Consider the following 56,453-nt stretch of genomic DNA (forward strand, 5'->3'; position numbering starts at 1 on the left):
TTCTGCTCGCCATGACCGGCGGCGCGGCTGCGCAGAAGTTGTGGCAGTGCACGTTGGGTCACCGCCGGAAAACCCAGTTGCGCTTCTTCACGGGCGCCGCGAGCGCCGTAGCGTTGGGCGACTTGCGCACCGTGACTGAGCGGACGTGGCGCAAAACGGTCGTCGAGCAGGGCCAGCCGCGCCGCCCGTAACGCCACGCTATTTGCACTGCACGATTGAGGCTCCAGCGCCACGGCAGCGACCAACAGGCCCAAGGCCCAGATCGCCCCGCGATGGGTGTTCACCCCGCCGGTAGTGTCGAGCATGGCTTGCTCACCTTCGCGACCGATGCGGCCCACGGCTTCGCGCAGGGGCAAGCCGATCTCGCCGAACTCGATGGCGACTTCCGCCATTTCTTTAAAGGCCGGCCACAAGGACAGCGCCGAGGCGTGCATCAGCCCCAGATGCAAATCGGTGTGGGCGCCATTGCCGCGACGGTCGACCAGTGCCGGTTTCGGCGACAGATCAGCCTCGTCGATCAGCGCATCCACTGCCAGGTCCGCCAGCCGTTCGGCCAGGCTCAGGCTTTTTGGTTGCAGGTTAAGTGCGTGCATTACCAGCTCCTGAACTTGGCGGGCGGGTTGTAGAGGCCACCGGACCACTCAACCAGATCGGCCACGCTTTTCGCCGCGAGCAGTTCGCGGGTGGCGTCGGTGCGGCGGATGCCGAGGTCTTCGGGCAAGGCGATCAGGCCTTCGCGGCGCATGCGCGCGGTGTCTTTGGGGTTGTGGCGCAGGCCGATGGCGGTCACCCCGGCGACGGCGGCGATCATCGCCTGGCGTTCTTCCAGTGAGCGCGCCTTGTACAGGTAGGCGATGCCTTCTTCGGTCAACAAGTGGGTGACGTCGTCGCCGTAGACCATGATCGGCGCCAGTGGCATGCCGCTTTTCTTCGCCACATCCACCGCATCGAGGGTTTCGACGAAGGTCGGTTTGCCGCCCTCCTGGAAGGTCTCGACCATCTGCACCACAAGTTTCTTGCCGCGTTCGAGCATCGGCTCGGCCACATCGGTATTGCGCATGTCGAGCCAGGCCGGCGTGCCATGGCGACGACCTCGCGGGTCGTGGCCCATGTTCGGTGCGCCGCCGAAACCAGCCAGGCGCCCGCGGGTGACGGTGGAAGAATGACCATCGCCATCGACCTGCAAAGTCGCGCCGATGAACAGGTCCACGGCGTATTGCCCGGCCAGCTGGCTGAACATCCGGTTGGAACGCAGGGAGCCGTCGCGCCCGGTAAAGAACACATCCGGCCGCGCCGCAATGTAGTTCTCCATCCCCAACTCGGTGCCAAAGCAATGCACGCTTTCGACCCAACCACTTTCAATCGCCGGGATCAGCGTCGGGTGCGGGTTGAGCGTCCAGTTGCGGCAGATCTTGCCTTTGAGGCCGAGGGATTCGCCGTAGGTCGGCAGGATCAATTCGATGGCAGCGGTGTTGAAACCGATGCCGTGGTTGAGCGACTGCACATTGTGTTTTTCGTAGATCCCGCGAATCGCCATCATCGCCATCAGCACGTGCACAGGCTTGATGTGCCGAGGGTCGCGGGTGAACAGCGGTTCGATATAGAACGGCTTGTCGGCCACCACCACGAAGTCGACCCAGGAGGCGGGGATGTCGACGCGCGGCAGGTCGCTGACGTCGTCCACCAACTGGTTGACCTGGACGATGACGATGCCGTCGCTGAAGGCCGCCGGTTCGATCAGCGCCGGGGTGTCTTCGGTGCTCGGCCCGGTGTAGATGTTGCCGGCGCGGTCGGCCATGAACCCGGCCGACAACACGACGTTGGGAATCAGGTCCACCACCAGCCGTGCGTAAAGTTCGATGTAGGTGTGGATCGCGCCGACTTCCAGCAGGCCGTCTTCAAGCAGCTGGCTGATGCGCAGGCTCTGGGTGCCGGCGAAAGAGAAGTCGAGTTTGCGGGCGATACCCCGTTCGAACAGATCCAGGTGCTCGGAGCGTCCGACGCTGGGCATGATCATGTGCAGGTCATGCAGCCTCGCGGGGTCGGCCTTGGCCAGGGAGCGCGAAAGGAAATCCGCCTGCTTCTGGTTGTTGCCTTCGAGCACCACGCGGTCGCCGGGCAGAATCAGCGCTTCAAGCGCCGCGACGATGTTGTCGGTGGGCAACACCACACCGTCGGCAAGACCTCGCACCAGCTCGAGGCGCCGCTGCTTTTCGCTGCGCCGCCGCGTCCATCGCGAGTCGGGGGATATTGTTGTTGTCATGACCACTCCACGGGTTCGCTGTCGTGGGGGTCACCTTAGGAGTGTTGGTTGGGGGTATCAATCAAGCAGAGTGGTGGATCGTTACGCTCAGGGTAATGATCGAGATCTGCGTCGTTCATGCGGGCCTCTTCGCGGGCAAGCCCGCTCCCACAGGGTTTTGTGTTCACCACAGATCAACTGTGGGAGCGGGCTTGCCCGCGAAGAGGCCGGTGCAGTCAACGCAAGTCCGCGATCAGATGGTCAATCCGGCATCCACCAACAACGCCTCCAGCGCCAGCAGATCCGGCACCTTGGCCACTTGCTCGCCCACCTGCACCGCCGCCTGTTCCAGCGCACACAACGGCACATCCACATAACTCAACTGACTATCGAGCTTGCAGGAGCGCGGAATGCCCTGCACCAGCAGCGCAATGAATTTCAGCTCGGGGCGCCCGCCCAGGGCGTTGAGAATGACGATCCGCGCGCGTTCGCCGATGACGATTTTCTGCGCGCATGCCGACTCGAAACTCAGCAGCGGAATCTGCCGGTCGCGCCACGTCACCAGGCCCAGATACCACGGCGGCGTGTCGAGGTCGAACGTCCCCGGCTGCTGGTAATCGATCAGCTCGGCAACGGCGACGTTGGGCAGGATCAGGTTGCGGTCGGCCAACGGCAGCAGCAGGCCGGTGAGGTTGCTGGTGCGGTGCTCAAGCATGGGTCTTGCTCCACAAGGCGATGCTTTCGAGCAGCACCGATTCCTGGTACGGCTTGCCAAGGTAGTCGTTGACGCCAATGGCCATGGCGCGGTCGCGGTGTTTCTGTCCGGTGCGGGAGGTGATCATGATGATCGGCAGGTGTTGCAGGCGTTCGTCGTTGCGCACCTGGGTCGCGACTTCGAAGCCATCCATGCGCGGCATCTCGATGTCCAGCAGCATCAGGTCGGGCATGTGCTCTTCCAGCAGCAGCATGGCATCGACTCCGTCCTTGGCGGTCAGCACGCTCATGCCGTGGCGTTCGAGCAAGCGGCTGGTGACCTTGCGCACGGTGACCGAGTCGTCGACCACCATCACCAGCAGCGGCCGATGCGGTTCGACCTCGACCTCTTGCCCCGCCGGACGCTGGGGCACACGGGCCTGCATGGCGCGGATCGGCGCCAGCAAATCCAGAATCAGCACCACCCGGCCGTCCCCGAGAATCGTCGCCCCGGACACCCCTTGCACCGCCGCAAATTGCGGCCCCAGGCTCTTGACCACGATTTCGCGAGTGCCGGCCATGGCATCCACCAGCACCGCGATGTGCCGTTCGTTGCACTGCACCAGCAACACCGGCAATGGCAGGCTCTGGCCCAACAGCTTCGGGCGCGGGCTGGTTTTCAGCAGCTCACCCAGATAGCACAGCTCGTAATGTTGGCCGGCGTATTCGTAGGTTGGCGAATCGAAGCGGAAATACCCTTCGAGTTCATTTGGCAGAACGCGAACAATGCCGTCGATGGTATTGAGCGGGATCGCGTATTGGTCCTCACCGCACTGCACCATCAACGCCCGGTTGACCGATACGGTAAACGGCAGGCGAATGCGGAAATGCACGCCCTGCCCGGGCACCGAGTCGATGCTCATGGTGCCGCCCAGTTGTCTCACCTCTTCATGCACCACGTCCATGCCGACGCCGCGCCCGGAGATCTGGGTGATTTTTTCGGCGGTGGAAAACCCCGGTTGCAGGATGAACTGCAACACGTCGTGATCACTGATGATGCTGTCCGGGGCGAGCAGGCCGCGCTTGATCGCCTTGCGCCGCACCGCGTCCAGCGGTACACCGGCACCGTCGTCGCGGATGTCGAAAATGATGTCGCCGCCTTCGCGCAGCAGATCGAGGGTGATTTTCCCCTTGGCCGGCTTCCCCGCCGCCAACCGCACTTCAACGGACTCCAGGCCATGATCGACGGCGTTGCGCAGCATGTGTTCCAGCGGCGCGGCCATGCGTTCGAGAACGCTGCGGTCCATTTCACCTTCGGCGTTGTCGACGATGAAGTCCACGTCCTTGCCCAGTTCGCTGGACACCTGCCGGACGATGCGCTGCAAACGCGGGAGCATGCGTTCGAACGGCACCATGCGCGTGCGCATCAGGCCTTCCTGCAGTTCGGTGTTGATGCGGCCCTGCTGTTGCAGGAGGTTTTCCGTGTCCTGATTGCGTCGCTCGAGGGTTTCCTTGAGGTCGAGCAAGTCAGAAGCCGACTCGAACAATGCCCGGGACAGTTGCTGCAATTGTGAGTGGCGGTCCATTTCCAGCGGGTCGAATTCCTCGTAGCCCAGGCGTTCGGCCTCGACTTGCTGGCGGCTGAGGATCCGCCCCTGGGTTTCGGTATCGAGGCGGCGCAACTGGTCGCGCATCCGCTCGATAGTGGTTTCCATCTCATTCAGGGCGATGTGCGCATCGTTGACCTGTTGTTCGATTCGGCCACGGAAGATCGATGTTTCACCGGCCAGGTTGACCAAATCGTCGAGCAGCTCCGCCGAGACCTTGACCATGTCCGCGCCGGCATCGGACGGCGGCGCCAGCGGCTCGGGCTTGGGCGTGGCCGACGGCGCAACCGACGCGGGCGTTTCCGGCACGGCCGGATGGCTAAAGTTCTTGATCGCATCGATCAAGCGATCGGCCGGCGGCATCGGCTCACCGGCGCGGGCCGCATCGAGCATCTGCGCCAGGCGGTCATGGCTGCGCTGCAACAGCGCGAACAACGGCTCCGTCGGTTGCAGCACGCCGGTGGACAGGCCTTCGTAGAGGAACTCCAGTTCATGGGCCAGATCACCAATCGCGGCGATTTCCACCATGCGCGCACCGCCCTTGAGGGTGTGCAGGTCGCGCAGCAGGGTTTCCACCTCCTGACGACTCGAAGGCTGGGCCTGCCAGCGCTCAAGCGCCGCCCCGGAGCTTTCGATAATGTCGAAACCTTCCTCGAGGAAGATCTCCAGCAATTCAGTATCGTGCGCAGCCGCGTCGCTGCCGGTCGCCTGCCGGGCCCCCTCGGTGATACCCGCATGCCCTTGACGGTAGGCACGAATGGCTTCGATCAGCTCACGGGAATCGTCCAGCGGCTGGTTGAGTTGCAACTGTTCAAGGTACAACGCCAGTCGCTCATGGCTCTGTTTGAGCAGCACCGCCAGTGAATCGCTGAAGGCATAACGACGGTCCACCAGACCCTGGTAAAGGCTTTCCAGCTCATGGGCCAGATCGCCGACCGGCCCGACCTCAGCCATGCGTGCACCGCCTGTGAGGGTGTGCAAATCCCGTTGCAGGGACGACAGCGGCGCGGCGTTGTCCGAGTCGCGCAACCAGCGCTGCAAGGCCTGACCGGCGCTTTCGAGGATATCCACCGCCTCTTCAAGGAAGATCGCAACGATTTCATCGTCCAGCTCGCTCCTACAGGGGCAGGGGGTAGCGTGCGCTCAAGTTCCTCGGTGGCAGAACCCAGTTCGCGGATGCTCAGGCTTCGGATGCCATCGCTGCGGATCAAGCCCATTGCCGACGGGTCAAGGCTCTCGTCGAGCAGCTCGCGCAAGGCCCTGATCCGTAGCGGCTGCGGGCTGACTTCCTGCCCGGCGGCCAGTTCGTCGAGCATGTTGATCAGTGCTTCGTGGGCACCCTGTGCTTCATGGAAAAACCGCTCGCTGACCGCCAGGCTGCTTTCTTCCACGGCACCGTACAAGTCGAGCAACGCTTCGCACAACTCGTCCACCGGGTGCAGGTCGGCCAGATGGGCGCCTTCGCCGAGGGTGGTCAATTCGTCCAGCAGCGCGCTGAGCTCCTGACGTTCGCCGGGGTGTTGCTGCCAACGCTGCAACAGGCTTTCGGCGTCCAGCAGGATGTCCATGCCCTGGGCGAGGAAGTTGTTGATCAGTTGCGGGTCGCGCTTGATTCGCAGCCCAGTGTTCGGTGTGCTCAGGAGGTTTGCCAGGCGCTCGGCCAGCTGCGACCTGGCGCGCTCGGTCAAACCCCGGGCACCGGGAATTTCCGCTAGCGGATCGCGCTTGAGCTGGCGCAAGCCGAGGCGAAACAGTCCTTCTGCCTCCAGTAACAATTCGACTTCATCCAGATCCAGTGCGATCAGGTGCGCCTTGTATTCCCGAGCCAGTTGATCCAGCGGTGCGGCCAGTTCGGCAATCGGCAACACGCCGGCCATGGAGGCGCTGCCCTTGAGGGTGTGCAAGGCGCGCTGCAATTCGTCGCTGGCCTGCAACGGCACATGCTCGGCGGCCTGATCAAGGAAGCGATTGAGGCTGCCCAAGTGGGTTTCGGCCTCTTTGCGAAAGATCTCCAGCAACAGCGGGTCGAGGGCCGCGACATCTTGCGTATCCTCATCGGACACCGGTTCATCGCCCTTGGCCAGGGCATGGGCGCGGGCGGCCAACTGATCGACATCGTTGCGCTGACGCTGGGCATTGGCGGCGTATTCAGCCACCAGCTCCGGCAGCAGATGCAGCACATCGCCGATCAGTTGCTGCACCGTAGCACCCGGCTCCACACTGTTCTCCAGTACGCGATTGAGCAGGTTTTCCACGGCCCAGGCCAGCTCGCCCAGCACCAGGGCGCGCACCATGCGGCCACTGCCCTTGAGGGTATGGAAGGCGCGGCGCAACTCACTCAGGGCCGAGCGGTTGTCTGGGTTGGCGGACCAGCGCGGCAAGTAATCGTGCAGGATTTCCAGAACTTCGTCGGTTTCTTCGAGGAACACTTCGCGCAGTTCTTCGTCCACCGGCTCTTCGCCCGCGGGTGGCGGCAGCAGGCTGCCCGGGGTGTTCAGCGCGGGCGGATTCAGAGTCGAAACCGGACTGGCGAGCACATCGGCCAAGGTCTGGACGACCTGCGGATCCTCCAGCTCCTGCATCATCTGCATGACCTGCGCCTGGGTCGGGTTGAGCACATCATCAAGCACTGGCACATGCTGCTCACTGGGGAAAAAGCCGAGGTTCGCCAGGCTTTTTTCCGCGACATCGAGCAGGTTTTCGCCCTGCGCTTGCGGGTCATCACCGAGGCGTTCGAGATAGTACTCGATGCTGGTGATCACGTCGGCCAGGCTGTCCAGTTCCTGCCAGCCCGGTTGACCCGGCTCGAGCAACAGGTGCTCGCGAATAAAGTGATTGCAGGTTTCGACCAGGCTCGCCGCCCGGCTCAACGGAATCATCGCCAGCGCCCCGCGCACCTGGGTGAGCAAGGCCGGCAACGCCTGCAAATGCTGGCGGTCCCAATCGGCGTCGATGTAGTCGACGATCATGTCCTTGGCCTGCTGCAAACAGATGCGGGCTTCCTTGATCACGATCTGATGGATCTGCGTCAGGTCGGTGGTGGGCAGGCGGTTGTCGTCCTGGCTCTCCGGCTCCACGGTACCGACCATGCCGGCCAGCGTCGCTTCGACGTACAACAAGGCCCCTGCAACATCCATGAGGATCGCATCGTTGGGTTCGCGCTGGCCCTGAGCGAGGCTGAGCACCACCGCCAATTGATCGATGATCACCTTGCGCGGCTGGCCGAAGCCCAGGACCGCCAGGGTGTCGGCGATTTGCCGCAGCGGCGCCAGCAGGCTGTCGAGGTCGGAAGTGTGCTGGCGGTCACTGCGCACGAACAGGTCCAGGCGCTCCTTGACCCGCACCAGCTCTTCGCACAGCGCAGCCAGCACCGAGCGCATGGCGTCGCGGTCGGGACCGGCCAGGCGCGCGCGTTCTTCATCGACCATCACGCTGTCGGGCAGCGCGTCGTCCAGTGAGTAGCGTTCTTTCATGGTCAGCATCTGCCCGGTGGGATGTTCGGCCTTGGCAATATAGAAGAGCAAACTCTTGAGCAGCTCCGGCGGGGCCGGCTGGTTGATACCGGGCATGCCTTGTTCGAGCAGGCGCTTGAGTTCCTTGTCGGCATCCTTGAACAGGCTGCGCAAGGCCGGGCTATTGGCGATCGCACCGCCCTGCATGCCTTCGACCAGCGCCGATGCCACCTGCCATAACGGGCTCAGGGGGGCGTTGTCGCACAGTGCTTCGAGGCGGGTGAATACCTTGGCCAGGTAATCGAGGTTGGTGTCGTTGTCCTGTTCGCGCAAAAATCCGACCAGCGCCATTTGCAGCATCTGCCGCAGCTTTCGCAGCACACCGGGCAATTCGGCCGGTTCCAGCTGCGCCAGCGCTTGTGCGTCCAACGCTGGCAACTCGGGCAATTGCGGGCTGAACAGGCTGGTTTCCGACAGCAGGCTTTCGCCGCGGGCGCTGCGCAGGTCGTTGATCAGTGGCAACACCACCAGTGGCAAGTCGCGGCGCGCGCCTTGCACCCGGTCCAGGTAGATCGGCAACTGCCCCAGGGCCTGCATCAACAGGTGCAACGCCTCGTCGCGATGGCTGACACGGTTGCCCTGCAAGGCCATGGCCAGCTGTTCCATTTCTTCGGCGAGCAACGCCGCGCCGTAGAACTCGACCATCTGCAAACTGCCATGAACCTGGTGGATGCACGAAAGGCTTGCATCCAGCGCTTGCGTCGCCTGCGGGTCATCGAGCAGGTTTTCAATCGCGTGATGAGCCTGTTTCAGCGTTTCGGCAATCTCGCCCTTGACCCACTCGAGGGCCACATAGTCGTGCCGATCACCCATAACCACTCCAATCACAATTCAGATACCCATGGGCGGTTCAAGCTTTGTCCACAACCTGCGCCTTGGCATCCGGCAAGGTGAAACCGGACACCGAACGACGCAACTGACTGGCCATTTTCGCCAGGTTGCCGATGCTGTCGGCCGTGGCGGTGGAACCCGACGATGTCTGCGAGGTGATCTGCTGGATCACGTTCATTGTCAGGGAAATCTGACCGGCCGACGACGTCTGCTGTTGCGCCGCATTGGAAATACTCTGGATCAACGCCGCTAGAGTCTTGGAGACGCCTTCGATTTCTTCCAGGGCCACACCGGCATCCTGCGCCAGACGGGCGCCACGCACCACTTCGGTCGTCGTTTGTTCCATGGAGATGACCGCTTCGTTGGTATCGGTCTGGATCGCCCGCACCAGGGTTTCGATCTGCCGGGTGGCGGCGGACGAGCGCTCGGCCAGGCGCTGCACTTCATCGGCGACCACGGCGAAACCGCGACCGGCGTCACCGGCCATGGACGCCTGGATGGCCGCGTTGAGGGCCAGGATATTGGTCTGATCGGCAATGTCATCGATCAGGCTGACAATGTCGCCGATTTCCTGAGAAGACTCGCCCAGACGCTTGATGCGTTTGGCGGTGTCCTGAATCTGCTCGCGAATGTTGTCCATGCCGTGGATGGTGTTGTGCACCACCTCGTTGCCCTTGTTGGCGATTTCCACCGAGCGTTCGGCAACCGCCGAAGATTCCGCCGCGTTGGCCGACACCTGGTCGATGGACTCGGCCATGTCGTTGATCGCCATCGACGCTTCGGAAATCTGCTGGGCCTGATGCTCCGACGCCTGGGCCAGGTGCATGGCAGTGGCCTGGGTTTCCTGCACGGCGGCGGCAACCTGGCCGGCGGTGAGGTTGATGGTCGCGACCAGATCGCGCAGCTGGTCGACGGAGTAATTGATCGAATCGGCGATGGTGCCGGTAAAGTCTTCGGTCACCGAGGCCGTCACCGTGAGGTCGCCGTCGGCCAGGTCTTCGATCTCGTCGAGCAAGCGCATGATCGCGTTCTGGTTACGCTCGTTTTTCTCGGCGGTTTCGCGCAACTGACGATTGGTTTCGCGCACCATCACCAAACCGATCAGGATGATCGAAGCCAGCGCCAACAGGCCCAGCACATAGCCGCCAATGGTGTCGGTGGTTCGCCCGCCGACCATGTTTTCAAAACCGCTGGCCAGGTGTGAGGCTTCGTCGAGCAGGGTTTGCGACAGGCTGAAAATGTTCGAGGCCGATTCGCGGACCTTGAACAGCTCCGGCGAGGTTTCGAGGATCTCGTCCACCGAGCCCGAGACGAACTCGAACAGCTCGGAGATTTCCGCGAGTCGCGCACGGGCGTCGCGGTCTTCGACCTGGCTGACCTTGAGCGCCGGGTCGCCCTGGAGCATGCCGTTGAGCACCTTGCCGAACTGCGTTGCGTCACGCCCGAACGCATCGGCGGCCTGCTGTGAATTTTCGTCGCCGGCCAACACCGTGTTGACTGCGCCGAGGATCCGCTCGGCCAGCAGCGATTGGCGCTGGGCCATGGCCACCTGGGCCGCCGGGGCGCCCCGTTGCAGGAGAGTCTCGACGACTTTCTCGTACTCGACCTGCAATTGCGGCACGGTTTCGGCCAGGGTCGCGGCGACCTGATGCAGCGACAGTACGGTTTGCTCGCTGGAGAGAATCGCATCGGTGTTCTTCAGCAGCCGCTCCCAGTCCTGTTGCACTGCCCGCATCTCCGGACGCACGGTGGCGGGGGCCGGCGGCAGGCCCGTGGCCGGGTCACCCTTCTTCAGAAAACCCCAGCGCCGGGCAAAATCGTTGCGCGCATCGCTGAGCAACTTGAACGCGGCAGCCTTGCCGGCGGCGGCTTCGGTGGCGTTCTTGGCGATACGCTGGGACAGCACGCGCAGTTCGCCGGCGTGGCCGATGTACTGTTTGTCGTAGATAGCCTGGGTGTTGAGATACGCGAAGTTGGCGAACAGCAGCATGATGAAGACGATCAGCGCGATGAACAGCACGATAATCTGCGACCGGCTGCGGGACCCTTCCATTGGCTTGCCTGCTTTTGCTTTTATCATCGGTCCTCGCCTGTTAACCCACTTTTTGGCTTGCCCGCAAACCTGTGGGAGCGGGCTTGCTCGCGAAAGCGGTAGATCAGCCAATATCAATGTTGAATGGACTGCCGCCTTCGCGAGCAAGCCCGCTCCCACATTGGATCTCTGTTGTTCCTGTCACACCGCGACGCTCATGAACCCCTGGGACTGCGTCAACGCAAACGGGCTGAACACCTGCCAGCACTGCTCACGCTGAAACCGGCCTTTGACGAACGTCGCCACCGGCCCCTTCAATTCGTCTGCCGGCACCGGCTCCAGGCTGTCCTGGGCAAAGTGCTGGAGGCCGAAAACTTCATCGACCAGCAACCCGGCAAACACCTCTTCATGTTCCACCACCAACACCCGCCGCTGTCGACGTACCGCCGAAAGCTCGTGCCCGAAGAAGCCGCACAAGTCCATGACCGGCAGCAAACGGCCGCGCAGGTTGGCGACACCCTTGACCCAGGGTTTGACCCCCGGTAGCTGAGTGCAGCGCGGTTCATGCAAGACTTCGCTGACTTCGCTCATGGGCGCGACATACCAGCGCTCGCCCAGGCGAAAACCGATGCCGCTCCAACTGTCCCGCCGGGCCGGCTGGGACGGCAAGTCCGCCGCCAGCAGACGACAGCGCTGGTCGATCTGCAGCAGCAGTTCGAAAGCCGTCAGCGACTCGTTCATGGCCTGACGATCAACCGGCCAGCACGTTGTTCAGGGTCTTGATCAGGGTGTCTTCATCGACCGGCTTGGTCAGGTAGTCCTTGGCGCCCTGGCGCGTGCCCCAGACCTTGTCGGTTTCCTGATCCTTGGTGGTGATGATGATCACCGGGATGTGCCCGGTTTCCGGGTCCTTGGTCAACTGGCGGGTGGCCTGGAAGCCATTGAGGCCTGGCATGACGATGTCCATCAGCACCGCATCGGGCTTTTCCTGGCGGGCCAGGGCCACGCCGTCGGCGCCGTTTTCGGCTTTCAACACTTCATGACCGTGCTTTTCCAGCATGCCGGTCAGTTTGTACATTTCGGTCGGCGAATCATCGACGATCAGAATACGTGCCATGGTCTTCCCCATTCTTTTCGACGCCTGGCCCGATGGCCGAGCGTCACTGTGCGTGTCCTACTGCGGCAAAACGGCGGCGAAGCCAGGAACATGGGCCTGGATCGCATCAAGCAATTCTTCCTTGCTGAAAGGCTTGGTCAAAAACTGGTCGGAGCCGACGATGCGCCCCTTGGCCTTGTCGAACAGCCCGTCCTTGGACGACAGCATAATCACTGGCGTGGACTTGAATGCGCTGTTGTTCTTGATCAGGGCGCAGGTCTGATAACCATCCAGGCGCGGCATCATGATGTCGACAAAGATGATGCCGGGATGGTTGTCGACAATCTTGGCCAGGGCATCAAAACCGTCGATGGCCGTGATGACCTCACAACCCACGTTCTTGAGCAGCGTTTCGGCGGTGCGACGGATCGTCTTCGAATCGTCGATCACCATGACCTTCAAGGCGCTGGGGTGCTGTTCCATAAAATGCTCTACCGTCGCCTTTGCGAAACAAATTGTCCGTTTGCCGGTTAACGCGGCTCGAAACCCTTGGTGCTCAAGGGCCGGCACGACATGGCAGCCTTTTTAGCACAGTCTCCAACACCAATCTATCGGCCGACCCGCAAGGTGGTTTTTCCTTGACCGGGAACACACTCAGCGCCACTCTGACGCCACTTTTATACGCTGATCTTTTGTAGGAGCGAGCTCGCTCGCGATGGCCGTCAACGATAACGCGTGCTGGCTGGATAAGCGTGTTGTTCTCGGGTTCATCGCGAGCGAGCTCGCTCCTACAGAGATCGACATAGCCCCCCAAATTTCGAGGAAACACCCATGAGCGTTCGCGTCGGGATTGTCATGGACCCTATCGCCAGCATTTCCTATAAAAAGGATAGCTCGCTGGCCATGCTGCTGGCCGCGCAGAAGCGTGGCTGGGAGCTGTTCTACATGGAACAGCGCGACCTGTATCAGGGCGAAGGCCAGGCCCGAGCCCGGATGCGTCCGTTGCAGGTTTTTGCCAACCCGGAAAAATGGTTCGAACTGGGGGCCGAAAGCGACGCGCTGCTGAGCGATCTGGACGTGATCCTGATGCGCAAGGATCCGCCGTTCGACCTGGAGTTCGTCTACTCCACCTATTTGCTGGAGCAGGCCGAGCGCGCCGGCGTGCTGGTGGTCAACAAACCGCAAAGCCTGCGCGACTGCAACGAGAAGCTGTTCGCCACGCTGTTCCCGCAGTGCACACCGCCGACCGTGGTCAGCCGCCGCGCCGACGTGTTGCGTGAGTTCGCCGCCAAACACGGCGATGTGATCCTCAAGCCGCTGGACGGCATGGGCGGCACGTCGATTTTCCGTCACCGCGCGGGCGATCCGAACCTGTCGGTTATCCTCGAAACCCTGACCGCCCTCGGCGCCCAACAGATCATGGGCCAGGCCTACCTGCCGGCGATCAAGGATGGCGACAAGCGCATCCTGATGATCGATGGCGAGCCTGTGGATTATTGCCTGGCGCGGATTCCGGCCCAGGGCGAAACCCGTGGCAACCTCGCTGCCGGGGGGCGTGGCGAAGCCCGCCCGCTGACCGACAAGGACCGCTGGATCGCCGCGCAAGTCGGCCCGACCTTACGTGAAAAAGGCCTGCTGTTCGTTGGCCTGGACGTGATCGGCGAGCACCTGACCGAGATCAACGTCACCAGCCCGACCTGCATTCGCGAGATTGATAACGCGTTTGGCACCGACATCGGCGGCATGCTGATGGATGCCATCGATCAGAAGCTCAAGGCACGTTGATTAGCCAAACCAACATTGCGTTATCATGCGCGGCCTGTGAAAACGCGATGTTGGTTTCCTTGTCATGACACTCCCGTCCGATCTGCCTGCCGAACTCGCCCACCGTGGCGTGCGCCCGGTCGATCGCCTCGGTTTTACCCTGTTTCTGGCAGCGCTGATCCACCTGGCCTTGCTGTTGGGTGTCGGGTTTGCAGTGGTCGAGCCCAAGCAGATCAGCAAAACCCTGGAAATCACCCTCGCCACCTTCAAAAGCGAAAAAAAGCCCGAGAAAGCCGATTTCCTGGCCCAGGAGAATCAGCAAGGTAGCGGCACCCTGGATAAAAAGGCGATTCCCAAGACCACCGAGGTCGCGCCGTTCCAGGACAACAAGGTACAAAAAGTCACGCCACCGCCGGCTGCCAAGCCTGAAGTGCAGGAAGCCCCGCCTAAGGCTGCCGTGACCACCGTGGCGCCGAAGCCGAAAAAAGCCCCCGCCAAGACCGAGGAGCCCAAGACCGAGGTAAAAACCCAGGTCCAGGCGCCGACCTTCGACAGCGAGCAACTGTCCAGCGACATCGCCAGCCTGGAAGCGGAACTGGCCGCCGAACAACAGCTGTACGCCAAGCGCCCGCGCATTCACCGTTTGAGCGCGGCCTCGACCATGCGCGACAAGGGCGCCTGGTACAAGGACGAATGGCGCAAGAAAGTCGAGCGCATCGGTAACCTCAACTACCCCGATGAAGCGCGGCGCAAACAGATCTACGGCAACTTGCGTTTGATGGTGTCGATCAACCGTGATGGCTCGTTGTATGAAGTACTGGTGCTGGAATCTTCAGGCCAGCCGCTGCTGGACCAGGCGGCGCAACGGATCGTCCGGCTGGCAGCGCCTTTTGCGCCGTTTACCGGGGATTTGTCGGATATCGACCGGCTGGAGATCATCCGCACCTGGAAATTTGCCCGAGGGGATAGACTCTCAAGCAATTGATTCACAGCAAACCCCCTGTGGGAGCGGGCTTGCTCGCGAATGCGGTCAGTCATTCAATATAGATGTAGACTGACACGACGTCTTCGCGAGCAAGCCCGCTCCCACATTTGATCCGTGTCGACAGCCAAATTGCGGCATCCCCAGCTTGTCAGTTCGCCCCTCGAACGCCACACTAGCGTTCATGAAAAACGTCAGCCCCAGCTATCTCAAGCATCAATTCCTGATCGCCATGCCGCACATGGCCGACCCGAACTTTGCGCACACCTTGACCTACATCGTCGAGCACACGGCCAATGGCGCCATGGGGCTGGTGGTCAACCGTCCGCAAGATCTGAACCTGGCCGATATCCTTGAGCAATTGCGCCCTGAAATCGAACCGCCAGCGCTCTGCCAACATGTGCCGATCTTCATCGGTGGCCCGGTGCAGACCGATCGCGGTTTCGTCCTTCACCCCAAGGGGCAGAGTTTCCAGGCGACCGTTGATCTGGAAGACGAGTTGGCCCTGTCGACCTCCCAGGACGTGCTGTTCGCCATCGCTGACGGCGTCGGCCCGGCAAAAAGCCTGATCGTCCTCGGCTACGCCGGCTGGGAAGCCGGGCAACTGGAGGCCGAACTGGCGCAGAACGCCTGGCTGAACTGCCCGTTCGACGCGGACATCCTGTTCAACACCAGCAGCGAACTGCGTCTGGAAGCGGCAGCCAAGCACCTGGGCGTCAACCTCAGCCTGCTGACCAGTCAGGCGGGGCACGCCTGATGGCCCTGAAGCTGATTCTGGGTTTTGACTACGGCACCAAACAGATCGGCGTTGCGGTCGGCCAGGTGATTACCGGTCAGGCCCGCGAGCTGTGCACCCTGAAGGCGCAGAATGGCATTCCTGACTGGCACCAGGTCGAAGCCCTCATAAAAGAGTGGAAACCCGATGCAGTGGTGGTCGGCCTGCCGTTGAACATGGACGGTACGCCCAGCGACATGTGCGCCCGCGCGGAAAAGTTCGCCCGGCGCCTGAACGGCCGCTTCAATTTGCCCTTCTATACCCACGATGAACGCCTGACCACCTTCGAGGCCAAGGGCGAACGCCTGGCTCGTGGCGGCCAGAAAGGCAGTTACCGCGACAACCCGGTCGATGCCATCGCCGCCGCCCTGCTGCTGCAAGGCTGGCTCGACGAAAACACCGCACTGTTTGAATCCTGAAGAGCCGCTGTGCGTCTCTCTTAGCTACAACCCGAGCCACTTCCCGCACAGGCTGGCTCGGGCCCAAGAAGGAGCAACCATGAGCCTGCCCAATCCCGCCGAACTGATCAGCCAGATGGCGACCCGACTTGACGCCTATCTTGCCAAACGAGGCATCAGCGACCCGCGTTTCATCGGCATCCGCACCGGCGGCGTCTGGGTGGCCCAGGCTCTGCTCAACGAGCTGGGCAGCAATGCCCCCCTCGGCACCCTGGACGTGTCCTTCTACCGCGACGACTTCAGCCAGAACGGCCTGCACCCGCAGGTTCGCCCTTCAGCGTTGCCGTTCGAGATCGAAGGCCAGCACCTGGTGCTGATCGACGACGTGCTGATGAGCGGCCGGACCATCCGCGCCGCCATGAACGAACTTTTCGACTACGGCCGCCCGGCCAGCGTAACGCTGGTGTGCCTATTGGACCTGGACGCCGGCGAACTGCCGATCCGCCCGAACGTGGTTGGCGCGACCCTGTCGCTGGCGGCCCACGAACGGGTGAAGCTGTCCGGTCCCGAGCTCGCGCTCGAACTGCAAGACCTCGCCCTTTAATTCGCCCTATTGAGAGTCCCCCTTGCGATGACGCCTCTAGAAACCAAGCGCCCGCTGCAGCTCAATGATCAGGGCCAGCTGCGCCACTTCCTCTCGCTCGACGGTTTGCGCCGCGAACTGTTGACGGAAATCCTCGACACTGCCGACTCCTTCCTTGAAGTCGGCGCCCGGGCCGTGAAGAAAGTCCCGCTGCTGCGCGGCAAGACCGTGTGCAACGTGTTCTTCGAGAACTCCACCCGTACCCGTACCACCTTCGAACTGGCGGCCCAGCGCCTCTCGGCGGACGTGATCACCCTCAACGTGTCGACATCGTCGGCAAGCAAGGGCGAAACCCTGCTCGACACCCTGCGCAACCTGGAAGCCATGGCTGCCGACATGTTCGTCGTGCGCCACGGCGATTCGGGTGCCGCGCACTTCATCGCCGAACATGTTTGCCCACAAGTGGCGATCATCAACGGCGGTGACGGCCGGCACGCTCACCCGACCCAGGGCATGCTCGACATGCTCACCATCCGCCGGCACAAGGGCGGGTTCGAAAACCTTTCGGTGGCCATCGTCGGTGACATCCTGCACTCGCGGGTTGCGCGTTCGAACATGCTGGCCCTGAAAACCCTGGGTTGCCCGGATATTCGCGTGATTGCGCCGAAAACCCTGCTGCCGATCGGCATCGAGCAATACGGCGTGAAGGTCTACACCGACATGACCGAAGGCCTGAAGGACGTTGACGTGGTGATCATGTTGCGCCTGCAGCGTGAACGCATGACCGGCGGCCTGTTGCCGAGCGAAGGCGAGTTCTACCGCCTGTTCGGCCTGACCACCGCGCGCCTGGCCGGCGCCAAGCCCGATGCCATCGTGATGCACCCGGGGCCGATCAACCGTGGCGTGGAAATCGAGTCTGCGGTGGCCGACGGCCCGCACTCGGTGATCCTCAACCAGGTGACCTACGGGATCGCCATTCGTATGGCGGTACTGTCCATGGCCATGAGCGGGCAGACTGCGCAACGCCAATTCGAGCAAGGCCAATTCGAGCAGGAGAAAGCCCAGTGAAGCTCAGCATTCTCGGCGCCCGCGTGATCGATCCGGCCAGCGGCCTGGATCAAGTGACCGATATCCACATTGAAGCCTGCAAAGTCGTCGCCCTTGGCGCGGCGCCAGCCGGTTTTGTCGCCGTCGACACGATTGACGCCAAAGGCCTGGTGGCCGCTCCCGGCCTGGTCGACCTCAACGTTGCCCTGCGCGAGCCGGGTTACAGCCGCAAAGGCTCGATTGTCAGCGAAACCCGCGCGGCGGCGGCTGGCGGCGTGACCAGCCTGTGCTGCCCGCCAAAGACCAAACCGGTGCTGGACACCTCGGCGGTGGCCGAACTGATCCTCGACCGCGCCCGCGAGGCCGGCAACACCAAAGTCTTCCCGATCGGCGCCCTGAGCAAAGGCCTGGACGGTGAACAGCTGGCAGAGCTCGTAGCATTGCGCGATGCCGGTTGCGTGGCCTTCGGCAACGGCCTGGAGAGTTTCCGCAACACCCGCACCCTGTGCCGCGCGCTGGACTACGCAGCTACTTTCGACCTGACGGTGATTTTCAACTCCCAGGATTACGACCTGGCCGAGGGCGGCCTGGCTCACGAAGGCCCGACCGCCAGCTTCCTTGGTCTGCCGGGCATCCCGGAAAGCGCTGAAACCGTCGCCCTGGCCCGGGATCTGCTGCTGGTTGAACAGACCGGCGTGCGCGCGCACTTCAGCCAGCTCACCAGCGCACGCGGCGTAGAGTTGATCGCCCAGGCCCAGGCCCGGGGCCTGAAGGTGACAGCGGATGTCGCCCTGTACCAGCTGATCCTGACCGACGAAGCCCTGATCGACTTCAGCAGCCTGTATCACGTCCAGCCACCGCTACGCACCCGCGCCGACCGCGACGGCCTGCGCGCAGCGGTGAAGTCGGGCGTGATCTCGGCCATCTCCAGTCATCACCAACCCCATGAGCGTGACGCCAAACTGGCACCGTTCGGCGCGACCGAGCCAGGCATCAGCAGCGTTGAACTGCTATTGCCACTGGCAATGACCCTTGTCGAAGACGGCTTGCTGGACCTGCCGACACTGATCAAGCGCCTGAGCGCCGGCCCTGCAGAGGCCCTGCGCCTGCCGGCAGGCAAACTGGCGGTAGGTGGCGCGGCGGACATCGTGCTGTTCGACCCTGCGGCCTCGACCGTGGCCGGTGAAACATGGCTGTCCAAGGGCGAAAACTGCCCGTTCATTGGCCACAGCCTGCCGGGTGTGGTGCGTTACACCCTGGTGGATGGACGGATCAGCCACCAGGCTTAAGACCGCGTTGCCTGCATTCGCGAGCAAGCCCGCTCCCACATTGGTTCTGCGATGAACACAGTATTTGTGAACACCAAAGATCAAATGTGGGAGCGGGCTTGCTCGCGAAGACGATTTAGAAGGCACCTCTATTCTGCGCATTACGCACAGAAACCTGGTCATTCAACGTCCAGAAGTCATACAGCACCCCGAGAAAGAACAACCCGCCCGTCAACAGGTACAGCAACCCGCTGATCCATTTCCCCTGATACATCCGGTGCACGCCGAACACCCCGAGAAACGTCAGCAGGATCCACGCCACGTTGTATTCGACGGGGCCTGCGGTGAACCGCAGGTCCGCTTCACGGTCCATGGACGGGATCAGGAAAAGGTCGATCAGCCAACCTATCCCCAACAAGCCGAAGGTGAAGAACCAAATCGTCCCGGTCACCGGCCTGCCGTAATAGAAGCGGTGAGCCCCGGTAAAACCGAAAATCCACAGCAGGTAACCGATCACTTTGCTGTGGGTGTCTTGCTGCTGGACAGCCTGTTGATAGGGGTTCATGAATGACCTCGATTCACACGATAGATAAATATTCTTTAATTCTTTGTGACTTTTTTACAGGCACCCGACGTATGGCAAGTGCTACCTTCACTCCCGTCAAAGCCTTGTAACACCGGACTCCTGTCCGACAATTGCACCATTTTGCCGCTTTTTTGCCACCATTGCCCCCCGGATTGAATCGACCAACGGCCTCGGAAGCGGCAAAAAAGCTGTTATAAAGTTGCGCGCTAACCTATTAAGAGCCTTGCCTAATGCGTTCATTTTTCAAGACATGGCTAACCATTTGCCTTTTGATGCCACTGGCCGCCCACGCCACCAATCGTGAGCAACGTCTTCCAAACGTTAATGGTTACACCCCAAAATCCCATGCCTCTGCTCCTTCGAACAAAGACAAGAAATCCGCTAAATATGCTCCAAGCCTGGCCAGCAGCAAAAGCGGCCTGGTTCCACCGATGGGCACCAAGGAAAGCAGCGACGTGCTTAGCCGCGCCGTGAACGTCCTCGGTACCCCTTATCGTTGGGGCGGCAGCAGCCCAAGCAAAGGCTTCGATTGCAGCGGCCTGGTGAAATACGCGTTCAACGACGCCACGTTCGACCTGCCACGCACCTCCAACGCCATGGCCAGCGGTCATGGGGAGAAAGTCGATCGCAACGACCTGAAGCCGGGCGACCTGATTTTCTTCAACATCAAGAGTCGTCGGGTCAATCACGTTGCCATTTACCTGGGTAACGACCGCTTCATCCACGCGCCACGTCGTGGCAAGTCGGTCTCCATCGACACTTTGAAGAAACCGTACTGGGAAAACCACTACGTGGTTGCCAAGCGGGTTCTGCCGAAAGAACAGAATGCGTTGCGGGTTGTTCAGCGCTGATTTCAGCGCCCTGAATCTGCATCGAACATGATGACCCCATCGCGAGCAAGCTCGCTCCCACAGGATTGATGCAGTCCATGTGGGAGCGGGCTTGCTCGCGAAGAGGCCCTTGAAAGCACCTCAAATCCTCCTCAAAAATTATCCGGCGACCGCGCCTTCTCCCGCGCATGGTCACGACTGACCAACCCCTTGGTCACCAGGTCCTTCAAGCTCATATCCAGCGTCTGCATCCCCAACGACCCTCCCGACTGAATCGCCGAGTACATCTGCGCCACCTTGTCCTCGCGGATCAGGTTCCGGATCGCCGATGTTCCCAGCATGATCTCGTGGGCCGCGATGCGTCCGCCGCCGATTTTCTTCACCAGGGTCTGGGACACCACCGCCAGCAGCGACTCGGAGAGCATCGAGCGCACCATCGACTTCTCGTCCCCCGGAAACACATCGACCACCCGGTCGATGGTTTTCGCCGCCGACGTGGTGTGCAGCGTGCCGAACACCAGATGGCCGGTTTCGGCAGCGGTCAACGCCAGGCGAATGGTTTCCAGATCGCGCATCTCCCCCACCAGGATCACATCCGGGTCTTCCCGCAGTGCCGAACGCAAGGCGGTGGCGAAACTACGGGTATCACGATGGACTTCACGCTGATTGATCAGGCATTTGCGCGACTCGTGAACGAACTCGATGGGGTCTTCGATGGTGAGGATGTGGTGATGACGATGGGTATTGAGGTAATCGATCATCGCCGCCAGCGTGGTGGACTTGCCGGAACCGGTCGGGCCGGTTACCAGCACCAGGCCACGGGGAGCGTCGGTCATCTTGCGGAACACGTCGCCCATGCCCAGTTCATCCATGCTCTGCACTTTCGCCGGGATGGTGCGAAACACCGCGCCCGCGCCACGGTTCTGGTTGAACACATTGACCCGAAAACGCGCCACGCCGGGCACTTCAAAGGAAAAGTCGGTTTCCAGATGCTTTTCGAAGTCCACCCGCTGGGCGTCATTCATGATGGCATGGATCAGAGTCTGCACCTGTTGGTGATCCAGGGCCGGCAGATTGATGCGTCGCACATCACCGTCGACGCGAATCATCGGCGGCAGGCCGGCGGACAAGTGCAGATCGGATGCCCCCTGTTTGGCGCTGAATGCCAGCAGCTCAGTGATATCCATAGCGCCTCTCAATTCCAGTAGAATGCCGCGAACCTTCAGACCGCTGGCGCCTCTTGATGTCCACCATAGCAGACAACATTCTTCAGGTTAGTTCGCGCATACATGCTGCAACACTTGCCGCGAACCGCGCCGAAAACAGCGTCCAGTTGCTGGCTGTGAGCAAGACCAAACCCGCTCAAGACCTGCGTGAAGCCTACGCCGCCGGCCTGCGCGACTTTGGCGAGAACTACCTTCAGGAAGCGTTGGGCAAGCAACTCGAACTGGCCGACCTGCCCTTGATCTGGCACTTCATCGGCCCCATTCAATCGAACAAGACTCGCGCTATCGCCGAGCACTTCGACTGGGTGCATTCCGTGGATCGCCTGAAAATCGCACAACGGCTGTCCGAACAACGTCCCGCCGATTTGCCGCCCTTGAACATCTGCATTCAGGTCAATGTCAGCGGCGAGGCCAGCAAGTCCGGCTGCACCCCGGCCGATCTGCCGGCCCTGGCCAACGCCATCTGCGCCCTGCCGCGCCTGAAACTGCGCGGGTTGATGGCAATCCCCGAGCCGACGGAAGATCGCGCCACCCAGGATGCCGCTTTCGCTACCGTGCAAAGCCTGCAAGCCAGCCTGAACCTGCCGCTCGACACACTTTCCATGGGCATGAGCCACGATCTCGAATCGGCCATCGCCCAAGGCGCTACCTGGGTGCGGATCGGTACCGCCCTGTTTGGCGCCCGCGACTACGGCCAGCCTTGAAAAATGGCTGACTCTTCTCTTTATAAGGACCTGACATGAGCAAGACACGTATTGCCTTTATCGGTGCCGGCAACATGGCCGCCAGTCTGATCGGCGGCCTGCGGGCCAAGGGTCTGGAAGCGGCACAGATCCGCGCCAGCGATCCGGGCGAAGAAACCCGTGCCCGCGTGAGCGCTGAACACGGCATAGAAACCTTTGCCGACAACGCCCAGGCCATCGACGGTGCCGACGTGGTCGTGCTGGCGGTCAAACCCCAGGCGATGAAAGCCGTGTGCGAAGCCATTCGCCCAAGCCTCAAGCCCCATCAACTGGTGGTTTCGATTGCCGCAGGCATCACCTGCGCCAGCATGAACAACTGGCTCGGCGCCCAGCCGATCGTGCGCTGCATGCCCAACACCCCGGCGCTGGTGCGTCAGGGTGCGAGCGGCCTGTTCGCAACAACCGAAGTGTCAGCCGAACAGCGTCAGCAGGCCCAGGAACTGCTGTCCGCGGTGGGCATCGCCCTATGGCTGAATGACGAGCAGCAATTGGATGCCGTCACCGCCGTTTCCGGCTCGGGCCCGGCGTATTTCTTCCTGCTGATCGAGGCCATGACCGCCGCCGGGGTGAAACTCGGCCTGCCAGCGGACATCGCTGCGCAACTGACCTTGCAAACCGCCCTGGGCGCCGCACATATGGCAGTCTCCAGCGACGTCGACGCGGCCGAGTTACGCCGCCGTGTTACCTCGCCTGCCGGCACCACGGAAGCTGCAATCAAGTCGTTCCAGGCCAATGGCTTTGAAGCCTTGGTCGAAAAAGCACTCGGCGCTGCCGCGCATCGCTCGGCCGAGATGGCCGAACAACTGGGTCAATAAGGAGCTTTTCATGATTGGATTGAATACCGCAGCGGTCTACGTGCTGCAAACCCTCGGCAGCCTGTACCTGCTGATCGTGCTGATGCGTTTCGTACTGCAACTGGTGCGGGCGAACTTCTACAACCCGATCTGCCAGTTCATCGTCAAGGCCACCCAGCCGCTGCTCAAGCCGCTGCGCCGGATCATCCCGAGCGTGTTCGGCCTGGACATGTCCTCGCTGGTGTTGGCGATCCTGGTGCAACTGGCGCTGATGGCCCTGACCCTGCTGCTGACCTACGGCACCATCGGCAACCCGCTGCAATTGCTGATCTGGTCGATCATTGGCGTGACCGCGCTGTTCATGAAGATTTTCTTCTTCGCCCTGATCATCAGCGTGATCCTGTCCTGGGTCGCCCCAGGCAGCCATAACCCGGGCGCCGAACTGGTGAATGACGTCTGCGAACCGGCCCTGGCGCCGTTCCGCAAGTTCCTGCCGAGCCTGGGCGGCCTGGATCTGTCGCCGATCTTTGCGTTCCTGGCACTCAAGCTGATCGACATGCTGGTGATCAACAACCTCGCCGCCATGACCATGATGCCGCAAATCCTCCGCGTGTTGATCTGACCCGGTGAGCTGGTTTCGCTGGGACGGTGACGACCTGATTCTGGAGTGTCACCTGCAACCGGCAGCCCGCAGTGATGACTTCTGCGGGCTGCACGGCGATCGCCTGAAGATCCGCCTGACCGCGCCGCCGGTCGAGGGCAAGGCCAACGCGTATCTGATGGCGTTTCTGGCCAAGGCCTTTGGCGTGTCCAAGAGCCAGGTCAGCCTGATCAGTGGCGAGTTGAACCGGCAGAAACGGGTGCGAATCTGCTCGCCGAAGAAGTTGCCGGACTTGCCTGATCTGGTGCGTCCCGCAGGCTGACCGCGTCATCGTTCATCGCGAGCAAGCTCGCTCCCACATGGACCGCATCAATCCTGTGGGAGCGGGCTTGCTCGCGAAGGCCGCACCACGGTTCTGCTGAATGAAATCAGGCCCGATCGTTGCTTGCCGCTAACCCCAGCGGTCTTTAGACTTACGCCTCATTTCAATGAGAGCAGGGTCGATGCCAGCTGCCTTTCCCCCCGATTCTGTTGGTCTGGTGACGCCGCAAGTGGCGCACTTCAGCGAACCCCTGGCGTTGGCCTGCGGTCGCTCGCTCCCGGCCTATGACCTGATCTACGAAACCTACGGCACGCTCAACGCCACGGCGAGCAACGCCGTGCTGATCTGCCACGCCCTGTCCGGCCATCACCACGCCGCCGGCTACCACAGCGCCGACGACCGCAAACCCGGTTGGTGGGACAGCTGCATCGGTCCCGGCAAGCCGATCGATACCAGCAAGTTCTTCGTGGTCAGCCTGAACAACCTCGGCGGCTGCAACGGTTCCACCGGCCCGAGCAGTATCAACCCGGACACCGGCAAGCCGTTCGGCGCCGACTTTCCGGTATTGACCGTGGAAGACTGGGTGCACAGCCAGGCGCGCCTGGCAGATCGTCTCGGCATCGCCCAGTTCGCGGCCGTGATCGGCGGCAGCCTCGGCGGCATGCAGGCGATGCAATGGAGCATCACTTACCCTGACCGCATCCGTCACTGCCTGGCCATCGCCTCGGCACCCAAGCTGTCGGCGCAGAACATCGCGTTCAACGAAGTGGCGCGCCAGGCGATCCTCACCGACCCGGAATTCCACGGCGGTTCCTTCCAGGAACACAACGTGATCCCCAAGCGCGGCCTGATGCTGGCGCGGATGGTCGGGCACATCACCTACCTGTCCGACGACTCCATGGGCGAGAAATTCGGCCGCGGGCTCAAGAGCGAGAAGCTCAACTACGACTTCCACAGCGTCGAGTTCCAGGTGGAAAGCTACCTGCGCTATCAGGGCGAGGAGTTCTCCGGGCGCTTTGATGCCAACACCTACCTGTTGATGACCAAAGCGCTCGACTACTTCGATCCGGCGGCGAACTTCGACGATAACCTGGCGAAAACCTTTGAGGGCGCCAAGGCCAAGTTCTGCGTGATGTCGTTCACCACCGACTGGCGCTTCTCCCCTGCCCGCTCGCGGGAATTGGTGGACGCACTGATGGCCGCGCGCAAGGACGTCTGCTACCTCGAGATCGACGCTCCGCAAGGCCACGACGCCTTCCTGATTCCGATCCCGCGCTACCTGCAGGCATTCGGCAATTACATGAACCGCATTACGTTGTGAGAAAGCCATGAGAGCTGATCTGGAAATCATCCAGGAATGGATCCCCGCCGGCAGCCGCGTGCTCGACCTCGGGTGCGGCGATGGCGAACTGCTGACCTGGCTGCGCGATAACAAGCAAGTCACCGGTTATGGCCTGGAAAACGACGCCGACAATATCGCCGAGTGCGTGGCCAAGGGCATCAACGTCATCGAACAGGACCTGGACAAGGGCCTGGGCAACTTTGCCAGCAACAGTTTCGATGTCGTGGTCATGACCCAGGCGCTGCAAGCGGTGCACTACCCGGACAGGATCCTCGAGGAAATGCTGCGCGTCGGTCGCCAGTGCATCATCACCTTCCCCAACTTCGGCCACTGGCGGTGCCGCTGGTACCTGGCGAGCAAGGGCCGCATGCCGGTTTCCGAGTTCCTGCCGTACACCTGGTACAACACTCCGAACATTCACTTCTGCACCTTCGCCGACTTTGAAGCCTTGTGTCGCGAACGTGAAGCGAAGGTCATTGATCGGCTGGCCGTGGATCAACAGCATCGGCACGGGTGGGCCAGCAAGCTATGGCCTAATCTGTTAGGTGAGATCGGTATCTACCGCGTCAGCAGTCCGGGACTTTCCGACCACAAGGTCGCAGTCTGATCCACCCTATTTCAAGGAGAACGATCATGGGTCGTCTAGCGTTGCTTCTACTCACTGCCTGCCTGAGCGTCACCGCCATGGCCGCCGACGCCATCAAGAGCGAACGCAAGGAAACCTTCGGTGACGTGACGGTGCACTACAACACCTTCAACTCCACCTACCTGCTACCGGACGTTGCCAAAGCCGCCCAACTGACCCGCAGCAAGGATCAGGGTGTGATCAACATTTCGGTGATCAAGGCCGGCACGCCGATGGCGGCCGACGTCAGCGGCACCGTCAAAGACCTGACCAGCCAAAGCTACACACTGAACTTCAAGCAGATCACCGAGCAAGGAGCGATTTACTACATCGCCCAATACCCGGTACCGCAGCAGGAAATCCGCACCTTCAACATCAAGGTGCAGACCGGCGACAAGATCAACACCATCAATTTCAACCAAGAGCTCTTCCCTGGCCAATGATCAACTTCACGCAACTCGTACTGGCCAGCCATAACGCCGGCAAACTCAAGGAACTCCAGGCCATGCTCGGCGAGTCGGTGCACCTGCGCTCGATCGGCGAGTTCAGCAGCGTCGAGCCCGAAGAGACCGGTTTGTCGTTCGTCGAGAACGCCATCCTCAAGGCCCGCAATGCCGCGCGCATTTCCGGCCTGCCGGCGCTGGCCGACGATTCCGGGCTGGCAGTGGATTTCCTTGGCGGCGCGCCCGGTATCTACTCGGCGCGTTATGCCGATGGCAAGGGCGATGCGGCGAACAACGCCAAGCTGCTCGACGCGTTGAAAGACGTGCCTGAAGCCGAACGTGGCGCGCAGTTCGTATGCGTGCTGGCACTGGTGCGCCACGCCGATGATCCGTTGCCGATCCTCTGCGAAGGTTTGTGGCACGGGCGAATCCTGACCCAGGCCAGCGGCGAACACGGTTTTGGCTACGACCCGCTGTTCTGGGTGCCGGAGCGCGATTGCTCCAGCGCCGAGCTGAGCCCAGGCGACAAGAACCAGATCAGCCACCGCGCCCGTGCAATGGATCTGCTGCGCCAGCGTCTGGACTTGAAATGACCCGTGAATCATCCGCGTCGCCGCTGATCTTCGGCGGTGATGCTCTATCGCCTCGGGCGGCCCTGCCTGTGCTGCCGCCCTTGGCGCTGTATATCCACATCCCGTGGTGCGTGCGCAAATGCCCTTATTGCGACTTCAACTCCCACACCGCCAGCCCCGTGCTGCCGGAAGAAGAGTACGTCGACGCATTGCTCGCCGATCTCGATCAGGACCTGCACGCCGTTTATGGTCGTGAGCTGAGCTCGATTTTCTTTGGTGGCGGCACGCCAAGCCTGTTCAGCGCTGATTCGCTGGGTCGCTTGCTCAAAGGCGTCGAACAGCGCATTCCGTTTGCCAACGACATCGAAATCACGCTGGAAGCCAATCCGGGGACGTTCGAGCAAGACAAGTTCGTGGCGTACCGGAAACTGGGGATCAATCGCCTGTCGATCGGTATTCAGAGCTTTCAGCAAGAAAAGCTCGAGGCCCTGGGACGGATTCATAACGGTGACGAAGCCGTACGCGCCGCCGGTATGGCGCGGCAGGCCGGGTTCGACAACTTCAACCTGGACTTGATGCATGGCTTGCCGAATCAGTCCCTGGACGATGCCTTGGCGGACCTGCGCACAGCCATCGCCCTGAAACCGACTCACCTGTCGTGGTATCAACTGACCCTGGAACCGAACACAGTATTCTGGAACCAGCCACCGACTCTGCCGGAAGACGACACGCTGTGGGACATTCAGGAGGCAGGGCAAGCACTGCTGGCTGAACATGGTTACGCGCAATACGAAGTCTCGGCCTATGCCCTGCCCGGTCGCCCGGCGCGCCACAACCTCAATTACTGGAGTTTTGGCGACTTCATTGGCATCGGCGCCGGCGCCCATGGCAAGCTCAGCCATCCGGACGGGCGCATCATTCGCACCTGGAAGACCCGCCTGCCCAAGGATTACCTGAATCCGGCGAAAAGCTTTAAGGCCGGCGAGAAAGCGCTGACCAATGAAGAGATGCCGTTCGAGTTCCTGATGAACGCGCTGCGCCTGACTGAAGGCGTCGAATCACGGCTGTACCCGGAACGTACCGGCATGACGCTGGAAAGCCTCGCTGAAGGCCGCCGTGAAGCCGAACAAAGCGGCCTGTTGCAGGTCGAACCTTCACGTCTGGTAGCCACCGAGCGCGGACAACTCTTCCTCAACGACTTGCTGCAGAAATTTCTGACATAAGGAAATCGAATGGATTTGGTACTCGACCTGCTTGCCACCGTGTCTCGCTGGAGCCGCAGCAACCTCTCGGAAATCGCCCTGGCCCTGGTGGGCTGCCTGCTGGTGCTGTTTGGTGCGGATTTCAAAGGCTGGGTCGAGCAACGCCTGGGCAGCATCGCCGGCGCCTTGCGTGTGCCGCTGATGTCCCTGCTGTGCATGATCGGCAGCGGCGCGGCGCTGATCTATGCCACGCCCTGGGTCGTGCGCGGCTTGAGCCAGTTCAACAACTACAGCCTGGCGCCGGTGTTGCTGGTGGTGCTGGTGTTGATTGGCGTGGTCGCTGACCGCCGCTGATCTCAGCCACACCCTAAAACAACTGTGGGAGCGGGCTTGCTCGCGAAAGCGGTGTATCAGACAACATTAATGTCGACTGACACGACGCCTTCGCGAGCAAGCCCGCTCCCACATTTTTTACCGTGTAAGTGTTAAGCCAGCTTCTCGAACTTCAGATCCCACACCCCATGCCCAAGACGCTCGCCACGGCGTTCGAACTTGGTGATCGGGCGCTCGGCCGGGCGTGGTACGCACTTGCCGTCTTCGGCGAGGTTGCGGTAACCCGGCGCAACGTTCATCACTTCCAGCATGTATTCGGCGTACGGCTCCCAGTCGGTGGCCATGTGCAGAATGCCCCCAACCTTCAACTTGCTGCGCACCAACTCAGCGAAGGACGCCTGAACGATACGACGCTTGTGGTGACGGCTCTTGTGCCACGGGTCCGGGAAAAACAGCATCAGGCGATCGAGGCTATTATCGGCCACGCAGCGGTTGAGCACTTCGATCGCATCGCAATCGTAGACCCGCAGGTTGGTCAGGCCTTGCGTCAGCACGCCATTGAGCAGCGCTCCGACACCCGGACGGTGAACCTCAACGCCAATGAAATCCTGATCCGGCGCAGCCGCTGCCATTTCCAGCAGCGAATGGCCCATGCCGAAACCGATTTCCAGCGAGCGCGGTGCCGAGCGACCGAACACCTGGTCGAAATCCACCGGCGCGTCGGCCAGCGGCAGCACGAACAGTGGAGTGCCCTGCTCCAGGCCCTTTTGCTGGCCTTCGGTCATGCGCCCGGCGCGCATCACGAAACTCTTGATGCGGCGGTGTTGGCGCTCGTCGCCTTCTTCCGTCTGGATAGGCGTGTCGTTCGATTCAGTCATCAATGGCTCTTACTTGATCAGACCATCCAGCGGCGAAGAGGCGCTGGCATAGAGTTTTTTCGGCATGCGGCCGGCGAGGTAGGCCAGACGGCCTGCGACGATCGCGTGTTTCATGGCTTCGGCCATCATGACCGGCTGCTGGGCGTGGGCGATGGCCGAGTTCATCAGCACCGCATCACAGCCCAGCTCCATGGCGATAGTGGCGTCGGATGCAGTACCGACACCAGCATCCACCAGCACCGGGATCTTGGCTTCTTCGAGGATGATCTGCAGATTGTACGGGTTGCAGATCCCCAGGCCCGAACCGATCAGACCGGCCAGCGGCATCACCGCGATGCAGCCGATTTCCGCCAATTGACGGGCGATGATCGGATCATCACTGGTGTAGACCATCACGTCGAAGCCTTCCTTGACCAGCGTTTCGGCGGCCTTCAGGGTTTCGATCACGTTGGGGAACAGGGTTTTCTGATCCGCCAGCACTTCCAGCTTGACCAGGTTGTGACCATCGAGCAGCTCACGAGCCAGGCGGCAGGTGCGCACGGCCTCGATAGCGTCATAGCAACCGGCGGTGTTCGGCAGGAAGGTGTAGCGATCCGGCGACAGCACTTCGAGCAGGTTCGGCTCGCCCTCGATCTGGCCAAGGTTGGTGCGGCGCACGGCGAAGGTGACGATCTCGGCACCCGAGGCTTCGATGGCCAGGCGGGTTTCTTCCATGTCACGGTACTTGCCGGTACCGACCAGCAAACGCGACTGGTAAGTACGACCGGCCAGGACGAAAGGCTTGTCGCTGCGAACGATGCTCATGGGAAATCCTCTGTAGGGGTGAGGTACTTGCAGAATTCTGTGGCCACTGGGGCAAGGCTGCTAGCCGCCGCCGATGGCGTGCACCACTTCGACGTTGTCGCCGTCGTTCAACGTGGTGTCTGCGTGCTGACTGCGCGGGACGATATCCAGATTGAGTTCGACCGCCACCCGGCGTCCGGTCAGGTCCAGACGGGTCAGCAGGGCCGCAACGGTTTCACCGTCGGGCAGTTCAAAGGATTCGCCGTTCAACTGAATGCGCATGCCGGATGCCGCCATCATTTTTAGGGGCTGGCATTCTAGCCCGATCGTGACCTAAAGGTCAGCAATAAGCGTCAAGTGGTCAGCGGCAAGCGCCAGGCGGCGAGGCCCAGGCAGAGCCAGCCCGCGAGGAAGGCCAGGCCGCCGAACGGGGTGACAATGCCAAGCTTGCTGATACCCGTCAGCGTCAGCACGTAAAGGCTGCCGGAGAACAGCAGAATGCCGATGGCAAAGGATGCGCCGGCCCATGTGAGCAAACGGCCGGGAATCTGCGTGGCCAGCAGCGCCACGCCCAGCAGCGCCAGGGTGTGCACCAGTTGGTAAGTGACGCCGGTATGAAAAATCGTCAGATATTCAGGTGTCAGACGGCTTTTCAGGCCATGGGCGGCAAAGGCCCCGAGGCCGACACCGGTGAAGCCGAAAAAAGCGGCCAGCATCAGAAAGCCACGCAGCATGCAGAACTCCAGTCAGTTTCGATCCAAAGGGTCTGTATAATGGCCCGCTCAACGGGTTCGGCCAAGCCATCTCTATGCTGCGTATCTATTTCCGTCATTTCTCCAAGGCCGTGCTCTGGTTCATGGGTGGCAGCGTATTGCTGGTGCTGATCTTTCGCGTGGTGCCGCCACCGGGGACGACGCTGATGGTCGAGCGCAAGATCGAATCCTGGTTTGACGGCGAACCCATCGACCTGCAACGGACCTGGAAACCCTGGGACGAGATCTCCGATGACCTGAAAGTCGCGGTGATTGCCGGCGAAGACCAGAAATTCCCGGAGCACTGGGGCTTCGATATCGGCGCGATTCAGGCGGCGTTTGCCCATAACGAGCGCGGCGGTTCGATCCGTGGCGCCAGCACCCTCAGCCAGCAAGTCTCGAAAAACCTGTTCCTGTGGTCTGGCCGCAGCTGGCTGCGCAAAGGCCTGGAAGCCTGGTTCACCGGACTGATCGAAGTGTTCTGGCCCAAGCAACGGATTCTTGAGGTGTACCTCAACAGTGTCGAGTGGGATGACGGCGTGTTTGGCGCCGAAGCGGCGGCCCGGCATCATTTTGGCGTGAGCGCCAGGAACCTCAGCCGTCAGCAATCGAGTTTGTTGGCCGCTGTACTGCCCAACCCTCGCGTGTGGAGTGCGAGCCATCCGACCGCTTACGTGGCGCGACGCGCAGGCTGGATTCGGCGACAGATGAGCCAGTTAGGTGGCGACAGCTATCTGGTCGGGCTGAACGATTCGCGCCGGGCGCCTTGGGCCCAATAAAAAGACGCCTTCCCCTGTAGGAGCGAGCCCGCTCGCGAAAAACCCAAGGGCACCGCTGGGCATCTGGCTTTACGCGTTATCGTTCACGACCATCGCGAGCAGGCTCGCTCCTACAGGGATTGGGGCGCGAATCAGGAATAGTAGGCACAAACAAAAACGCCCCGATCAATGATCGGGGCGTTTTTTATTGCCTGCTCGCCAGTTACGCAGCGATCGACAACTTGAGCTTGTTCATCGCGCTTTTCTCAAGCTGACGAATACGCTCGGCCGACACGTTGTACTTCTGCGCAAGGTCGTGCAGCGTGGCTTTTTCTTCCGCCAGCCAGCGCTGGTAGAGGATGTCACGGCTGCGGTCGTCCAGCACTTCCAGCGCTTCGTGCAGGTTGTGGTTGGAGTTGTCGCTCCAGTCGGCATCTTCCAGTTGACGGGCCGGATCGTACCGGTGGTCTTCCAGATAGTTGGCCGGCGACTGGAATGCACTGTCGTCGTCCGCTTCGGCAGCCGGGTCGAAGGCCATGTCATGGCCGGTCAGGCGGCTTTCCATCTCGCGTACTTCCCGAGGCTCTACACCCAGGCTTTCCGCTACGCGATGGACTTCTTCGTTGTTCAGCCAGGCCAGACGTTTCTTCTGGCTGCGCAGGTTGAAGAACAACTTGCGCTGGGCCTTGGTGGTCGCGACTTTCACGATGCGCCAGTTGCGCAGGATGAACTCGTGGATTTCCGCCTTGATCCAGTGCACGGCAAAGGACACCAGGCGCACGCCCATTTCCGGGTTGAAGCGCTTCACGGCCTTCATCAGGCCGACGTTGCCTTCCTGGATCAGGTCAGCCTGAGCCAGGCCGTAGCCGGAATAGCTACGGGCGATATGTACGACAAAACGCAGGTGGGCGAGCACCATCTGCCGAGCCGCCCCCAAATCCTGCTCATAATAGAGACTCTCGGCCAGTTCACGCTCCTGCTCCGGCGACAGCAGTGGAATGCTGTTGACGGTGTGCACATAGGCCTCCAGGTTCGCACCCGGGACCAGAGCATATGCAGGTTGCAAAGAATTGGTCATACGAAAAAACCTCCGACTTACAAACTCGTGCAGTTCAGCACTGCGAAAATTGACCGGAAACCGAAAGACAAGTTCCCAAAAACCCAAAAACGCTGAAAGGTCAATACGAGCAAAATGATACTACTTAGGCGCAAGCTCCCTCAGGTGGCGTGCGACTGCAATCCATGCACCGATATACCCCAACAGCACCGCGCCAAGCAAGAGAGACAGACCGTCGGCAACTGGCACTCCAGCCAGCGCAAAATCACTGCCGTACAAACCGGCCAACCCCACCACCGCGTCGTTCAGCCAATCAAGGCCGAACGCCAGAACGCCCCAGGACAGAATCCCCGCACCGAAGCCATACAGCGCGCCCATATACAGAAAGGGCCTGCGCACATAGCTGTCAGTGCCGCCGACCAGTTTAATCACTTCTATCTCTGTGCGGCGGTTTTCAATATGAAGACGAATGGTATTGCCTATCACCAAAAGTAATGCAGAAACCAGAAGCACGGTCAGACCGAAGACAAAACGGTCACCCAGCTTGAGGATGGCTGCCAGACGCTCGACCCAGACTAAATCAAGTTGCGCCTGTTGTACCTTCGGCAGCTCGGATAGTTTTTGTCTTAATGCTTCAAGGGCCGGCTTGTCGACTTCAGTCGGCGTCACCAGGACCACGCCCGGCAGCGGGTTCTCCGGCAACTCCTTGAGCGCCTCGCCCAGCCCGGACTGTTGCTGGAACTCTTCCAGCGCCTGATCCCGGCCAACGTATTCGGCCTCGGCGACGCCAGGCATGCCCTTGATCTGATCGCGCAGCGCTTCGCCTTCGGCCGGCTTGGCCTCAAGGTCCAGATACAGGGAAATCTGCGCCGCACGCTGCCAGGAACCACCCAGACGCTCGACGTTACTTAGCAAAAGTGACAGCCCCATGGGCAAACTCAGTGCTACCGCCATCACCATGCAGGTGAAGAAACTGCCGATAGGCTGCTTGCCCAGGCGGCGCAGGCTGTCCACCAGACTGGCGCGATGACTTTCGATCCAGGCGCGGAACAACGTGGCAAAGTCCGGCCCGTCGTCATCGTCGTGTTTTTTCTTTTGCGGCTGCGGATCGGCGGCCTTCGGGGCCACACGCTCGGAAACCTTGGGGCTACGTGTTGCACTCATACCGCGGCCTCCCCGTCACCGATCAATCGACCGCGTTGCAAGGTCAGCATGCGATGGCGCATGCGGGCGATCAGGGCCAGGTCGTGACTGGCGATCAGCACGCTGGTACCCAGGCGATTGATGTCTTCGAACACACCCATGATCTCGGCGGCCAGGCGCGGGTCGAGGTTACCGGTCGGCTCATCCGCCAGCAGCAAGGCCGGACGGTGAACGATGGCGCGGGCGATGCCGACGCGCTGCTGCTGACCGGTGGACAGGTCACCCGGGTACAGATCGGTTTTATCCGACAGCGCCACGCGCTCCAGTGCCGAGTCCACGCGCTTGGCGATCTCGGCCTTGGACAGCCCCAGGATCTGCAAAGGCAACGCGACGTTATTGAACACCGTGCGATCGAACAGCAACTGGTGATTCTGAAACACCACGCCGATCTGCCGACGCAAGAAAGGAATCTGCGCGTTGCTGATGGTGCTCAGGTCTTGCCCGGCGAGCAGCAACTTGCCGCTGGTCGGGCGTTCCATCGCCAGCAACAGGCGCAACAGCGTGGATTTACCGGCGCCGGAATGGCCGGTGACAAACAAAAACTCGCCACGACGGACTCGAAAGCTCAGCTCATGCAAGCCGACGTGACCGTTCGGGTAGCGCTTACCGACCTGTTCGAAACGAATCATGAACGCTCCCGCTCGGCAAACAATGCCTGGACAAAGGGTTCTGCTTCAAAGGTACGCAAATCGTCGATGCCTTCGCCGACGCCAATGTAGCGGATCGGCAGGCCGAATTGCTTGGCCAGGGCGAAAATCACCCCGCCTTTGGCGGTACCGTCGAGCTTGGTCAGCGCCAGGCCGGTCAGTTCGACGGTCTGGTTGAATTGCTTGGCCTGGTTGATGGCGTTCTGGCCGGTGCCGGCGTCAAGCACCAACAGCACTTCGTGAGGTGCGTCAGCGTCGAGCTTGCCAATCACTCGGCGAACCTTTTTCAGCTCTTCCATCAGGTTGTCTTTGGTGTGCAGGCGGCCGGCGGTGTCGGCGATCAGCACATCGATGCCACGGGCCTTGGCGGCCTGCACGGCGTCGAAGATCACCGAGGCCGAGTCGGCACCAGTGTGCTGCGCGATCACCGGGATCTTGTTGCGCTCACCCCATACCTGCAATTGCTCCACCGCCGCGGCACGGAAGGTGTCGCCAGCGGCGAGCATGACTTTCTTGCCCTCCAGCTGCAGTTTCTTCGCCAGTTTGCCGATGGTGGTGGTCTTGCCGGCACCGTTGACGCCGACGACCAGAATCACGAACGGCTTGTTTTGCGAGGCGATTTTCAGCGGCTGCTCGACAGGCTTGAGCATCGCTGCCAGCTCGGCTTGCAGGGATTTGTACAGGGCATCGGCATCGGCTAGCTCCTTGCGCGCAACCTTCTGCGTCAGGCGCTGAATGATCACCGAGGTGGCTTCGACACCCACGTCGGCGGTCAGCAAACGGGTTTCGAGGTCTTCGAGCAACTCGTCATCAATGACCTTTTTGCCCAGGAACAGGCTGGCCATGCCTTCGCCGATACTGGCGCTGGTCTTGGACAGGCCCTGCTTGAGGCGGGCGAAGAAACCGGCTTTGGTTTCTTCGGTGCGTACCGGCTCGACCGGGGCTTCGACGGGCGCCGCGATCGGCTCAGGAATCGGAGCGGGTGCCGGTGCTTGAGCAACCGGAGCAACCGGAGCAACCGGAGCAACCGGAGCAACGAATACCGGAACCTCTGGCTGACTGACAACGGGCACAGGCTCGGCCACGACGACTGGCTGAACAATCGGTTCGACCACAGGCGCGTGAACCGGTGCAGGCGTAAACGCTGCCGGAGCCGGAATCGGTGGTGTCACGTGAGGAGCCAGGTCATTTTCGACCAATGCCACGGGTTCTTCGGCCACTGGCAGGGTCAACCACGGTTCGGCCGTCGGGACCGGAGGCTGTTCGGTGACGATTTCGCTGACTGGCTGGGGAACGGCGTCAACCTTGGGTTGCAGCGACGGCTCGGCAATCGGCAGAACAACCGGCGCGGGCGTTTCTTCTATTACCGGGACCGGCGTCGGCGCAGGTTCAGGAATGGCTTGTGGCTGTTCGACGACGGGTTCCTGCGGCTTTTTGCGCAGCCATCCGAACAGGCTTTTCTTCTCGCCAGCCGCAGCTGGGGTCTTCTTGTCGTCGTTGGAACCAAACATGGAGGACGGCTATCTCACGGTAGCGACGCGCCAATGGCGCCCCGGCAATTAAATATTCGATGCAGAACAGACTGCGATTGACCCAGCTTGTTCACGCGCAACATTTTGTCGAGGTGCGAACGGCACCTCACGGAAACGTTTTTACGAAGGACTAAAGCAGCAAAATCGGCGAAAAAGCAGAGTTTAGTTGATAAATTCCAACCTTCTGCTGCAAACCCATACAACCTGATCAAACGCAAAGGCCTGATAGGCGTGGCCGCCAGTAAAACGGATCAGTATCCTAGCACCCTCTCGCCCGCTGACGCTAAGAACAAGCGGGCAGCCCCAAAGGTTTGAAAACGAATGAATGCTCTTGCCCGCCGCGCCGCAGGCCTGCTGCTCAGCACAGTTTGCCTGCCCCTTTCGGCCCTGGCTGCCGACCCGCAACCCACCCACGAATTCACTCTCGACAATGGCTTGAAGGTGGTCGTGCGCGAAGACCACCGTGCGCCCGTGGTAGTTTCCCAGGTCTGGTACAAGGTCGGCTCCAGCTACGAGACACCGGGTAATACTGGCCTGTCCCACGCCCTGGAACACATGATGTTCAAGGGCAGCGAGAAAGTCGGCCCCGGCGAAGCCTCGCTGATCCTGCGCGACCTCGGCGCCGAAGAGAACGCATTCACCAGCGATGATTTCACCGCCTATTACCAGGTGCTGGCCCGGGATCGCCTGGGCGTGGCCTTCGAACTGGAAGCCGACCGCATGGCCAGCCTGCGCCTGCCGCCCGACGAGTTCGCCAAGGAAATCGAGGTCATCAAGGAAGAGCGTCGCCTGCGTACCGACGACAAGCCGATGGCCAAGGCCTACGAGCGTTTCAAGGCCATGGCTTACCCGGCAAGCGGCTATCACACGCCGACCATCGGCTGGATGGCCGACCTTGAGCGAATGAAAGTCGAAGAGCTGCGCCACTGGTACGAAACCTGGTACGTGCCCAACAACGCCACGCTGGTGGTGGTTGGCGATGTCACCCCGGACGAAGTCAAAACCCTGGCCCAACGCTATTTCGGCCCGATCGCCAAGCGTGAAGTGCCCGCCGCGAAAAAACCGCTGGAACTGGCCGAACCGGGCGAGCGCCAGATCACCCTGCACGTGCAGACCCAACTGCCTAGCCTGATGCTGGCCTTCAACGTGCCGAGCATCGCCACAGCCGAAGACAAGCGCCTGGTCAATGCCCTGCGCCTGATCTCGGCACTGCTCGACGGCGGCTACAGCGGACGTATCCCGACGCAACTGGAGCGCGGAGAAGAACTGGTGTCCGGCGGCTCGTCGAGTTACGACGCCTATACCCGTGGCGACAGTCTCTTCACCCTGTCGGCATCGCCAAACTCGCAGAAACACAAGACCATCGCCCAGGCGCAAGCCGGTTTGTGGAAGCTGCTCGACCAGCTGAAAACCACGGCGCCAACCGCTGAAGAGCTGGAGCGCGTACGCGCACAAGTCATCGCCGGCCTGGTCTTCGAGCGCGACTCGATCACCAGTCAGGCCACCGCCATCGGCCAACTGGAAACAGTCGGCCTGTCATGGAAACTGATGGACACCGAACTGGCCGATCTGGAAAGCGTCACGCCGGAAGATATCCAGAAAGCCGCCAAGCTGTATTTCACTCGCGAACGTCTCAGCGTCGCCCATGTACTGCCTCTGGAGACGACTCATGAGTGAGCGTAAACCCTCCCGCCTGGCCCTGATCGGCCTGATCGCCGTCACCGTTATCGGTTCCGCAGCGTTCTATTTGTCGCGCTCTGTCGAAACCAATGCCAGCGAAGCCCTCGACAAGGCCAAGGCCAGTCAGAAACTGCAGTCGCTGACCGAACTCAACGGCAAGGCACCGAACCACCGCAAGCTGGACGTGCAGACCTGGAACACCGCCGAAGGCACCAAGGTGCTGTTTGTCGAAGCCCATGAGCTGCCGATGTTCGACATGCGCCTGATCTTCGCTGCCGGTAGCAGCCAGGACGGCAATGCACCGGGCGTGGCGGTGTTGACCAACGCCATGCTCAACGAAGGCGTGGCCGGCAAAGACGTCGGTGCCATAGCCCAGGGCTTCGAAGGCCTGGGCGCCGATTTCGGCAACGGCGCGTTCAAGGACATGGCAATCGCTTCGCTGCGTAGCCTGAGTGCCAAGGACAAGCGCGAGCCGGCCCTGAAGCTGTTCGCCGAAGTCATCGGCAAGCCGACTTTCCCTGCCGATTCGCTGGCCCGCATCAAGAACCAGATGCTTGCCGGTTTCGAATACCAGAAACAGAACCCCGGCAAACTGGCGAGCCTGGAGCTGATGAACCGCTTGTACGGTGATCACCCGTATGCACACGCCAGCGACGGCACGGCGAAAACCGTACCGGCGATTACCCAGGCCCAGCTGCGTGCTTTCCACGAGAAAGCCTACGCAGCCGGTAACGTGGTGATCGCACTGGTCGGCGACCTGTCCCGCACGGAGGCCGAAGCGATTGCCGCCCAGGTTTCCGGCGCCCTGCCCAAAGGCCCGGCCTTGCCGAAAATTGCGCAACCCGCTGAGCCCAAGGCCAGCGTCGGCCATATCGAGTTCCCGTCCAAGCAGACCAACCTGATGCTCGCGCAGCTGGGCATCGATCGCGATGACCCGGACTACGCGGCATTGTCCATGGGTAACCAGATTCTCGGTGGCGGCGGCTTCGGCACCCGCTTGATGAGCGAAGTGCGCGAGAAGCGTGGCCTGACTTACGGCGTGTATTCGGGCTTTACGCCGATGCAGGCGCGCGGCCCGTTCATGATCAACCTGCAAACCCGCGCCGAGATGAGCGAGGGCACCCTGAAACTGGTGCAGGATGTGCTGGCCGACTACCTTAAAACCGGCCCGACCGAAAAAGAGCTCGACGACGCCAAGCGCGAACTGGCCGGCAGCTTCCCGCTGTCCACCGCCAGCAACGCCGATATCGTCGGCCAACTGGGCGCCATCGGTTTTTACAACTTGCCGTTGAGTCACCTGGAGGACTTCATGCAACAGTCCCAGTCCCTGACCGTCGAGCAGGTCAAAGCCGCCATGAACAAACACCTGAGCACGAACAAGATGGTCATCGTCAGCGCTGGCCCGACCGTGCCGCAAAAGCCGTTACCGGCCCCTACTGATAAACCTTCCGAGCAGCCGCTCGGGGTTCCGGAGCATTAATGGCTACTCATTCGAAAAAACCTGCCCGCAACGTCCACAACGGCGTGAACCAGCTGCGCATCATCGGCGGCGAATGGCGCAGCCGGAAGCTGAGCTTCCCCGACGCCCCGGGCCTGCGCCCGACGCCGGACCGCGTGCGTGAAACCCTGTTCAACTGGCTCGCGCCTTACGTGCCGGGCGCCAAGGTGCTCGACCCGTTCACCGGCAGCGGCGCGCTGTTCCTCGAAGCCCTGTCCCGTGGCGCGGCCATGGGCCAGGCGCTGGACGCCAGCAGCATCGCGGTGTCCAGCCTGAAGGAACACCTGGGCACATTGCGCTGCACCAACGGCCAGGTCCAGACCGCCGACGCCCTGCGCTACCTGGAAACCCAGACCGCAACGGCCTACGACCTGGTGTTCCTCGATCCACCGTTCAACCAGAACCTGCTGCCCGCCGTTTGCAAGTTGCTCGAAGAGCGCCAATGGCTGGCCGAAGACGCCTGGGTGTACACCGAAAGCGAGTCGGCGCCGTCGACCCTGGGCCTGCCGCAGAACTGGCGCCTGCACCGGGAGCAGAAATCCGGGCGCGTGTATTACTCGTTGTGGCAGCGCCTCGCTGAAAAACCCGCTGAATAAAGCGCACGGGCAGGCCGCTGGCCTGCCCGGCACAACGGCTGCTTCTTAAAACGCAACACATCTAAAGTGGTTTGTTTCTCTGTTTCTGGCTCATCGTAAACGTGCGAAATGTCTCGCATGGATGCAATGGATGATTAACGGATGAACAAGCTAATGACTGAACGAACGCCCAACCCCACCCATGAGTTCACCCTCGACAATGGCCTTAGGGTCATTGTCCGCGAGGATCACAGAACCCCTCAGGTCGGAATCACACTGGTTTTTGCCGTAGGAACTGATGACGAGCGCCCCGAAGACTTCGGGGTCACAGCTGTATTACAAGATGCACTGATGCGTGACTATGACGACTTCATCAAAGAGACCGGAGCCATTCATCAAAGCTTCGGAGGCTCTGTAAAGTTGAGCGACAGCCTACTGATCGCCCCCGAACACCTGGAAAGCGCTCTCAAAATCCAGTCGACCATCATGACGGACGAACTATCGGATGAATTGCTGCGCACCTGTCTGGACGAGGAACTTCTGCGCAACAAGGAAAAGTCCTTGTTCATATCTCCAGTCAGTTTCAGTCCGGAAATCGACGCACTGGTAACCACCGGGCATAGTTACTACAGGCCCCGGGAAACGATTGCCGACAATCTTGAACGACTGACCTTCGAACACCTCAGAAACTGGCGCCAGAACCGGTATTGCCCCAGTAATGCCTGCCTGGTGATTGTCGGCGATGTCGAGGCTGAAGAGGCAAAACGACTGGTCGAGCGACACTTTGGATCGGAGGACCAGCGTATCGCTCCCTTCAGGCCCTTGATAAAAGGACCGTCAGAACCCGGCTACCGCCAGATAACGCAATTTCTGGAAACCGAATACCCGCTGATGCTCGTCATATTCAACACACCTGGGATGGAGAACGCACCCGACCCGCAATCCGTCAGGGCACTGGAAGTATTGTCCTCCCTGCTTGAGTCCTCTGCACGCCTGAAGTCATTCGAGAATGACGACCGCTCTACAATCTTTGCGAATGTCTTTCGACTCTGTCGAGCCAATAATCAATTCACCCTCGCTTTCTACTTCAAGGGTGATCCGCAGCAAGCCGAAGCTGATCTGTGGGCATTACTGGATGACATCAAGCGCGTGCCGTTCACAGCCGAGGACATCGAACCCGCCATCGTTCAAGAAAGTACTACCCGACTGGCGCTCTACGACACCCCTCAAGGACACTCGAGTAGTATCGGCTATCTTTTTGGATCGGCTCAGCCATGGCAGTTGATCGATCTTGAGGTCGCGCAATTACGCAGCGTCACGGCGCAGGATATTCAGCACGCCGCCAACGCCTACTTCACTCGCGAACGCGCAACCGTGGCACATGTGTTTCCCATCGAGAAAAAGACCTCGGCGTAACGAAACCCCGGTGTAATCATCAGCCCCTGAAAACCAGCCCCTGTGCGACCATTGCGCAGGGGCTTCTCTTGCCGGTCGCGAACCCTCGTGGTTTATGGCAAGTTAGCAACTTGCGGCGAGCACCACACGCCCCATGAGTTCCTCTGCATTTCGCAAGCAGCGGTCTGCAATTGAACAGAATGTCTCACTACAAGCCCCCCCCATTCCCCATGAAAACCTTCACCCCCGCCTTCGGCCTCGGCAATCCGCACTTGCAAACCTTGTGGGGGCCGCTGTGGCGTAAAACCGTGCACATCGGTCGCGAACGCGAGCGTCTTTGGCTTGAAGACGGCGATTTTCTCGATCTCGACTGGCACGGCCCGCACAGCGCCGACGCACCGTTGGTGCTGGTATTGCACGGGCTCACCGGGTCCTCGAATTCGCCTTATGTCGCCGGCATGCAAAAAGCCCTGGGTGACCTAGGCTGGGCGAGCGTCGCACTGAACTGGCGCGGCTGTTCGGGCGAACCCAACCTGTTGCCGCGCAGCTACCATTCCGGCGCCAGCGAAGACCTGGCCGAAACCATCAGGCACTTGCGGGCCAAACGGCCTCTCGCGCCACTGTATGCGGTGGGTTACTCCCTGGGCGGTAATGTCCTGCTCAAGCATTTGGGCGAAACCGGCAGCGACAGCGGCGTGACGGGCGCCGTGGCGGTGTCGGTGCCGTTCCGCCTGGACCAGTGCGCCGACCGTATCGGGCAAGGCTTCTCCAAGGTTTACCAGGCGCATTTCATGCGCGAGATGGTCGCCTACATCAAGAACAAGCAGCGGCAATTCCAGCATGACGGACGCGAGGAGGGCCTGGCAGCCCTGGCGGCCCTCGGATCCCTGGAAAATATGCGCACGTTCTGGGATTTCGACGGACGCGTCACTGCACCCCTGCACGGTTTCGCCGATGCCGAGGATTACTATCGCCGTGCCTCCAGCCGCTATTTCCTTGGCGAAATTCGTACGCCGACCTTGATGATTCAGGCCGCCGACGACCCCTTCGTGTTTCCCCACAGCCTGCCGCAGGTCGATGAGTTGTCCGCTTGCACGCAATTCGAACTGCAAACCAATGGCGGGCATGTCGGCTTCGTCGACGGTACGCTCAGGCAACCGGGTTACTACCTGGAACGACGTATCCCCGAGTGGCTGGCCGCCATAGGGCGCTCTTGAATCATGGACGCTGACCAAGGCGAATCAATCCACTTCTGGCAAACCCCGCCACTGGCCGGGGTCGAGTTATTGTCCGCCCGCTACATCGACCATCGTTTCGCCCCACATGTGCATGACGGCTATGTGATCGGCATGATCATGGCCGGCGCCCAGCGTTATCGCTATCGCGGCGCCGAACACCTGGCGGGCAGCGGCACGCTGGTGCTGATCAACCCTGATGAACTGCACACCGGTCACAAAGGCACCGAGGATGGCTGGCTGTACCGGGCGTTCTATCCGGACAGCGGGCAGATGACCTCGCTGCTGGCCGAACTCGAACTGCCAACCCACCACTTGCCGGCCTTCGGTGCCACGCTGTATCGCGACCAGGATCTGGTGAACGGGTTCTGCCAACTTCACCGCTTGCTGGAAAGCCCCGCCACCGCATTGCAGCAACAAACGGTCTGGCGTGAACTGGTGCTGTCGCTGTTGCAGCGTCATGCGGCGGTGCCTGATGCCGGAAAACCCGGCAAGGAACACCGGGCCGTGAGCCTGGCCAAGGAATTGCTGCACTCGCAATTGGCAGCACCGCCCTCACTGGAAGCGCTGGCGACGGCGGTCAATCTCTCGCCATTCCATTTTGCCCGGGTGTTCCGCCGGGCCACCGGTATGCCGCCGCACACCTGGCTGATGCAACAGCGCATCGCCCGGGCGCGGGCGTTGCTGCAAAGTGGTTGTCTGCCGCTGGAAGTCGCGATGCAACTGGGGTTTGCCGACCAGAGCCATCTGAGCCGGCAGTTCAAGCAGGTGTATGGGGTTGGACCGGGGGCGTATCGCACAGCCCGGCAGTTACCCGGATCCTGATAGCGACGAAACACCAATGTGGGAGCGGGCTTGCTCGCGAAAGCGCTGGTTCAGTCAACATCTTCTTTGACTGTCACACCGCTTTCGCGAGCAAGCCCACTCCCACAGGGTTGTGTGGTGTTTATTCGCCGGTGGCAATGCCCCGCGCAGGCTCGTTGATCCACTCGCTCCACGACCCGGCATACAACGAACCCAACGGATAACCGGCCAGACACAACGCAAACAGGTTGTGGCACGCCGTCACGCCGGAACCGCAGTACGCCACCAGATCATTTGGCGAACGATCGCCCAGTTTCGCGGCGAAACGCTGCTTGAGCTGATCGGCCGGCAGGAAGCGCCCGTCACTGCCCAGGTTCTCGGTAAACGCAGCACACTGGGCACCTGGGATGTGCCCGGCAATCGGATCGATCGGTTCCACCTCACCCTTGAAGCGCGGCAGTGCGCGGGCATCGAGCAGGGTCAGTTCCGGCCGTGCAAGGCGCTTTTGCAGCTGCTCGGCACTGATCAGCAACGCCGTATCAGGACTGCCGGTGAAGGAACCACAGGGAATCGCCGGCGCATCCAGGCTCAGCGGCAAACCGGCCGCGTGCCAGGCCTTCAGACCGCCATCAAGGATGAACACACCGTCGCGCTTGCCCAACCATGCCAGCAACCACCAGACCCGCGCCGCATAGGCCCCCGGACCGTCGTCATACAGAACCACTTCGCTATCGGCATTGATGCCAAAGGCTTGCAGGCGCTCGATCAGTTGCGCCGGCTCGGGTAACGGATGACGCCCGGTCACTCCCTTGACCACGGCGCCACTCAGGTCACGCTCGAGGTCGGCATAGCTCGAACCGGCAATGTGCCCTTCGGCATAGCTGCGCTGACCGTAATCCGGGTCTTCGAGGGCAAAACGACAATCCAGAATCACCAGCCCCGGCTGGTCCTTTTTCAGGTCCAGTGCTTGCGGGCTGATCAGTTGCGCAATGGGCATAGCGGGCTCCTGTGATTAACTCGGCCTTGATCCTACTGTACTTCTTCCAGTGCCTGGGCCAGGGGCACGTAAAACTCTTCGAACAAGGCGCTGACCGCATCGCGGGCCTGGTCCGTAACGAACCCGGCCTCCAGCACCAGCACCTGGTACACCCCGCGTTTAATGGCCTGCTCGCTCAAGTGGCTGGAGTTCTCCCGCGTGGTGCACAGGAAGCGCACCCAGGACGTGAGGATGATCCAGGCATTGAGCGTCAGGGACTCGATCTGCACCTTGTCCATCTTCAGGATGCCGGCGGCGACGAAACCTTCGTAGATCGCCGCCCCCTGTATCAGGCAGCGCTGGGAGAAACGTCGATAGCGGTCGGCCAGGTCCGGATCGCTGTCGAGCAAATGTTCGAGATCGCGATGCAGAAACCGGTAGCGCCACATCGCCGACAGCAGCTCCTTGAGGTAGAAGCGCTTGTCTTCCACCGTGGCGGCACGACCCTGGGGCGGGCGCAGGAAGCTGTCCACCAGGCTTTCGTACTCGCTGAACAGCACGGCGATGATCGCCTGCTTGTTCGGGAAGTGGTAGTACAGGTTGCCCGGGGAAATTTCCATATGGGCAGCGATGTGGTTGGTGCTGATGCTGCGCTCGCCCTGCTGGTTGAACAGCTCCAGGCTGTTCTGCACGATGCGCTCGCTGGTTTTGATCCGTGGGGCCATGGCTTGAGCTTTAATTCAGAGTGCGTTGACGGGCATCTTAGATCTATCCGCGAGCGGATAAAACAAAGCTGTTCCAGGATGTCATTTGACTTTTTAGAGCATAGACTCTAGAAAGTGCTTCATTACAATAAATCCGGAGCCGACCATGACTGCTGAAATTTCCTACCTGCAGAACCTACAGCAGCCGCTGGAAGAGCTTCAGGCCCTGTTCGACGCCCAGCGTGCCGCGTACGCCGCCAACCCGATGCCACCGGCCGCGCAGCGCCAGCAATGGCTCAAGGCGCTAAAGGATTTGTTGAACAATGAACGCCAGGCCCTGATCGATGCGATCAGCCAGGACTTCAGCCATCGCAGCGCCGATGAAACCCTGCTCGCGGAACTGATGCCCAGCCTGCACGGCATCCATTACGCCAGCAAACACCTCAAGGGCTGGATGCGAGCCTCGCGACGCAAGGTGGGCGCCGCTTTCCAGCCGGCTTCGGCCAAAGTGGTTTACCAACCGCTGGGCGTGGTCGGGGTCATCGTGCCGTGGAACTACCCGCTGTATCTGGCCATCGGTCCGTTGGTCGGCGCGCTGTCGGCGGGCAATCGGGTGATGCTCAAGCTCAGTGAGTCGACCCCCGCGACCGGCCTGCTGATGAAGCAACTGCTGGCGCGAATCTTCCCCGAAGACCTGGTTTGCGTGGTCCTGGGCGAGGCTGATATGGGCGTGGCGTTTTCACGCCTGCCGTTCGATCACCTGCTGTTCACTGGCGCCACCAGCATCGGCAAACACGTCATGCGCGCCGCCGCGGAAAACCTGACCCCGGTGACCCTGGAACTGGGCGGCAAATCCCCGGCCATCGTTTCCCGGGATGTGCCGCTCAAGGACGCCGCCGAGCGCATCGCCTTCGGCAAGACCCTGAATGCCGGCCAGACCTGCGTGGCCCCGGACTACGTGCTGGTGCCGGAGAATCGCGTCGGAGGTTTCGTCGAGGCCTATCGCACAGCCGTCCGTGGGTTTTATCCGACGCTGGCCGACAACCCGGACTACACCGCGATCATCAATGAGCGACAACTGGCGCGTCTCAACGGTTACGTCAGTGACGCCACCAGCAAGGGTGCGCTGCTGATGCCGCTGTTCGACCAGGGCCAGGGCCGCCGCATGAGCCATAGCCTGCTGCTCAATGTCACGGACGAGATGACGGTGATGCAGGACGAAATCTTCGGGCCGCTGCTGCCGATCGTGCCGTACAAGGATCTGGAGCAGGCATTTGCCTACATCAACCAGCGCCCTCGCCCACTGGCGCTGTATTACTTCGGCTATGACAAGCGCGAACAACAGCGCGTGCTGCACGAAACCCATTCCGGCGGCGTGTGCCTGAACGACACCCTGCTGCACGTCGCCCAGGACGACATGCCGTTTGGCGGCATTGGTGCCTCGGGCATGGGCCACTATCACGGACATGAAGGGTTCCTGACCTTCAGCAAAGCCAAGGGCGTGTTGATCAAACAACGGTTCAACGCCGCGAAGTTGATCTATCCGCCGTACGGCAAGTCGATTCAGAAGCTGATCCAGAAGCTGTTCATCCGCTAACGATAATCACCGTCGGGTAATAACAATAATGACCCCCAGCCTGTCCGATACACCCGCGCTGTCACGGCGCGGGTTGCTTAAATTCAGCCTCGGCGCCACAGCTTTCCTCGCCACCGCCGGACTCGGAGCCAGCCTCAGCGGCTGTTCGTCGAGCGTCCCGGCCAATGGCTTCGTCACGTTACGCAGCGGCGACCTGCTGTTTTTGCGGGCGTTGATCCCGGTCATGCTCGAGGGTGCCGTGACCGCCGAACGGATGCCCGAGGCTGTCGATGGCACGCTGAAAAGCCTGGATTACAGCCTGGCCCACCTGTCGCCGGAAATGCTCAAGCTGACTCAACAACTGTTCGATGTGCTGGGAATGGCCGTGACCCGCGGACCGCTGACCGGGATCTGGGGCAGCTGGGAAAACGCCAGTGCCAACGACATCCGAGCTTTTCTCGATCGCTGGGAAAACAGCTCGTTGAGCCTGTTACGCATGGGCCACAGCTCCTTGCTGCAACTGGTGATGATGGCCTGGTACGGCCGCAAGGAATCGTGGGCGCATTGCGGGTATCCCGGGCCGCCAACCGTCTGATACCGAGTCGCCTCCATCGCGAGCAAGCTCGCTCCCACACTGACCGTGTGAACACTGGAGGTCCCCTGTGGGAGCGAGCTTGCCCGCGATAGCGTCAGCCGCTTCACCGCCTACTCCAACAATAAAAAGAGAATCCGAAAATGCCCGTACCCGATCCGTTCCGCGAAGGCATGGCCCGAGGCTGGAAAACCTACAACGGCTCGCAACTGACCCAGGACCTTACACTCGAAACGGATGTGGCGATCATCGGCAGCGGTGCCGGCGGCGGCACCACCGCCGAAATCCTCAGCGCAGCCGGCTACAAGGTGCTGCTGATCGAGGAAGGCCCTCTCAAGACCAGCAGCGACTTCAAGCTGCTCGAAGACGAGGCCTACGCCAACCTTTATCAGGAAGGCATTGGCCGCATGAGCAAGGACGGCGCGATCACCATCCTCCAGGGCCGGGCGGTGGGCGGTACCACGCTGATCAACTGGACCTCAAGTTTCCGCACCCCGGAGCCGACCCTGGAACACTGGGCCAAAGAGCACAACGTCAAGGGCCACAGCCCGGCGGAAATGGCGCCGTGGTTCGAGAAAATGGAGCAACGCCTGGGCGTCGCGCCGTGGATGGTGCCGCCCAACGCCAACAACGATGTGATCCGCAAGGGCTGCGAAGCACTGAATTACTCATGGCACGTCATCCCGCGCAACGTTCGCGGCTGCTGGAACCTCGGATACTGCGGCATGGGCTGCCCGACCAACGCCAAGCAATCGATGATGGTCACCACCATTCCGGCGACCCTGGAAAAAGGCGGTGAGCTGCTTTACCTGGCCCGCGCCGAAAAACTCACGATCAGCGGCGACAAGGTCACCGGCCTGCAATGTTCGGCGATGGATGAACGCTGCGTCGCACCGACCGGACGCACCATCACGGTCAAGGCGCGGCATTTCGTGCTGGCCGGTGGCGGCATCAACAGCCCGGCCTTGCTGATGCGTTCCGGGGCACCCGACCCGCACAAGCGCCTGGGCAGACGCACATTCCTGCACCCGGTAAACATGTCCGCCGCGTTGTTCGACGAAGTGGTCAACCCCTTCTACGGCGCGCCGCAGTCGATCTATTCCGACCATTTCCAATGGCAGGACGGCACCACGGGCAAAATGTCCTACAAACTGGAAGTTCCGCCTCTGCACCCGGCGCTGGCAACGACATTGCTCGGTGGTTTCGGCCAGGAAAACTCGCAACACATGGCCAATCTGGCCCATACCCACGCCATGCTGGCGTTGCTGCGGGACGGTTTTCACCCGGACAGCCCCGGTGGCAGCGTCGAATTGCGCAGCGATGACACGCCGGTGCTGGACTATCAGCTATCACCCTACGCCTGGGATGGATTGCGCCGGGCGTTCCATACCATGGCCGAGATACAGTTTGCCGGTGGCGCCAAGGCCGTGATGCCGATGCACGCCGACGCCCGCTACGTGAAGACCCTCGCCGAAGCGCGCACGCTGATCGACGGCCTGAGCCTGGAGTTGTATCGCACACGCCTGGGCAGCGCCCACGTGATGGGCGGTTGCGCCATGGGTGAAGACCCGACAATCGCAGTGACCGACAGCCTCGGCCGGCATCATCAACTGGGCAATCTGTCGATCCACGACGGCTCGCTGTTCCCCACCAGCATTGGCGCCAATCCGCAGCTGTCGGTCTACGGACTGACGGCGCAACTGGCGACATCCCTGGCGATGCGTTTAAAAAACCCATGAAAATGACGATAATTCCCATCGTCTATAGTGCTTTCTTACCCAACAGGCGACTTGGCCGACCGGGAAGGCTGCGATACCATCCGACTCCCCAACGGATTCCCGCCAGGACGACGCGATGAACCGAGTGTTGTACCCAGGTACCTTCGACCCTATTACCAAGGGCCATGGCGATCTGGTCGAACGCGCCTCGCGCCTGTTCGATCACGTGATCATCGCCGTCGCCGCGAGCCCGAAGAAAAACCCGTTGTTTCCTCTGGAACAACGGGTAGAACTGGCGCGCGAGGTGACTAAACATCTGCCGAACGTTGAAGTCGTCGGCTTCTCGACGCTGCTGGCGCACTTCGCCAAAGAGAAGAATGCCAACGTGTTCCTGCGTGGTTTGCGCGCGGTGTCGGACTTCGAATACGAATTCCAGCTGGCCAACATGAACCGCCAGCTGGCGCCGGACGTGGAAAGCCTGTTCCTGACCCCGTCCGAGCGTTATTCGTTCATTTCCTCGACGCTGGTCCGTGAAATCGCAGCCCTGGGCGGCGATATCACCAAGTTCGTGCACCCTGTGGTGGCGGACGCACTGACCGAACGCTTCAAGAAGTAATCTGTAGGAGCGAGCCTGCTCGCGATGGACGTCAACGATAACGCGGGAAACCTGACACCCCGCGGCGTTCCCGGCTTCATCGCCAGCAGGCTGGCTCCTACAGTACGTCGCACCTGCGTGCAACGCAGGCGCCAATGCGGCACAATTAGACGCATTGGTTTATTACGCCCGGGCCTGCCGCCCCGGCTGGAGTTAGCATGTCCCTGATCATCACCGACGATTGCATCAACTGCGACGTCTGCGAACCCGAGTGCCCGAACGCCGCCATTTCCCAAGGCGAAGAGATCTACGTGATCGACCCGAACCTGTGCACCCAGTGTGTCGGCCACTACGACGAACCGCAGTGCCAGCAAGTCTGCCCGGTGGATTGCATTCCACTGGACGAAGCTCATCCGGAGACTGAAGAACAGTTGATGGAGAAGTACCGCAAGATTACCGGCAAGGCTTAAGTCATTCGGCGACTTTTAGGCCGCCTTCGCGAGCAAGCCCGCTCCCACATCTGGAATGCGTTCCCCCTGAGGGAGCGGGCTTGCTCGCGAAGGCGTCATCAGCCTCACTGAAGCTGTAACTGACTGTCAGCTCTGGCAGCGCGGGCAAAAAACGCTGGCACGCTGCCCGAGTTTCACTTCCCGCAGGCCCGTGCCACAGACCTTGCAGTGTTCACCACCACGGCCGTACACGAACAGTTCCTGCTGGAAATAACCAGGCTGACCGTCACCACCGATAAAGTCCCGCAGCGTGGTACCACCGCGCTCGATAGCGGCCGCCAGGATGCGCTTGATCTCGATGGCCAGCTTCAAGTAACGCGCACGGGAAATGCTCTTGGCTTCGCGGCGCGGGTCGATCCCGGCAGCGAACAACGCTTCGGTCGCGTAGATATTGCCGACGCCCACCACTACCGCGTTATCCATGATGAACGGCTTGACCGCCATCGAACGTCCACGGGACAGCTGGAACAGGCGCTCGCCGTCGAACAGGTCGGTCAGTGGTTCCGGCCCCAGGCGGATCAGCAATTCGTGATTGAGCGGGTCGAGGCTCCAGAGCATTGCGCCGAAACGCCGTGGGTCGGTGTAACGCAGGGCCAGACCCGACTCCAGTTCGATGTCCACATGCTCATGCTTGGCCGCCGGCAGCCCGGCCTCCACCAGACGCAAATTGCCTGACATGCCCAAATGGCTGATCAAGGTGCCGACTTCGGCATTGATCAACAGGTACTTGGCGCGACGCTCCACCAGTGCGATGCGCTGCCCGGACAACCGCACATCAAGGTCCTCGGGAATTGGCCAGCGCAAGCGGCGTTCACGCACGATCACCCGGCTGACCCGCTGGCCTTCCAGGAACGGCGCGATACCGCGACGGGTGGTTTCGACTTCTGGCAATTCAGGCATGGTGCTCTCGGATCAGGCGCATGGCCTGGAAGGTACCGACACTCAGCGATGAGTGCCGAGGTCGCGGATCGTCTGTTTGAGGGTCTCGAAGTCGTAGTCCGAGAGGCCGACATAATCGAGCACCAGCGGCGCGATGCTGTTCCACTCATGATCTTCGGCCTGATTGCCCAGCACCCGGTACGACGCGCAAATATGCTCGGCCATCTTCAGGATCGCCAGCAGGTTCTTCAACGAACTGTTGCGCGAAGATTCATCGCTGAATATCGCCAGGGCATTGTGGTGATTGGCGATCGCAGCACTCACATGTTCCGGCAGACGCCAGGACTTGGCCGTGTAATACCCGACCACCGAGTGATTGGTATTGAACACCTGATTCTCCGTGTCCACCACCCGGCATTCGGCGCTGGCGTTGGCATAGGCCTGCTCCAGAACGCCCATGTAGTCGGGGAAACGCTGGAGCATCAAGGGCACGCCGCAGTCGTGGAACAGGCCCAGGGCATACGCTTCATCGCCATTTTCAATGCCGATGCGCTTGGCCAGGGTCAGACAGGTCATGGCCACGTCCTGAGCGGTGTCCCAGAAACGGTTCAGGGTGACGATGGTGTCGTCATTCATCTCGCCCTTGATCGACTGCGCATTGATCAGGTTGATGATTGAACGGCTGCCCAGCAGGTTCACCGCGCGCTGGATCGAAGCAATCTTGTTGCTCAGCCCGTAATACGGCGAATTGACGATCTTCAGCAGGGAACCGGAAAGTCCAGGATCCTGGGATATCAGCTTGGCGATGACTTCCAGATCCGGGTCGGGCATGTACTGCTCCATCTGCAAATCCACCATGATTTGCGGCTGGGCCGGTACGCTGATGCCCTGCAGGGCTTGTTGGATCTGTTCGCAAGTCAGCTCTTGGGACATGTGTGCACACTCTGGGTCAGACGGAGATTCTAACCTTTATGAAGTTGGATCCGACATACCAAATCGCAAGACAACCCTCGCCACATGTCCACTTGCAGGCCAATCCGGGGCCTCAACACGCTATACTCCCGCTCTTTTTTCCGGAGCGACGACATGTCCCTGCCTAGCCTGCGCCTCAAAGCCAACGCCGACCGTCGTCTGCGCAACGGTCACTTGTGGGTCTACAGCAACGAAATCGATGTAGCCGCTACGCCTTTGCACGGTTTCAAGGCCGGCGACCAGGCGATCCTCGAAGCCGCCGGCGGCAAGCCGCTGGGCATCGTCGCCATGAGCCCGAACAACCTGATCTGCGCCCGTTTGCTGTCGCGCGACATCAAGCTGCCGCTGGACAAATCGCTGCTGGTGCACCGCCTGAACGTGGCCCTGTCCCTGCGCGAGCGCCTGTTCGACAAGCCGTTCTATCGCCTGGTCTACGGCGATTCCGACCTGCTGCCAGGCCTGGTGGTCGACCGTTTCGGCGACATCCTGGTGGTGCAGATCGCCTCGGCAACCATGGAAGCCCATAAAGACGACGTGATCGCGGCGCTGACCCAAGTGCTCAAGCCAAGCGGCATTCTGTTCAAGAACGACTCCGCTGCCCGTGACGCCGAAGGCCTCAACCGCTACGTCGAAACCGTGTTCGGCCTGGTGCCGGAGTGGGTTGCCCTCGAAGAGAACGGCGTGAAGTTCGAAGCCCCGGTCATCCAGGGTCAGAAAACCGGCTGGTTCTATGACCACCGCATGAACCGCGCACGCCTGGCGCCTTATGCCAAGGGCAAGCGCGTACTGGACCTCTACAGCTACATCGGTGGCTGGGGCGTGCAGGCTGCCGCGTTCGGCGCCAGTGAAGTGTTCTGCGTCGATGCGTCGGCCTTCGCCCTCGACGGCGTCGAGCGCAACGCCGCGCTGAACGGCTTCGCCGAAAAAATGACCTGCATCGAAGGCGACGTGTTCGAAGCCCTCAAAGAGCTGAAAGCCAGCGAAGAACGCTTCGACGTGATCGTGGCCGACCCGCCGGCGTTCATCAAACGCAAGAAAGACATGAAAAACGGCGAAGGCGCCTACCGCCGCCTGAACGAACAAGCCATGCGCCTGCTCACCAAGGACGGCATCCTGGTCAGCGCATCCTGCTCGATGCACCTGCCGGAAGACGACCTGCAGAACATCCTGCTAACCAGCGCCCGCCACCTGGATCGCAATATCCAGATGCTGGAACGCGGCGGCCAGGGCCCGGATCACCCGGTGCATCCGGCCATCCCGGAAACCCGCTACATCAAGAGCATTACCTGCCGGTTGCTGCCAAACAGCTAACAACCCAGACCACTGTAGGAGCGAGCTTGCTCGCGATGGTCGTCAACGATAACGCGGGGAACCTGATGCCCCGCGGCGTTCTCAGGCCCATCGCGAGCAGGCTCGCTCCTACAGGTGCAGGACACATTCTGTTCCACTGTCAAAACGACAACCGCTCGCCCCACGCCTACCGTTTTCTCTTCATATCTTCGAAGAGGACAACGGAATGTCCAACACGCCAAATGCCCATCGATTACGCGCAGGCCGTTTCTCGCAACCCGGTCGGATCTACCACCTGACCGCAGTCACCCATGAACGACAACCGATCTTCCAGGATTGGCGCACTGGCCGCTTTTTGGTGCACGAGTTCAGAAGGGCTCAGGAGGCCGGCTTTGCCACGTCTATAGCTTGGGTGGTCATGCCCGATCACTTTCACTGGCTGGTTGAATTGCACAGCGGTGATTTGCCGAAGCTGGTGCAATCCACCAAATCTCGTTGCACTCGACTCATTAATCAGAAGCGAGGCCATTGTGCCGCTGTATGGCAAAAAGGCTACTTCGACCGGGCCCTGCGCCGCGAGGAAGACCTGAAAGCAGCAGCCCGATACATCATCGCCAACCCTTTGCGTGCCGGGCTTGTGACTCGGGTTGGAGACTACCCACTGTGGGACGCCATCTGGCTCTGATGCACAAACCACTGTAGGAGCGAGCTCGCTCGCGAAGAACGAATCGACACCGCGGATAACCAGGCATACCGCGCTATCGTTGACGTCTTTCGCGAGCAAGCTCTCTCCTACAACAGTTTCAGAAAGGTCCCACGCCCACCGCATTGACTTGCGCCCTCCTCAATTCAATCCTCGTCCCCCCCCCCTCACGGTACGAGAGCGTTGAATGATGCCCCCTGCCACAAACGCCAACGAAAAGTCGCTGATCATCCTGTTACTGATGACCATGACGCTGCTGGGCGTATTCCCATTGGACGTGGTTCTCCCCTCCTTTCCAGACCTGTCAGCCTGCTTCCAGATCTCGCCGCCCGACGTTGCCCTATCTGTCAGCTTGTTCGCCGCCAGCCTGGCGTTATCCATAATGCTGGTGGGGCCGCTGTCAGATATGTGGGGCCGCAAGAAGCTGCTGCTGGGTGGTATTGCAGTCGCGACGATTGGGGCGACTGGCTGCGCGGTTTCCAGTGAATACAACTGGTTCCTGGGTTTTCGTTTGGTCCAGGCGATCGGATGTGGGTCCTTTTCGCTGTCCCAGGCGCTGGTGCAGGACTTGTTCATAGGCCGGGAAAGGCAGCGACTCAGGATCTGGATGGTGACCGCGGGCGGCGTGTTCATTTCAATATCGCCGCTGCTGGGAACCTGGTTGCAATTGCAGTTTGGCTGGCAAGGCAGCTTTTATGTGTTTGCCACATTGGCGGTTCTTGTCTGGCTGAGCGCATGTTGGCTACTCAAGGAAACCCCGTCTGTGCGTCCAGCATCGCGTGGGGGATTTTTCCGTGCTTACCGGCATGTCTGCTCAGATGCACGCTTCATGGGTTACTGGCTGATTTCGGCCCTGGCCTTCGCCTGCCATTTTTCGTTCATCGTCACTTCACCCATTATTTTCATGGATCATCTGGCAATGTCACCGTACGAATTCGCCTGGGCGTTGTTGCTGTATGGCATCGCGTATGTATTCGGCGGAGTGGTCGCCAGCCTCTTGCATCGACAGTTGCAAGCCAACACCCAAATCAATGTTGGCCTGGGGCTGATTGCCGTTTCGGGTCTGCTCATGCTGTGGCTGACTCACCAGTTCGGCCTTTCAGCCGTTACGGTGCTGACTTCCATGCTGGTTTGTACAATCGGAACCACCATCACCAGACCCGTCGTCAACACCAGGGCCATGAGTATCCACCCGGAATATGCCGGAACTTCTACCTCGGTCGGCGGTGTGTTGATGTTCCTCAGCGGCGGCGTGGTCAGCGCGGCAATCAGTGTGGCACCCATGGACTTGATCACCACTCTGGCGTCTTGCTTTCTGACGTTGAGCCTCGCAGGTCTCGGACTGAATGCATTGATCATCCAGAGGTACAAACCCGCGTTCAATATCGGGTGACACCTGCCAGTCGTCATCCCGCATGCTCCGTCAACACCCGATCAACGCTTCCCGGCATTCCCTCCAGCCGCCAGCCGTGTAGAATCGCGAACATTCATCGCCAGTCATCCCCGGCGGGTTTATGAGCTCAAGCTGAAGCGCGCGGCGATCCCGCAAAGTTATCGGCAACTTCCGGACACGCGGCCATTTCTGAGTGTTCCAGACGTCAATAGAAGCTCACTTCCCTTTTGATACCTGATTAGCCGCCCGGAGTGCTTCATGCCTGATTACCGCTCGAAAACATCCACCCACGGCCGCAACATGGCCGGCGCCCGCGCTCTGTGGCGCGCCACGGGGATGAAAGATGACGACTTCAAGAAGCCGATCATCGCCATTGCCAACTCCTTCACCCAGTTCGTACCGGGCCACGTGCACCTGAAAGATCTGGGCCAACTGGTCGCCCGCGAGATCGAACGCGCTGGCGGTGTGGCAAAAGAATTCAACACCATCGCCGTGGACGACGGCATCGCCATGGGCCACGACGGCATGCTGTATTCGCTGCCGAGCCGCGAGATCATCGCCGACTCCGTCGAGTACATGGTCAACGCCCACTGCGCCGACGCCATCGTGTGCATCTCCAACTGCGACAAGATCACCCCTGGCATGCTGATGGCGTCACTGCGCCTGAACATCCCGGTGATCTTCGTCTCCGGCGGCCCGATGGAAGCCGGCAAGACCAAACTCGCTTCCCACGGCCTAGACCTGGTCGACGCCATGGTGATCGCCGCCGACTCCAGCGCTTCTGACGAGAAAGTCGCCGAGTACGAGCGTAGCGCCTGCCCGACCTGCGGTTCGTGCTCCGGCATGTTCACCGCCAACTCGATGAACTGCCTGGTCGAAGCGCTGGGTCTGGCATTGCCGGGCAACGGTTCGACCCTGGCCACCCACAGCGACCGCGAGCAGCTGTTCCTGCAGGCCGGCCGCACCATCGTCGAGCTGTGCAAGCGTTACTATGGCGAGAACGACCAGTCGGTACTGCCGCGCAACATCGCCAACTTCCAGGCATTCGAAAACGCCATGACCCTGGACATCGCCATGGGCGGTTCCACCAACACCATCCTGCACTTGCTGGCTGCCGCCCAGGAAGCCGAGATCGATTTCGACCTGCGCGACATCGACCGTCTTTCTCGCAACGTGCCACAACTGTGCAAGGTCGCGCCGAACATCCAGAAGTACCACATGGAAGACGTGCACCGTGCCGGCGGGATCTTCAGCATCCTCGGTTCGCTGGCCCGTGGTGGCTTGCTGCACACCCAGCTAC

55 protein-coding genes and 1 pseudogene (2 of these 56 only partly in view) are annotated in these 56,453 nt (G+C 61.1%); 34 read left to right on the forward strand and 22 right to left on the reverse strand.

Features of this window, described 5'->3' with window-relative positions; all coding sequences use genetic code 11:
* The 8 genes and pseudogenes from KGB20_RS07835 to pilG all read right to left on the reverse strand — a co-directional run.
* On the reverse strand, window positions 1-593 hold the 5' portion of the coding sequence (locus KGB20_RS07835; RefSeq protein ID WP_154947418.1) for a triphosphoribosyl-dephospho-CoA synthase. The gene continues 283 nt to the left of window position 1, outside the view; 593 of the gene's 876 nt are visible here — the first part of the coding sequence; the start codon lies at window positions 591-593; its stop codon lies off the left edge, out of view.
* Window positions 593-2,263 (reverse strand): malonate decarboxylase subunit alpha, encoded by a 1,671-nt coding sequence (gene mdcA, locus KGB20_RS07840; protein ID WP_154947419.1) that lies wholly within the window; start codon window positions 2,261-2,263, stop codon window positions 593-595. The genes KGB20_RS07835 and mdcA overlap by 1 nt, the downstream gene beginning before the upstream one ends.
* A 232-nt stretch (window positions 2,264-2,495) precedes the next feature.
* Window positions 2,496-2,957, reverse strand: coding sequence for a chemotaxis protein CheW (locus KGB20_RS07845; RefSeq protein WP_154947420.1), 462 nt, complete (start codon window positions 2,955-2,957; stop codon window positions 2,496-2,498).
* Window positions 2,950-8,867: pseudogene (locus KGB20_RS07850) on the reverse strand (Hpt domain-containing protein). Before KGB20_RS07850 ends, KGB20_RS07845 begins: the two are co-directional and overlap by 8 nt.
* A gap of 37 nt (window positions 8,868-8,904) precedes the next feature.
* Window positions 8,905-10,965, reverse strand: coding sequence for a methyl-accepting chemotaxis protein (locus KGB20_RS07855; RefSeq protein WP_057712927.1), 2,061 nt, complete (start codon window positions 10,963-10,965; stop codon window positions 8,905-8,907).
* 153 nt (window positions 10,966-11,118) lie between these two features.
* Window positions 11,119-11,658, reverse strand: a complete 540-nt coding sequence (locus tag KGB20_RS07860; protein ID WP_154947901.1) for a chemotaxis protein CheW — start codon at window positions 11,656-11,658, stop codon at window positions 11,119-11,121.
* A 10-nt stretch (window positions 11,659-11,668) separates the two neighbouring features.
* On the reverse strand, window positions 11,669-12,034 hold the full coding sequence (gene pilH, locus KGB20_RS07865; protein WP_007897961.1) for a twitching motility response regulator PilH: 366 nt from the start codon (window positions 12,032-12,034) through the stop codon (window positions 11,669-11,671).
* 57 nt (window positions 12,035-12,091) lie between these two features.
* Window positions 12,092-12,496: a twitching motility response regulator PilG gene (gene pilG / locus KGB20_RS07870; protein WP_090451937.1), complete on the reverse strand. Its 405-nt coding sequence runs from the start codon at window positions 12,494-12,496 to the stop codon at window positions 12,092-12,094.
* A gap of 348 nt (window positions 12,497-12,844) precedes the next feature.
* Between pilG and gshB the strand changes: the two genes are divergently transcribed.
* From gshB to KGB20_RS07905, 7 genes are all read left to right on the forward strand, one after another.
* The gene (gene gshB / locus KGB20_RS07875; protein WP_150814825.1) at window positions 12,845-13,798 is read left to right on the forward strand and encodes a glutathione synthase; all 954 of its coding nucleotides are present in this window, start codon (window positions 12,845-12,847) and stop codon (window positions 13,796-13,798) included.
* 64 nt (window positions 13,799-13,862) lie between these two features.
* Entirely contained in the window at window positions 13,863-14,762 is a 900-nt protein-coding gene (locus KGB20_RS07880) for an energy transducer TonB (protein WP_057712923.1), read from the forward strand.
* Window positions 14,763-14,943: 181 nt separating this feature from the next.
* Window positions 14,944-15,516 (forward strand): YqgE/AlgH family protein, encoded by a 573-nt coding sequence (locus KGB20_RS07885; RefSeq protein WP_102670635.1) that lies wholly within the window; start codon window positions 14,944-14,946, stop codon window positions 15,514-15,516.
* Window positions 15,516-15,953, forward strand: a complete 438-nt coding sequence (gene ruvX, locus KGB20_RS07890) for a Holliday junction resolvase RuvX (protein ID WP_154947902.1) — start codon at window positions 15,516-15,518, stop codon at window positions 15,951-15,953. The genes KGB20_RS07885 and ruvX overlap by 1 nt, the downstream gene beginning before the upstream one ends.
* A gap of 79 nt (window positions 15,954-16,032) precedes the next feature.
* Window positions 16,033-16,536: a bifunctional pyr operon transcriptional regulator/uracil phosphoribosyltransferase PyrR gene (pyrR, locus tag KGB20_RS07895; RefSeq protein ID WP_102670634.1), complete on the forward strand. Its 504-nt coding sequence runs from the start codon at window positions 16,033-16,035 to the stop codon at window positions 16,534-16,536.
* 27 nt (window positions 16,537-16,563) lie between these two features.
* The gene (locus KGB20_RS07900; protein WP_046039254.1) at window positions 16,564-17,583 is read left to right on the forward strand and encodes an aspartate carbamoyltransferase catalytic subunit; all 1,020 of its coding nucleotides are present in this window, start codon (window positions 16,564-16,566) and stop codon (window positions 17,581-17,583) included.
* Window positions 17,580-18,851 (forward strand): dihydroorotase, encoded by a 1,272-nt coding sequence (locus tag KGB20_RS07905; RefSeq protein WP_057712920.1) that lies wholly within the window; start codon window positions 17,580-17,582, stop codon window positions 18,849-18,851. The genes KGB20_RS07900 and KGB20_RS07905 overlap by 4 nt, the downstream gene beginning before the upstream one ends.
* Window positions 18,852-18,966: 115 nt before the next feature.
* Here KGB20_RS07905 and KGB20_RS07910 read toward each other — a convergent pair whose 3' ends face one another.
* Complete coding sequence (locus KGB20_RS07910; protein ID WP_057712919.1) at window positions 18,967-19,395, reverse strand: NINE protein; 429 nt, start codon at window positions 19,393-19,395, stop codon at window positions 18,967-18,969.
* Between the two features lie 251 nt (window positions 19,396-19,646).
* On the opposite strand from KGB20_RS07910, the gene KGB20_RS07915 reads away from it, so the two are divergent.
* Window positions 19,647-20,267, forward strand: a complete 621-nt coding sequence (locus KGB20_RS07915) for a C40 family peptidase (protein ID WP_154947903.1) — start codon at window positions 19,647-19,649, stop codon at window positions 20,265-20,267.
* A 131-nt stretch (window positions 20,268-20,398) separates the two neighbouring features.
* Here the strand turns inward: KGB20_RS07915 and KGB20_RS07920 are convergent, their stop codons facing one another.
* Entirely contained in the window at window positions 20,399-21,433 is a 1,035-nt protein-coding gene (locus KGB20_RS07920; RefSeq protein WP_154947802.1) for a type IV pilus twitching motility protein PilT, read from the reverse strand.
* Window positions 21,434-21,489: 56 nt separating this feature from the next.
* Here KGB20_RS07920 and KGB20_RS07925 point away from each other — a divergent pair, with 56 nt between their 5' ends.
* The 10 genes from KGB20_RS07925 (at window position 21,490) to KGB20_RS07970 (ending at window position 28,470) form a co-directional block, all read left to right on the forward strand.
* On the forward strand, window positions 21,490-22,176 hold the full coding sequence (locus KGB20_RS07925; RefSeq protein ID WP_057712916.1) for a YggS family pyridoxal phosphate-dependent enzyme: 687 nt from the start codon (window positions 21,490-21,492) through the stop codon (window positions 22,174-22,176).
* Window positions 22,177-22,211: 35 nt separating this feature from the next.
* A complete protein-coding gene (gene proC, locus KGB20_RS07930; protein WP_090451947.1) occupies window positions 22,212-23,030 on the forward strand; it encodes a pyrroline-5-carboxylate reductase in 819 nt (272 codons plus the stop codon).
* Between the two features lie 10 nt (window positions 23,031-23,040).
* Window positions 23,041-23,631, forward strand: coding sequence for a YggT family protein (locus tag KGB20_RS07935; RefSeq protein ID WP_057712914.1), 591 nt, complete (start codon window positions 23,041-23,043; stop codon window positions 23,629-23,631).
* Window positions 23,632-23,635: 4 nt separating this feature from the next.
* Window positions 23,636-23,932, forward strand: a complete 297-nt coding sequence (locus KGB20_RS07940) for a DUF167 domain-containing protein (protein WP_008046477.1) — start codon at window positions 23,636-23,638, stop codon at window positions 23,930-23,932.
* Window positions 23,933-24,113: 181 nt separating this feature from the next.
* Window positions 24,114-25,253 carry a homoserine O-succinyltransferase MetX gene (gene metX / locus KGB20_RS07945; protein ID WP_008046479.1) on the forward strand — a complete coding sequence of 380 codons (1,140 nt, stop codon included), beginning with the start codon at window positions 24,114-24,116 and terminating at the stop codon, window positions 25,251-25,253.
* Window positions 25,254-25,260: 7 nt separating this feature from the next.
* Window positions 25,261-25,881: a methionine biosynthesis protein MetW gene (gene metW, locus KGB20_RS07950; RefSeq protein ID WP_056726485.1), complete on the forward strand. Its 621-nt coding sequence runs from the start codon at window positions 25,261-25,263 to the stop codon at window positions 25,879-25,881.
* 26 nt (window positions 25,882-25,907) lie between these two features.
* Entirely contained in the window at window positions 25,908-26,342 is a 435-nt protein-coding gene (locus tag KGB20_RS07955; protein WP_154909930.1) for a DUF4426 domain-containing protein, read from the forward strand.
* The gene (rdgB, locus tag KGB20_RS07960) at window positions 26,339-26,935 is read left to right on the forward strand and encodes an RdgB/HAM1 family non-canonical purine NTP pyrophosphatase (RefSeq protein WP_154909931.1); all 597 of its coding nucleotides are present in this window, start codon (window positions 26,339-26,341) and stop codon (window positions 26,933-26,935) included. The genes KGB20_RS07955 and rdgB overlap by 4 nt, the downstream gene beginning before the upstream one ends.
* The gene (gene hemW / locus KGB20_RS07965) at window positions 26,932-28,137 is read left to right on the forward strand and encodes a radical SAM family heme chaperone HemW (protein WP_154909932.1); all 1,206 of its coding nucleotides are present in this window, start codon (window positions 26,932-26,934) and stop codon (window positions 28,135-28,137) included. The genes rdgB and hemW overlap by 4 nt, the downstream gene beginning before the upstream one ends.
* A 9-nt stretch (window positions 28,138-28,146) precedes the next feature.
* Entirely contained in the window at window positions 28,147-28,470 is a 324-nt protein-coding gene (locus KGB20_RS07970) for a DUF3392 domain-containing protein (protein WP_007987827.1), read from the forward strand.
* Window positions 28,471-28,601: 131 nt separating this feature from the next.
* Here KGB20_RS07970 and trmB read toward each other — a convergent pair whose 3' ends face one another.
* The 4 genes from trmB to KGB20_RS07990 form a co-directional block, all read right to left on the reverse strand.
* Window positions 28,602-29,327, reverse strand: a complete 726-nt coding sequence (gene trmB / locus KGB20_RS07975) for a tRNA (guanosine(46)-N7)-methyltransferase TrmB (RefSeq protein WP_057712910.1) — start codon at window positions 29,325-29,327, stop codon at window positions 28,602-28,604.
* 9 nt (window positions 29,328-29,336) lie between these two features.
* Complete coding sequence (locus KGB20_RS07980) at window positions 29,337-30,131, reverse strand: thiazole synthase (RefSeq protein WP_007975390.1); 795 nt, start codon at window positions 30,129-30,131, stop codon at window positions 29,337-29,339.
* Between the two features lie 60 nt (window positions 30,132-30,191).
* The gene (gene thiS / locus KGB20_RS07985; protein ID WP_007953386.1) at window positions 30,192-30,392 is read right to left on the reverse strand and encodes a sulfur carrier protein ThiS; all 201 of its coding nucleotides are present in this window, start codon (window positions 30,390-30,392) and stop codon (window positions 30,192-30,194) included.
* 71 nt (window positions 30,393-30,463) lie between these two features.
* On the reverse strand, window positions 30,464-30,844 hold the full coding sequence (locus KGB20_RS07990) for a DUF423 domain-containing protein (protein ID WP_057398139.1): 381 nt from the start codon (window positions 30,842-30,844) through the stop codon (window positions 30,464-30,466).
* Between the two features lie 74 nt (window positions 30,845-30,918).
* On the opposite strand from KGB20_RS07990, the gene mtgA reads away from it, so the two are divergent.
* Window positions 30,919-31,641 (forward strand): monofunctional biosynthetic peptidoglycan transglycosylase, encoded by a 723-nt coding sequence (gene mtgA, locus KGB20_RS07995; protein ID WP_057712908.1) that lies wholly within the window; start codon window positions 30,919-30,921, stop codon window positions 31,639-31,641.
* Between the two features lie 202 nt (window positions 31,642-31,843).
* Here the strand turns inward: mtgA and rpoH are convergent, their stop codons facing one another.
* The 4 genes from rpoH to ftsY all read right to left on the reverse strand — a co-directional run bounded on the left by rpoH (window position 31,844) and on the right by ftsY (window position 36,038).
* Window positions 31,844-32,698 (reverse strand): RNA polymerase sigma factor RpoH, encoded by an 855-nt coding sequence (gene rpoH, locus KGB20_RS08000; RefSeq protein WP_007975386.1) that lies wholly within the window; start codon window positions 32,696-32,698, stop codon window positions 31,844-31,846.
* Window positions 32,699-32,818: 120 nt separating this feature from the next.
* Window positions 32,819-33,841, reverse strand: coding sequence for a permease-like cell division protein FtsX (gene ftsX / locus KGB20_RS08005; protein ID WP_057712907.1), 1,023 nt, complete (start codon window positions 33,839-33,841; stop codon window positions 32,819-32,821).
* On the reverse strand, window positions 33,838-34,509 hold the full coding sequence (ftsE, locus tag KGB20_RS08010) for a cell division ATP-binding protein FtsE (RefSeq protein WP_007975383.1): 672 nt from the start codon (window positions 34,507-34,509) through the stop codon (window positions 33,838-33,840). Before ftsE ends, ftsX begins: the two co-directional genes overlap by 4 nt.
* Window positions 34,506-36,038 carry a signal recognition particle-docking protein FtsY gene (gene ftsY, locus KGB20_RS08015; protein WP_154947799.1) on the reverse strand — a complete coding sequence of 511 codons (1,533 nt, stop codon included), beginning with the start codon at window positions 36,036-36,038 and terminating at the stop codon, window positions 34,506-34,508. The genes ftsE and ftsY overlap by 4 nt, the downstream gene beginning before the upstream one ends.
* A gap of 342 nt (window positions 36,039-36,380) precedes the next feature.
* On the opposite strand from ftsY, the gene KGB20_RS08020 reads away from it, so the two are divergent.
* The 6 genes from KGB20_RS08020 to KGB20_RS08045 all read left to right on the forward strand — a co-directional run bounded on the left by KGB20_RS08020 (window position 36,381) and on the right by KGB20_RS08045 (window position 43,267).
* Entirely contained in the window at window positions 36,381-37,736 is a 1,356-nt protein-coding gene (locus tag KGB20_RS08020; protein ID WP_057712905.1) for a M16 family metallopeptidase, read from the forward strand.
* A complete protein-coding gene (locus tag KGB20_RS08025; RefSeq protein ID WP_154947798.1) occupies window positions 37,729-39,219 on the forward strand; it encodes a M16 family metallopeptidase in 1,491 nt (496 codons plus the stop codon). The genes KGB20_RS08020 and KGB20_RS08025 overlap by 8 nt, the downstream gene beginning before the upstream one ends.
* The gene (rsmD, locus tag KGB20_RS08030; protein WP_150814820.1) at window positions 39,219-39,833 is read left to right on the forward strand and encodes a 16S rRNA (guanine(966)-N(2))-methyltransferase RsmD; all 615 of its coding nucleotides are present in this window, start codon (window positions 39,219-39,221) and stop codon (window positions 39,831-39,833) included. Before KGB20_RS08025 ends, rsmD begins: the two co-directional genes overlap by 1 nt.
* A 141-nt stretch (window positions 39,834-39,974) precedes the next feature.
* A complete protein-coding gene (locus KGB20_RS08035; protein ID WP_150814819.1) occupies window positions 39,975-41,228 on the forward strand; it encodes a M16 family metallopeptidase in 1,254 nt (417 codons plus the stop codon).
* Between the two features lie 209 nt (window positions 41,229-41,437).
* Window positions 41,438-42,424 (forward strand): hydrolase, encoded by a 987-nt coding sequence (locus KGB20_RS08040; RefSeq protein ID WP_154947797.1) that lies wholly within the window; start codon window positions 41,438-41,440, stop codon window positions 42,422-42,424.
* A 3-nt stretch (window positions 42,425-42,427) separates the two neighbouring features.
* Window positions 42,428-43,267 carry an AraC family transcriptional regulator gene (locus KGB20_RS08045; protein WP_154860958.1) on the forward strand — a complete coding sequence of 280 codons (840 nt, stop codon included), beginning with the start codon at window positions 42,428-42,430 and terminating at the stop codon, window positions 43,265-43,267.
* A 121-nt stretch (window positions 43,268-43,388) separates the two neighbouring features.
* On the opposite strand, the gene KGB20_RS08050 is transcribed toward KGB20_RS08045, so the two are convergent.
* Both KGB20_RS08050 and KGB20_RS08055 read right to left on the reverse strand, forming a co-directional pair.
* Window positions 43,389-44,243, reverse strand: a complete 855-nt coding sequence (locus KGB20_RS08050; RefSeq protein WP_223532189.1) for a sulfurtransferase — start codon at window positions 44,241-44,243, stop codon at window positions 43,389-43,391.
* Window positions 44,244-44,275: 32 nt separating this feature from the next.
* Window positions 44,276-44,947, reverse strand: a complete 672-nt coding sequence (locus tag KGB20_RS08055) for a TetR/AcrR family transcriptional regulator (protein ID WP_150814815.1) — start codon at window positions 44,945-44,947, stop codon at window positions 44,276-44,278.
* Between the two features lie 145 nt (window positions 44,948-45,092).
* Here KGB20_RS08055 and KGB20_RS08060 point away from each other — a divergent pair, with 145 nt between their 5' ends.
* From KGB20_RS08060 to KGB20_RS08080, 5 genes are all read left to right on the forward strand, one after another.
* Window positions 45,093-46,523 (forward strand): coniferyl aldehyde dehydrogenase, encoded by a 1,431-nt coding sequence (locus tag KGB20_RS08060; RefSeq protein ID WP_057712899.1) that lies wholly within the window; start codon window positions 45,093-45,095, stop codon window positions 46,521-46,523.
* Between the two features lie 28 nt (window positions 46,524-46,551).
* Entirely contained in the window at window positions 46,552-47,097 is a 546-nt protein-coding gene (locus tag KGB20_RS08065) for a twin-arginine translocation pathway signal protein (protein WP_150814813.1), read from the forward strand.
* Window positions 47,098-47,237: 140 nt separating this feature from the next.
* Entirely contained in the window at window positions 47,238-48,833 is a 1,596-nt protein-coding gene (locus tag KGB20_RS08070; protein ID WP_154947436.1) for a GMC family oxidoreductase, read from the forward strand.
* A 115-nt stretch (window positions 48,834-48,948) separates the two neighbouring features.
* Complete coding sequence (gene coaD / locus KGB20_RS08075) at window positions 48,949-49,428, forward strand: pantetheine-phosphate adenylyltransferase (protein WP_046039203.1); 480 nt, start codon at window positions 48,949-48,951, stop codon at window positions 49,426-49,428.
* A gap of 197 nt (window positions 49,429-49,625) precedes the next feature.
* Window positions 49,626-49,877, forward strand: a complete 252-nt coding sequence (locus KGB20_RS08080) for a YfhL family 4Fe-4S dicluster ferredoxin (protein WP_003195146.1) — start codon at window positions 49,626-49,628, stop codon at window positions 49,875-49,877.
* A 126-nt stretch (window positions 49,878-50,003) separates the two neighbouring features.
* Here KGB20_RS08080 and mutM read toward each other — a convergent pair whose 3' ends face one another.
* Both mutM and KGB20_RS08090 read right to left on the reverse strand, forming a co-directional pair.
* A complete protein-coding gene (mutM, locus tag KGB20_RS08085) occupies window positions 50,004-50,816 on the reverse strand; it encodes a bifunctional DNA-formamidopyrimidine glycosylase/DNA-(apurinic or apyrimidinic site) lyase (RefSeq protein ID WP_154947438.1) in 813 nt (270 codons plus the stop codon).
* 42 nt (window positions 50,817-50,858) lie between these two features.
* Window positions 50,859-51,728 carry an HDOD domain-containing protein gene (locus tag KGB20_RS08090; RefSeq protein ID WP_154860955.1) on the reverse strand — a complete coding sequence of 290 codons (870 nt, stop codon included), beginning with the start codon at window positions 51,726-51,728 and terminating at the stop codon, window positions 50,859-50,861.
* Between the two features lie 153 nt (window positions 51,729-51,881).
* Between KGB20_RS08090 and KGB20_RS08095 the strand changes: the two genes are divergently transcribed.
* The 4 genes from KGB20_RS08095 to ilvD all read left to right on the forward strand — a co-directional run.
* Window positions 51,882-53,078, forward strand: coding sequence for a class I SAM-dependent rRNA methyltransferase (locus KGB20_RS08095; RefSeq protein WP_057712894.1), 1,197 nt, complete (start codon window positions 51,882-51,884; stop codon window positions 53,076-53,078).
* Window positions 53,079-53,283: 205 nt separating this feature from the next.
* Complete coding sequence (locus tag KGB20_RS08100; protein WP_150814807.1) at window positions 53,284-53,742, forward strand: REP-associated tyrosine transposase; 459 nt, start codon at window positions 53,284-53,286, stop codon at window positions 53,740-53,742.
* Window positions 53,743-53,950: 208 nt separating this feature from the next.
* Window positions 53,951-55,153, forward strand: a complete 1,203-nt coding sequence (locus KGB20_RS08105; protein ID WP_154947453.1) for an MFS transporter — start codon at window positions 53,951-53,953, stop codon at window positions 55,151-55,153.
* Between the two features lie 258 nt (window positions 55,154-55,411).
* Window positions 55,412-56,453 carry the 5' portion of a dihydroxy-acid dehydratase gene (gene ilvD / locus KGB20_RS08110; RefSeq protein ID WP_154947440.1) on the forward strand. 800 nt of this gene lie beyond the right edge of the window, so 1,042 of the gene's 1,842 nt are visible here — the first part of the coding sequence; the start codon lies at window positions 55,412-55,414; its stop codon lies off the right edge, out of view.

It is taken from the genome of Pseudomonas sp. BF-R-30 (assembly GCF_019956175.1).
GTDB classification, from domain to species: Bacteria; Pseudomonadota; Gammaproteobacteria; order Pseudomonadales; family Pseudomonadaceae; genus Aquipseudomonas; species Aquipseudomonas jessenii.

Coding starts and splice junctions, on each gene's coding strand:
- ruvX (WP_154947902.1), top strand. CDS start 15,516: ATGGCCCTGAAGCTGATTCTGGGTTTTGACTACGGCACCAAACAGATC.
- KGB20_RS07910 (WP_057712919.1), bottom strand. CDS start 19,395: ATGAACCCCTATCAACAGGCTGTCCAGCAGCAAGACACCCACAGCAAA.
- KGB20_RS08055 (WP_150814815.1), bottom strand. CDS start 44,947: ATGGCCCCACGGATCAAAACCAGCGAGCGCATCGTGCAGAACAGCCTG.
- KGB20_RS08065 (WP_150814813.1), top strand. CDS start 46,552: ATGACCCCCAGCCTGTCCGATACACCCGCGCTGTCACGGCGCGGGTTG.
- KGB20_RS08070 (WP_154947436.1), top strand. CDS start 47,238: ATGCCCGTACCCGATCCGTTCCGCGAAGGCATGGCCCGAGGCTGGAAA.
- pilG (WP_090451937.1), bottom strand. CDS start 12,496: ATGGAACAGCACCCCAGCGCCTTGAAGGTCATGGTGATCGACGATTCG.
- KGB20_RS08105 (WP_154947453.1), top strand. CDS start 53,951: ATGCCCCCTGCCACAAACGCCAACGAAAAGTCGCTGATCATCCTGTTA.
- trmB (WP_057712910.1), bottom strand. CDS start 29,327: ATGACTGAATCGAACGACACGCCTATCCAGACGGAAGAAGGCGACGAG.
- gshB (WP_150814825.1), top strand. CDS start 12,845: ATGAGCGTTCGCGTCGGGATTGTCATGGACCCTATCGCCAGCATTTCC.
- KGB20_RS08035 (WP_150814819.1), top strand. CDS start 39,975: ATGAACAAGCTAATGACTGAACGAACGCCCAACCCCACCCATGAGTTC.
- KGB20_RS07980 (WP_007975390.1), bottom strand. CDS start 30,131: ATGAGCATCGTTCGCAGCGACAAGCCTTTCGTCCTGGCCGGTCGTACT.
- KGB20_RS08040 (WP_154947797.1), top strand. CDS start 41,438: ATGAAAACCTTCACCCCCGCCTTCGGCCTCGGCAATCCGCACTTGCAA.
- KGB20_RS07955 (WP_154909930.1), top strand. CDS start 25,908: ATGGGTCGTCTAGCGTTGCTTCTACTCACTGCCTGCCTGAGCGTCACC.
- KGB20_RS08100 (WP_150814807.1), top strand. CDS start 53,284: ATGTCCAACACGCCAAATGCCCATCGATTACGCGCAGGCCGTTTCTCG.
- thiS (WP_007953386.1), bottom strand. CDS start 30,392: ATGCGCATTCAGTTGAACGGCGAATCCTTTGAACTGCCCGACGGTGAA.
- KGB20_RS07915 (WP_154947903.1), top strand. CDS start 19,647: ATGCGTTCATTTTTCAAGACATGGCTAACCATTTGCCTTTTGATGCCA.
- KGB20_RS07970 (WP_007987827.1), top strand. CDS start 28,147: ATGGATTTGGTACTCGACCTGCTTGCCACCGTGTCTCGCTGGAGCCGC.
- KGB20_RS08020 (WP_057712905.1), top strand. CDS start 36,381: ATGAATGCTCTTGCCCGCCGCGCCGCAGGCCTGCTGCTCAGCACAGTT.
- mtgA (WP_057712908.1), top strand. CDS start 30,919: ATGCTGCGTATCTATTTCCGTCATTTCTCCAAGGCCGTGCTCTGGTTC.
- pilH (WP_007897961.1), bottom strand. CDS start 12,034: ATGGCACGTATTCTGATCGTCGATGATTCGCCGACCGAAATGTACAAA.
- KGB20_RS07885 (WP_102670635.1), top strand. CDS start 14,944: ATGAAAAACGTCAGCCCCAGCTATCTCAAGCATCAATTCCTGATCGCC.
- KGB20_RS07900 (WP_046039254.1), top strand. CDS start 16,564: ATGACGCCTCTAGAAACCAAGCGCCCGCTGCAGCTCAATGATCAGGGC.
- ftsE (WP_007975383.1), bottom strand. CDS start 34,509: ATGATTCGTTTCGAACAGGTCGGTAAGCGCTACCCGAACGGTCACGTC.
- KGB20_RS08080 (WP_003195146.1), top strand. CDS start 49,626: ATGTCCCTGATCATCACCGACGATTGCATCAACTGCGACGTCTGCGAA.
- KGB20_RS08060 (WP_057712899.1), top strand. CDS start 45,093: ATGACTGCTGAAATTTCCTACCTGCAGAACCTACAGCAGCCGCTGGAA.
- mdcA (WP_154947419.1), bottom strand. CDS start 2,263: ATGACAACAACAATATCCCCCGACTCGCGATGGACGCGGCGGCGCAGC.
- KGB20_RS07935 (WP_057712914.1), top strand. CDS start 23,041: ATGATTGGATTGAATACCGCAGCGGTCTACGTGCTGCAAACCCTCGGC.
- KGB20_RS08095 (WP_057712894.1), top strand. CDS start 51,882: ATGTCCCTGCCTAGCCTGCGCCTCAAAGCCAACGCCGACCGTCGTCTG.
- rpoH (WP_007975386.1), bottom strand. CDS start 32,698: ATGACCAATTCTTTGCAACCTGCATATGCTCTGGTCCCGGGTGCGAAC.
- hemW (WP_154909932.1), top strand. CDS start 26,932: ATGACCCGTGAATCATCCGCGTCGCCGCTGATCTTCGGCGGTGATGCT.
- KGB20_RS07920 (WP_154947802.1), bottom strand. CDS start 21,433: ATGGATATCACTGAGCTGCTGGCATTCAGCGCCAAACAGGGGGCATCC.
- KGB20_RS07925 (WP_057712916.1), top strand. CDS start 21,490: ATGTCCACCATAGCAGACAACATTCTTCAGGTTAGTTCGCGCATACAT.
- metW (WP_056726485.1), top strand. CDS start 25,261: ATGAGAGCTGATCTGGAAATCATCCAGGAATGGATCCCCGCCGGCAGC.
- ftsX (WP_057712907.1), bottom strand. CDS start 33,841: ATGAGTGCAACACGTAGCCCCAAGGTTTCCGAGCGTGTGGCCCCGAAG.
- KGB20_RS08045 (WP_154860958.1), top strand. CDS start 42,428: ATGGACGCTGACCAAGGCGAATCAATCCACTTCTGGCAAACCCCGCCA.
- KGB20_RS07845 (WP_154947420.1), bottom strand. CDS start 2,957: ATGCTTGAGCACCGCACCAGCAACCTCACCGGCCTGCTGCTGCCGTTG.
- pyrR (WP_102670634.1), top strand. CDS start 16,033: ATGAGCCTGCCCAATCCCGCCGAACTGATCAGCCAGATGGCGACCCGA.
- rdgB (WP_154909931.1), top strand. CDS start 26,339: ATGATCAACTTCACGCAACTCGTACTGGCCAGCCATAACGCCGGCAAA.
- mutM (WP_154947438.1), bottom strand. CDS start 50,816: ATGCCTGAATTGCCAGAAGTCGAAACCACCCGTCGCGGTATCGCGCCG.
- ftsY (WP_154947799.1), bottom strand. CDS start 36,038: ATGTTTGGTTCCAACGACGACAAGAAGACCCCAGCTGCGGCTGGCGAG.
- proC (WP_090451947.1), top strand. CDS start 22,212: ATGAGCAAGACACGTATTGCCTTTATCGGTGCCGGCAACATGGCCGCC.
- metX (WP_008046479.1), top strand. CDS start 24,114: ATGCCAGCTGCCTTTCCCCCCGATTCTGTTGGTCTGGTGACGCCGCAA.
- KGB20_RS08025 (WP_154947798.1), top strand. CDS start 37,729: ATGAGTGAGCGTAAACCCTCCCGCCTGGCCCTGATCGGCCTGATCGCC.
- KGB20_RS07855 (WP_057712927.1), bottom strand. CDS start 10,965: ATGATAAAAGCAAAAGCAGGCAAGCCAATGGAAGGGTCCCGCAGCCGG.
- KGB20_RS08090 (WP_154860955.1), bottom strand. CDS start 51,728: ATGTCCCAAGAGCTGACTTGCGAACAGATCCAACAAGCCCTGCAGGGC.
- coaD (WP_046039203.1), top strand. CDS start 48,949: ATGAACCGAGTGTTGTACCCAGGTACCTTCGACCCTATTACCAAGGGC.
- KGB20_RS08050 (WP_223532189.1), bottom strand. CDS start 44,243: ATGCCCATTGCGCAACTGATCAGCCCGCAAGCACTGGACCTGAAAAAG.
- KGB20_RS07990 (WP_057398139.1), bottom strand. CDS start 30,844: ATGCTGCGTGGCTTTCTGATGCTGGCCGCTTTTTTCGGCTTCACCGGT.
- KGB20_RS07880 (WP_057712923.1), top strand. CDS start 13,863: ATGACACTCCCGTCCGATCTGCCTGCCGAACTCGCCCACCGTGGCGTG.
- KGB20_RS07860 (WP_154947901.1), bottom strand. CDS start 11,658: ATGAACGAGTCGCTGACGGCTTTCGAACTGCTGCTGCAGATCGACCAG.
- rsmD (WP_150814820.1), top strand. CDS start 39,219: ATGGCTACTCATTCGAAAAAACCTGCCCGCAACGTCCACAACGGCGTG.